Origin of the sequence: Vibrio ulleungensis, from assembly GCF_016900875.1 — a bacterium.
Taxonomy (GTDB): Bacteria; Pseudomonadota; Gammaproteobacteria; order Enterobacterales; family Vibrionaceae; genus Vibrio; species Vibrio ulleungensis.
The window spans coordinates 171,943-229,613 of sequence record NZ_JAFEUM010000007.1; the positions used below are offsets into that span (position 1 = coordinate 171,943).

Below are 57,671 nucleotides of genomic sequence, written 5' to 3' on the forward strand. Positions count from 1 at the left end.
ACGAAATCGAATTTGGTGTGGGCATCCATGGTGAACCAGGAATCGAGCGCCGCAAGTTTACAGGCTGTGATGACATGGTTGACCAAATGTTTGTCGAGCTGTCTGAAAACGCTTCTTACACTCGTACACTTCGAATCTTTGACCGTGAAGAGGGAATCTGGAACGAAGTAGAAAGTACTATTGAAGACTTCGGTGCTGGCGAATACATCGCTATCGTTAACGGCCTCGGCGCAACACCTGAAGGCGAATTGTTTGGTGTGTACCGCCGCCTAGCAGAAAACTGCGAAAAAGCAGGCTACAACATCGCTCGCAACATGGTAGGTAACTACTGTACGTCGCTAAACATGGAAGGCGTATCAATTACGCTGCTAAAAGCTGACGCTGAAATGATCGAACTGTTCGACGCACCTGTCGATACAGCCGCAATTAAATGGTAATCGGAGCACATCATGCAAATTGAAAAACAACACATCATCAATTGGTTAGAACTGTGTGCCGATACCTACGCAGAAAACCAAGATTTTCTGACCGATCTTGACCGTGACATCGGTGATGCTGACCACGGTCTCAACATGAACCGCGGCTTTAGCAAAGTAAAAGAGAACCTGCCAAAAGTGGCTGAACAAAACATCTCAATGATCCTAAAGAACACTGGGATGACATTGCTATCAAGCGTAGGCGGAGCAAGTGGTCCTCTATACGGCACTCTGTTTATTCGCGCTGCGGCATCGGTAGGTGCTCGTGAAACGCTAAGCTATCAAGAGCTTATCGATACGCTAAAAGGCGGTGTTGACGGCGTTATCTCTCGCGGTAAAGCGGCACCTGGCGACAAAACCATGTGTGACGTTTGGCTACCTGTGCTTGAGCAAGCCAAAGTCTCTGCTGAAGCGGGTATGGAAGGTCAAGAGCTGACCACTGAAATGGTTGATGTTGCAGAAAAAAGTGCAGTATCGACCATTGAGATGCAGGCTAAAAAAGGTCGCGCATCTTACCTAGGTGAGCGCAGCATCGGACACCAAGATCCTGGTGCAACGTCATCTCTGCTTATGATTAAAGCACTTAAGCAAGCGCTAGCAGGAAGTTAATCTATGACCGGTATTGTAGTTGTATCCCACAGCCGCAGACTTGCCGAAGGGGTGGCCGAATTGGCCACCCAAATGACGCAAGGCAAGGCAAACATCGCTATTGCAGCAGGTATTGATGACCCAGAAAATCCTATCGGGACCGATGCTATTGCTGTTATGGGCGCTATTGAAGAAGTGTGTGATGACGATGGTGTTGTTGTACTAATGGATCTTGGCAGTGCACTACTCAGTACTGAAATGGCCATTGAATTGATTGACCCTGAAGTCGCGGAAAAAGTGAAACTGGTCTCTGCGCCTGTTGTAGAAGGTACGCTCGCCGCGTCTGTTGCCGCAGCTGCTGGACTCGACATAGATACCGTAATCAGTGAAGCAAAAGCCGCTCTTGGCGTTAAACAAGAACACCTTGGCGAGACCGATGACTCAGTTGCACCGGAAGTTGCTGTTCAATCGGCTAGCGATGCACTCAGCTTTGAGTGGCAAGTGGAAAACCCACACGGGATCCATGCTCGCCCAGCCGCCAGCATTGTTGGCGCTGTTGCCGCCTTTAACTGTGACATGTGGCTAATTAAAGGTGACAAAGAAGTCAGCGCGAAAAGCCTCAACAGCATTGCAAAACTTGCCGTTAGTAAAGGCGAAAGCATCTGCTTTAAAGCCAGTGGTGACAACGCTCAAGGCGCTATCGACGCGTTTAAGCAACTTGCCCACACCCATTTCGGAGAGGCTGACCTAGTCAACAACCCTCAGCCTGAGCCAGAAACCGAACAGGTGGCCTCTGCCCCCTCTCATCAAGCAATCAAAGGAGCGATTACTGGCCTTAGCGTAAACGGTGGCATCGTAACGGGTCCTGCTGTGTTATTTAGCGCATCCATGCCAGACGTTCCGAACCGTAGTTGTGCTTCTATTGCTGATGAGCAGAGCCACTTTACCCAATCTATTGAGACGGTTAGCGCGAGTTTGAAACAGCAAGCTAGCGAGCCTCATGGCGAGATTTTCCAAGCGCACCTGCTAATGCTTAATGACCCTGAGCTACTAGCATCGGTGCAGACTCGCATCGCACAAAACGTCATCGCAGAGCAAGCTTGGGTTGAAGTCACTCAGCAACTCGCCCTTGAGTACAGCCAAGCTGAATCGGCTTACATGCAAGAGCGTGAAGCGGATGTCCACGATATTGCCTGCCAAGTAATGCGCGTGATGACGGGAGACACCGATGCAGGAATTACCCTAAGTGAACCAAGTATTCTTTTAGCTCGTGACCTAATGCCTTCTGACGTTGCAGGACTCGACAAAAGCCTTGTTCTTGCTATCTGCTTAAGTGAAGGCGGAAAAACGTCACACAGCGCAATCTTAGCAAGAGCTATGGGCATTCCAGCCATCGTTCAAGCTAAAGGCTGTTTAGAAGAGATCCAAGCCGGGCAACATATCTCTGTAGATGGTTTTAGCGGCCTACTATGGCACTCACCAGACAGCGATACTTCCGCAGAGCTTGAACAGAAACGTCAGCAATGGCTTGCAGAGTGCGAAGCGGCTAAAGCTAACGCACAGAGCCAAGCGGCTACGCTAGACGGACTGGAAATTCAAAGTCTGGCTAATATTGGTGGCCCAGAAGATGTCCAAGCGGCACTCGATAATGGCGCCGAAGGTGTTGGCCTATTTAGAACCGAATTCTTGTTCCAATCTCGCGATACTCTGCCAAGTGAAGATGAGCAAACTGAGGTTTATTTGGGCATCGCGAAAGCCTTTGGCGACAAACCTATCACTATCCGTAGTTTAGATGTTGGTGGTGACAAGCCACTTAAAGCTTACCCAATGCCAGTAGAAGAAAATCCATTCTTGGGATTACGCGGGGTTCGCTTATGTCTTGCTCATAAAGATCTGTTTGTGGATCAAATTCGCGCCGTGCTACGTGCACACGCTCAGCAACCAAACATTCAGTTAATGATCCCAATGATTGCCACTGTGGATGAAATTCATCAAGTGAAAGCCTTGGTTGAAGAGCAAAAGCAGGCGCTTGGGTTGCAAGAGAGTAATCTACCGGTTGGGATAATGATTGAAGTGCCTGCAGCTGTGCTTAACGCTGACGCGCTAGCCAAAGAAGTGGATTTCTTCTCCATTGGAACTAACGATTTAACTCAATATGTGATGGCCGCAGACCGCGGAAACACTGATGTTGCGACCTTAGTAAACTACTTCGAACCTGCTGTACTTTCAGCTATCGAAATTACCTGTAAAGCGGCTAAAAATGCTGGGATTGCGGTGAGCATGTGTGGTGAAATGGCCGGCGATACCAAAGCGACAGAAACACTGCTTAAATTGGGGCTAACTAAGTTTAGTGCCAGCTCAACGCTGTTACCTGCGCTTAAGCAAACTGTTCGTGGTATTTCGTTGGCAACAACAGAAACCGTGTAGTTCAGTCGTAGCGTTCAAAATGCGATTGCGTTACATGTAAACAAAGGTGTTGACGAGCTTGTTCTCGTTAACACCTTTATTACGTTTACAGTTAGCTCGATCCCACTTTCGTTTCATTTTGAAACGTAAAAACTAGAATGTGAATCGCCTCACTAAGCGTTGGCCAAGTAACGAATACAATGGTTCATCAGTATTTAGGTGCGCATTTGTATGTTCTCTTCCACCCCTGCCCCCCACAATGACCACAAAAAGACTTGGGACTTTTTTCAAAAGCACCATTGGGTCTCACCAGAGTTCGCTCAAACACCCATTTTTGCGTCTTGGGAAAGGTGCATAAAACAGTGCAGTCCGCATAACTGGTCTAAACCTCACGTGGCATCTGGCTACACGCTAAAATCACTGATAAAACGAAATCAAAGTATCATTGCCTGCGCGACCACCGTTGTTGAAGATACCTACGATCTGCTAAGAGGCAGTGACGTCGTATTACTGGTCACCGATGACAACGGCTGTACGCTGTTTTTAACTGGGGATGACAACTTGCAAAACGACATGTCGGAGCTTGGATTCAAAGTGGGGTGTTTTTTCTCAGAGGGCAAAATTGGTACCAATGCGATAAATCTTGCCATCGATACGCACATGCCTATACAGGTCTGCGCCGAAGAACATTTTAACCGTCACTTACACAGCTTTGGCAGCGTAGCGGCGCCTATTTTCGATTCAATGGGCCGACTTCGAGGCAGCGTTGCGCTTTTTAGAAAAGATCAGCAGTTTAACCAAGAGAACTTAGTGATCACTTCCTCTATGGCGAAAGAGATCTCGATGCAAATCCACATATCGGCCGAACAAGAGAGCACTAACCGCCTGATCAGTGCCCACAATGCAACGCTAGAATGTATGGACGATGGGCTTATCGTTTGGGACGAGGAAGACATAGTTACTCTTGCAAACCAACAATCCGAAACTCTGCTCAGCTTTACCGCCCACAAAGCCATTGATAAACCAATCTTCGATCTGATTCGTTTTCCACCTTTTATTCAGTCGCACATCGAAAATCATAACGATATGATCCGCAAACAAACCACCATTGAAGTCAACGGTGAGTTTGTGGAAACAATTATCTCGTTCAAGTCATTACCTGATGGCACGCACCTTTTGTTTGTTCACCCAATCGACAAAATTAGAAAACTCGCTCAGCAGCAAGCGGGCAATAATGCCAAGTTTACCTTTGCGACACTGCCTGGCATCTCGCGCAAAATAAAACATCTGGTGACGGTTGCCAAACGATGCATTAAATCCAAAGCGCCGATGCTGATTTCCGGTGAAGACGGAGTCGGTAAAACCGACCTTGCGATGGCGATCCATAATGAAAGTGGCTTTGTCGACGGCCCATTTATCACCCTAAACTGCCGCTCTCTTAACAGTGGCCACGAAGGTATGGATGAGCAGCAAGAAGGTGACGCATTGGCTGCCAAATTTGAATTAGCGCAAAACGGTACGCTGTTTTTAGAAAACGTCGAATACCTAACGCAAACTCAGCAATCGATATTGCTCAAAAGCCTTAAAACAGAACTGTTTGATTGCCCCTCAAAGCAGCGCGTAATTCCGGTAAAATTTCAATGCATTGCAAGCACCACCAGCGATCTAAGCAAGTATGTCGCCAGGAACTCGTTTGGCCGGCAGCTCTATTATCAAATCTCGGCAAACGAGTTGTATATTCCGCCACTACGTGAGCGACAAGAAGACATTGAACACCTGATACTTAAACTAGTGAACAGCTACGAACGACGCCACAATGTTGCAGTCTCAATCGAAAAAGACGCGATGGACGCACTGGTGAATTACGATTGGCTGGCCAACAACTCCGAGCTAAAAAGCCGAGTTGAAAAAGTATTGCTCAATCGAAGTTCTAACCTCATTGGACTCTCAGATATCCCTGACGATCTTAAAGCTCGCTCTCTCAGCACCCATCCACTGGCGGGACTGCAATCGCTAGAAGAAGCTGAAAAACAAGCAATTGTCCAAGCTTGGAACCACTTTGAAGGCAAAATGCATTTAATGGCCAAGTCCCTTGGCATTGGCCGAACCACCTTATGGCGTAAAATTCAAAAATATGGGCTTGGCTAGACATTCACCGTTAATGTTGCTCACGGTGTATTCCCATTAACTGCGCAGGGTATAACTGGCGCAGCTAGCGCTATTTCTATTGCTATTTCTATTGCTATTACCAATAGTCTATTCGCCCACATACCCCAAACATTGTCGAGACTCAACAGACTGTAACCAAATGCTACGAGCAAACCTCGTCATTTGGTAGAGCGTGACTTTGCTCCCACAATTATTACAACTTAATTTTCATCAAAAATTAATTGTGCGATATTCAGCTTAACGCAGGATGTGTTACCCATAAAAACAGAGTTTATTGAGGTCAGGGAGCAATATTGTCCATTCCCGGTGACAATATCGGACACTTAATTCGACTCATGAAACTAAGGTAATTACAATGAAAAAAGCTCTCATCGCAGGTTCTATTGCCCTTATCGCAAGCTCAGCAGCCTTCGCTAACTCTTCTTACGTAACCGGTAACCTTCAATTCCATAGTGACGATATTCATGGCTCTGACCTAACGTCTACACTAGAAGCAGGCCACACCTTTGATAACTCACTTGGTGGTCTTACGCTGTATACCGAGATTGACGCAATTCAGCTAGGTGAAATCTCTCGTATCGATTCTGCTTACTGGACGCTTGGTGGTGAACAATCTTTCAATATCAATGACAATTTCTGGGTTGCGGCGGGTTATCAGCACCTATTGCACCAAGGCGAAAGCTTTCAGTACCGTCCATTGGTAAAAATTGGCTACAACTTTGATAACGGCATTCAAATTAGTAACCGTACCCGTGCTCACATCGATGCAATTGGCGACGCCGATACCGATTACCGCATGGATAACCGCATCGCTTACGCACCAAACGACGAACTAGCACTGTCATACAACAATGTATATATGATTGAAGGTGAGAGCATGGATCACGAGCTTCGTGCGACTTGGACTCGTAAAGGTGTTCAACCGTACTTTGAGTACCGCAACCAAGCCGACAATGCCAACAACGCATTAGTATTTGGTGCTTCTTACGGCTTCTAACGTCAAGCTCAAGATATAAAAAAGGCCTAATCGCAATCGCGATTAGGCCTTTTAACGTTTTAAGACGTTAGATTAAAGTGCAGCGATGCCTTCAAACAACGCACGTTGTGCAGACTCAGCGCGGTAGAACACCGCAGGCTGACCAATCGGTGCTTCAACGTCAACCCACTCACCACCTGTGAAGGTTTCGCCAGTAAAGGCGTGGATCCAGTTATCTTTCGGAAGATACACTTTCTTCACTGTTTCGCCTTGGTTGTAGACTGGAGCAACTAGCATGTCGCGACCAAACAAATACTGGTACTTGATCTCATAAGTTTCAGCTTCGTCTTCGTAGTGCATAAACAGTGGACGTTGTACTGGCATACCTTTTTGTGAGTTAAGCGCTACAGCGTCTTTGATGTAAGGCTTAAGGTGCTTAAACACGCGAGTAAATTTCGCTAGGTGCAGCAAGGTTTCTTCGTCAGTATCAAACTGATGGTTATCATCCGGACGGTTACCTTCGTGACCACGCAAAATTGGGGTGAATGCGTTCATCTCAACCCAACGCTGATACAGCTCTTTAGAGCGCTTCTTGCCATGAAGTGTCGTGTAACCACCGATGTCACTGTGGTGGATACCATTACCCATTAGGCCAGAAGAAAGCGCGGCTGGGATCACTGAAGCCAGACCATCGTCCAAACACCAGTCAACAAGCTGATCACCGCCCCACAATGTGTGACAGTAACCTTGAATGCCCGTACCACCGGCACGCATGAAGAAAAGAATGTCGTCAGTCTTACCCGCTTCTTCAATTGCCTCGTGTTGAATTTTCGCCCAGCGGTAAGGCCATTTATTGTGTTCAATTTCAGCGCTAACACCATTGCTTAGTGTGCAGTCTGTTGGTAAGTACTCACCAAAGTCGCCCATCCAACCGTCAAGGCCAAAATCAATCATGTTGGTTTTGATGACGTCTTTATACCATTCACACGCTTCAGGGTTAGTGAAATCCACCACACCACAGTAGAACTCACCAAAGTCGACCACATATTTAGAGCCGTCTTTCTTAGTTGCCAGGTAGCCTTTTTCTGCTGCTATTTTGTATAGCGGGTAATCTTCTAGTACGTACGGGTTGATGTAACCTAGGAAGCGAACACCCTGCTCTTTAAGCTCATGGATTTTAGTATCCAATCCAGGGTACATCTCTGGGTTCCATTGCCAATCCCATTGAAGGCGCTTGCCAAAAGAAGTGATTTTTTTGCCTTGCCAATCTTGGCACCATGCACCCGCTACTTCGACGCCGTGCTGCTTAGCGATAGCGATTTTCTCAACGGTAATATCTGTACCACCTTGTAAACCCAATATCACGCCATCGTGAACCCAGTCAGGCAGCATAGGCTGACGACCAAATACGCCGGTGATGTTTTCCATCAATGCGTCGTAGCTCTCTTCACGATCAAGCAGTAAGTATTGCGGAATATCCCAAGCTTGAAGCTCGTGGAAAGTGTCGTTGGTAAAATCGAAATCAGCGTAAGCTGTGGTTTCTAAGTGGCAGAAGTATTTGTCGTCTGACACAAATGTAGGCTGAGGGTAGTTGGTGGTGTAGTAATCACCGCCTGCTTTGTCTTTTACGTCAGCCATAAAGGTGACTTCGGTCTTTTTATTTCGACCAACACCTGGCTCCGAAGACCATAGAGGGAAATTTTTACCACGAAGGTTGAGGTAAGTCAGCTGCTCGCCACAACCAAATACGCGCTCTTCTTTGTCGGCCGCAACACGCAGCCAAAAACGGTTGTACTTTTTATCGATCGCTTCAAACTCGGCCTTGAGGCGGCCTTCTGCAGTTGGAGAAACGATCATTTTTAGAACCGCTTCACCGTCAAATTTAAAGCTAACAGCAAAGGCTTCAACACCTTCACGTTCAAAACGCTCAACGTCAAATTGACGCATAGGTAAGCGCTCTGTTACATAATCTGTAATATCGAAGTTACCACGATACATGTCGTAGTTGGCTTCACCAACACCTAAGAATAGGATCGGTGCGTCAGTGCTATGTTCGAACACAACACGATCTTTGTGAGTCAGGGTAAAGCCAGTCTCTGTAGTAGTTAATTTCATTTAAAACCTCGATTAGCAAAGCCATGATGGCCTCACCTAATATTTCACGTTGATGAACACTATCTAACTCTTTAGTTGTTTTGTGATTCTTTGTCCATAAAGAACAGAAGGGAGCTAGAAGTTGGCCTCTACATGTCGCAGAGGCCATTTGTAGTTAAGTCTTACTTGAACTGCATGTCGTAGTCAGCTTGGATAGCCATTTCACACGTTTTGATCTCATTTTCAAAACGTTGTAGCCATTTCTCGCCTTCTTTACCTGTAGAGCTCAAGAAGTAGTCTTTAACAGCCACTGTTTCTTTTTGGAACTCAGCTTTTTCTGCTGCAGATGGGCTGTAAATGGTACCACCAGCTTTACGGAACTCTTCGTATGCTGAGAATTCTTTGTGCTTAGGATACGCACGTAGGTATTGGTTTTGAGCATCAATACCATCGACAATCACTTCTTTAAGTTCGTTAGGCATAGACTTGAACTTCATGTCGTTGAATACCCATGCACCACCCATGTATGCGTGACCATCAAGGATCATGTAGTCTAGGCTTTCATGGAATTTGTTTTGCACGATATCAACGATGCCGTTCTTAGTACCATCTACAACACCAGTAGAAAGTGCTGTGTACACTTCTGGCCATGCGATAGGTGTTGGAGCGCCGCCTAGCTCTTTAACCAACTCTTGTTGGATTCGAGCTGGTACTGTACGCAGTTTCAGGCCTTTAACATCCGCAGGAGTCTTAACTTGTTTCTTAGTAGTTGCAATGTTACGCCAGCCACCAGAGTTAGATACCATCATTAGACGAACGTTAGGAGCGCGCTGCATAAGCTCGCCACGAACATCACCCAAGAATTCTTCGTTATCATAAACACACTCAGCTACACGGTCGTTTGGTAGCAAGTATGGTAGGTCAAACGCACCGACTGGGTTCCAGAAGTTAGCAAGCTCTGCCGTAGTGGTTTGGAAGTAATCAAACATGCCCGCTTGAATTCCAGCAATACACTCCTTTGCAGTGCCACATAGCTGACCTGATGGGTAAATATCTACTTCGATTGCACCGTTTGAGCGAGACTCTACATAGTTTTTAAATACCAAAAGAGATTGGTGGTTGTAGCTGTCTAGGTTAGATACGTGCGGTACGGTTAGTTTGTAGTCCGCTGAGTATGCTGCACCAGAAGCAAGCAGTGCTGTAGTAGCAATGGCCAGTAGTGATTTTTTCATCGTATGTTCCTTATAGTCTTATATATTTTTGATTCACGTATTCTTTAAACCTGGTCACATCACACCGAGTAGTTTCGGAAGACCAATTACCAAGTCTGGGTAGAATGAGATTAAGAAGATGATCAAGAACTCAACAATCAAGAATGGAATGATCGCCTTCGATATTTTCTGTAGCGGTTCTCCGGATACCCCAGCGGCTACGAACAGCACCAGACCCATAGGCGGTGTTGCAAGGCCAATAGAAAGGTTGATAACCATCACCACACCGAAGTGCACAGGGTCAATCCCCAAGTTGATCATGATTGGCGCAATGATTGGGCCAAAGATCAAGATAGCTGGACCTGCATCGAGGAACATGCCCACGATGAACAAGAAGATATTGATGATGAAGAACAGCATGATTGGGTCGCGAGTAATTCCCATGAAGAAATCATTCACCATACTCGAAATGCCCGAGAAGCTAACTGCAGACGCAAACCCGCTTGCGGCAGCAACAATGATCAGTACCGCAGCAGCGTTCACAGCTACTTTTGCAAACAGCGCATACGTTGCTTTCATGTCAGCAACTTTGATGACATAAATCGATAGGAAGATAGCGTAGGCTACCGCAACCGCAGCGGCTTCAGTTGGCGTAAAGATACCACCGTAAATACCACCCAGAATGATTACTGGAGTAAGTAGCGGAAGAATAGCGAGCTTAAGGCTAGTTCTGCGGTCAAGCTTGCTTGCACGTGGCAGGGTTTCGACCTCTGGATATTTGGCGATCTGGAAGCGGTTAACCAACATCAAACCTAAGCAGAAAATAATACCAGGGACAATACCTGCGATAAACATCGCTGCAACCGAGGTGTTCATAACAAAAGCGTAAAGTAGCATCAAACCAGACGGTGGGATGATATTACCTAATACTGTTGCCGCTGCAGTTAGCGCCGCTGAGTAGCTCTTGTTGTATTTGTATTTGGTCATTTCAGGGATAAGCATGTTGCCAATCGCTGAGGTCGCCGCTACCGCTGAGCCCGTCAAAGCACCAAACAGTGTAGAGGTCAAAATAACCACGTGACCAAGACCACCACGAAGGTGCTGAACACGCGTCTGAGCAAAAGAGATGATGCGTGGGGTGATACCACCGCTAGACATACATTCGCCTGCTAGCATAAAGAACGGCAGTGCTAGCAATAAGAAGTTATCCAAACCAGAGTAAAGACGCTGGTAAAGCATGTTGATGAACAGAACCTGATCATTTTGTACAAAGGTGATGATGGGTGATAAACCCAAAGCAAACAGCACCGGTACCCCGATCAGCAGGAAAACTAAAAAATAGAGAACGAAAATTGGAGAAACCATGATAAGACCTCTACTCTGCCGCTTCGGCCGCAATTAGCGACTCTTTATAAGCGTTAAAATGGATAAGGTTGTGCAGAGAGCCAGCCAGTTTTTCTAAGGCAGCGAAGCACGAGATAAACAACATAATAGGTGGCATGGCATACACAACGTACATTGGAATTGGAATACTGTCCGCCATTACCGAGCCAGTCTTGAAGAAGTTGTAGCCAAAGTAGATCCACACAACAAAGAGAACAATTGCGCAGATGTGAGCCACAATCATCAGCAACTCAAACACTCGAGTCCCTTTTAGTTTGTCGGTAATAAAGGTCATCGCGATATTACGATCTTGCAGATAGATGAGCGGCAGACAAAGGTAAGTCATGTAAATCATCAAAAAGCGCGATGATTCATCCGTCCAGCTAAGAGGAATGTTTAAAATGTAGCGGCAAGCTACCTGTAGCAGAACGATCAGTGTCATCACAAACAACATAAAACCGGCTATTTGAGCGGTCCAGCGCGCGACAGGGGCATTGATCGTATGTAAAGCGTTTTCAATTGCTTTAAGCATAGAGTCACCATTGATTCTTTTAAGAAAATGTTTGGTAAGAGAGGGTTAGCCCTCTTGAGATGTGTTAAGCAAGGTTTTCGTTGAGGTTGTCGCTGCTTGAATTCATTGGTTTCAGCACAAGCTCTTACGCAATGCTCAAGACCTTCGATGATCCAATTGATTGAAACTGGTATCAACGGGGCCTTTGATGAGGGGGTGACCCGCAGCTAAAGTCCTTGATTTGGGCTTGGAAGTACACATTGTAGAGACCTTTCTTGCTATTCACGTTATGTATTTTGAGCCATCTCTGCGTATGGCCTCTTTGTTATTTTTAATCCTACGTGATTGTGAATTTCTTTCCGTGAAGCCATTCACAATCACGTCGAACTTGTTGCTTTTTGTACGTTTTCCATCACAAAAATGACAAGTGGAAACGTTAACACGGTTTCATTTTTGTTCGATTACGCTTTTCCAGCCGATCCGAATAGACGAATTTTGTGCTGTACAACTTCGACCATAGACGCAATACCCGTGTTCATAACGTCGGCTAGAATGAAGTCATTCTCATTCTCTTTCCAGTGAGCTTGAACGCCTTTGATGAAGCCTTGACGAAGCTCTGTATCAACGTTGATTTTTGCAACGCCGCGCTTAACAGCTTCAACAACTTGGTCATCTGGCACACCAGAACCACCGTGTAATACGATTGGCTTTTTAACGGCTTCTTTGATTTCAGAAAGACGGTCGAATTTAAGCTCAGGAGTGGTCTTGTAAACACCGTGTGCAGTACCAATTGAAACTGCAAGGTAGTCAACACCTGTACGCTCAGAGAAGTCTAGTGCCTCTTCTACAGTGGTGATCATCGCGTCTTTTTCATCAACCGTGATGTCATCTTCTGTACCACCAATCTTACCGATCTCCCCTTCAGCACCAAGGCCTAGGGCATTAGCAACTTCAACCACTGCTTTAGTAATACGGATGTTGTCTTCAAACGGTAGTGCCGAGCCGTCAAACATAAGCGATTGGAAGTCACGAGTTGCCGCTTCCATGCATTGTTCAAATTTACGGCTGTGATCTAGGTGAACACAGATTGGTACAGTAATTTGGTGATGCTCAATCAACGAGTCGATGGCGTCACGAAGAGGTTTCATGCCCATTTCATTTATTGCTTTTTGACCAATCTGGATCATGATTGGTGATTTTTCTTGTTCAGCCGCAAGCAATACAGCTTTGATTGTTTCTAGGTTATGAGCGGTAAAAGCGCCGATGGCATAGCCATTGTTCCACGCTTCTTGAATCATTGTTTTACCAGACATGTAAGGCATGTGAGAAATCCTCTTTGGAATTGTTTGTTGGTTACAGAGCTAAAGTAGCAGTCAAAAGAACTCATTTCTGTTAGTTAGCTATCACTTTATTACAAATATAGACACAAATGGACAAAAGTGAGTGTTGAAACACAAAAATACTCAAAAGGTTGTATTATCTAGGGTAAAAAAAATGACAGCCCTAGGCCGTCATTTCATATCGATTGAAGTGAATTAGCGCATTAACGCGCTTACTTCATGTTTTCGTCTAAGCGACCTTGTGCCAATGCTGGTGCAAGACCCGGTGTTAACGGTAGACGAGGGATCACTAGGCAGTGCATAAGGTGGTAAATGTCTTGTTTACCATCCCAAACTTTGCTGGTGCCCGCTTGGTTGTTGCAGTCCAGCTCTTGCCACCAAGAGCAGCCTTCGTAATCGATAAGGTAGGTGCGGCAGTAGTCCCACCAAAGGCGGTAGTACTCTTCGTACTTTTTATCGCCAGTGACTTCGTATAGGGCATAAGCCGTACCAATGGCTTCAACAGGTGCCCAACGAATACGCTCACGAACTACTGGCTTGCCATCCCAATCTACCGAGTAAACAAAGCCTGGTGCACCATCGACATGCCATGCGTCACGAACAGTTGCATCAAACAAGCCAATCGCATCTTCCAGCATCCACTCAGGAGCTTCTGCGCCAATGTCTAATAGCGTAGCGCGAAGGTGACAAATCAAACGACCCCACTCAATCCAGTGGCCAGGTGTACCGCCGTAGGCACGGAAGTGACTTGCAGGTGTTTCTTTGTTGTAATCTGGCAATGGATTCCAGTCTGAATCAAAGTGTTCATTTACGCGGTAGCTCAGGCCCTTAGCCGTTTTGTGAACCATGAACTCTGTAATGTTCAGTGCGCGATCGAGCCACTTTTTATCTTTTGTTACATCGTAAACGATCAAGAAGGCTTCGACAGAGTGCATCGCCATGTTGCCACCGCGATAGTCTTCGGTTTCAGTGAACTCGCGGTCCCATGATTCGTAACACATCTGTTTCTCTTCAACCCAGAAATGCTCGTCGTAGACTTTAATCGCTTCATCAAGCAGCGCTTGTGCTCGTGGGTGACCGGTTGTTACCGCACTAGCAGCACCAAGAAGTAAGAATGCGTGTTGATAACCCTGCTTTGAGTCATCCATAACGCCTTCACCTTCGTTGTCGATGGTTGCGAACCAACCGCCGTGCTCATGGTCTTTTAGAGGGCCTTCAAGCGCTGCGATACCATGCTCAACGAGGTCCATAGCTCCAGGACGTCCCATGTGAGCGGCAAGTGCATAACAGTGCAACATACGCGCTGAGATCCACAGGCGAGTGCCCATTTCATCGCGCACGTTGCCGTTATTGCCAATCCAACCAAAACCATTTGGCACTACCGCATTGCGACCAAATTCAAAGATACGGTCTGTTTCTGTATCCAACCAAGAGTTATGAGAACGGGTGTTAATCCACTTCATCTTTTGTTTCCTTATATTTTTTTGTTGCCACCGAAATTATCAGTCAGTGGCATCTAATTCTGTTAGTTGAGTATCACTTTATGACAAAAATAACCACAAATGGACATTTTTGAGCGTTAGTGCACAAACTATGACAATTTTGGACAAGATTAATGCAGAGCGACGGGTCGCTCTGCAATGACTTTGAAGAAGCCTTATGGCTGAGTTGAAAAGCGGTGAATGGTTTTCTCTTCAAACACTTCCCCAGGGTTCAATCGAGTTGAAGGGAAATGAGACCGATTTGGGCTGTCAGGAAAGTGCTGTGTTTCCAAACACATGCCTTCTCGCGCTTCATACTTATGGCCATTTCGTCCATACCAAGGTTTGTTCGATAGCTTAAACCCGTTATAGAATTGCACGCCAGGTTGGGTGGTTAGTACTGTCATTAACCGCCCAGTGTTGGGCTCGTATAGCTCTGCAGCATAATGGTATTCGCCCTCTGATTGACAGCCATTTAGGACAAAATTGTGGTCATACTCACCCTCTCCAATCTCACGCGCGTTGGTAAAATTGAGAGGAGTATCTAGCACAGTACGTATTTCGCCTGTCGGAATCGAATCTTCTGTAACCGGTGTATAAAAATCAGCATAGAGTTTGAGTTGATGCTGGTTCACCGTACCTGCGTCATGACCACCTAAGTTGTAATAACTGTGATTACACAGGTTAATGACAGTAGCTTTGTCCGTCGTAGCTTTGAAGTTATAGTGAACTTGATTAAGCTCATCTAAACCAATGGTGTGCGTTACCGTTAGGTTACCGCCGTACCCTGATTCACCGTCTGGTGAGACGCGGCTTAGATGGATAAACGTCGCTTCCGCTTGCTCTTCAACAACAAAACTCCACACATGTTTATCGAATCCTTGGCAACCACCGTGAAGGTGCTGGCCCGTCGGCAGTTCGTTGGTTTCAAGTTGAAAGTTTTCGCCATCAAGGGTGTAGCGCCCTGACTTTATACGGTTAGCATAGCGTCCGGCAATGGCACCAAAAAATGGATGCCCATTTAAGTATTTTTCTAAGCTTTCGTAACCGAGTACCACATCGGCAAGTTGGCCGCGTCGGTCGGGAGTCTCGATGGAAGTAACGATGCAACCAAAATTGGTCAGTTGCACCTTCATACCAAGACTATTTTCTAACGTAAAGCGCTTAACAGGGATTGGTTGTCCATCAACCTCTCCCCAGTTTTCGATAGAAAGTTTCACGTTATTGCCTCTCTACTCATACCAACCAAAGCAATTAACTGATCATTCTTGCCCGTTAATTACTTCGATTGATATCAGTGGCTCTACGAGCCACTTGTTTAAGGGGGTAATTATTATTATTTGATTTTTGGTTCAAGGCCTGAAGTCACACGAAGCTGCTCAAGCACAGACGTCCAATCTTGGCGACCACGGCCTGCTGCGCGCGTAATGCTATACAATTCACGAGATGCAGCGCCACATGGCATTGGGACATTCACTTGATTCGCAAGATCAAGCGCTATGCCAAGATCTTTATGCGCGAGGTCAACCATAAAGGCTGGAGACAGATCACCTGCCAACACTTTACCTGGCCATGTTGTAGTGAAATGGCCATTTCCTGCTGGTGTACCGCTCATTACCTTCATTGCCGTGTCGAAATCCAGGCCAATGGCTTCCGCAAGCGTAATCGCTTCTGCAGACAGTGCATTGAGGGCAATGCTCATGTAGTTGTTGATGATTTTAACGCGGCCACCTTTACCTGGACCACCACAATCAACCGTTTCTGAGCCCATACAGTCAAACAGTGGTTGTGCGCGCTCGATTTGTTCTTTACTGCCGCCAGCCATGATAAGCAGCTCGCCTTTAATTGCGTGCACTGAAGTGCGGCCAACTGGCGCTTCCATCATTTGGAAACCTTGCTCTGCCATCTCTTTAATTAGGGCGTCGGTTTCAAATGGGTGGATGGTCGACATATCAATTAACATAGCTTCTTTAGACAATGTTGTCGCTACACCATCTTCACCAAAAATAACGTTTCGTACTAGTCCACCATTGGGTAGCATGGTCACAACAAACTCAACATCAAGCGCTGCTTCAGCGGGGGTTTTCGCGGCCACTGCTCCTTTAGAAACCAAATCTGCAACAGCCTCTGCGCTGATATCAAATACGCGAAGTGAGTGACCACCTTTAATTAGATTTGCCGCCATTGGGCTGCCCATTTGGCCTAAGCCGATAAAACCGATAGTAGACATTTAAGAGTCCTTAATGTGTTGTAATTGCCCTTTACTATAGGCTTTCTAGGCACAAGATCCTTTACCTTTGTCACATTTTGTTGTTTTTTGTTGTTTTTTATTCGTATCGTGACACTTATCCCAGTCAGATGGCCATTTACTCGTATAATGAACAGTCGTAAACATGAGAATCTTGAGCTACTGACTCAAGCAATCCAATCAGATGTAAAGGTTTACATGTTCGTAACCCCTTACCCATACGAAGCAAAAGAAGAGAGAAGCGATGTCTATAGCATGTGTAGGTATTACCGTATTAGACCGAGTACAGCTGGTGCCACAATTACCCACGTCCGGTGGTAAATATGTGGCTAACGACTATTTTGAAATTGGTGGCGGACCAGCAGCGACCGCTGCTGTAGCCGTTGCTAGACTAGGCCACGATGTTGACTTTATCGGCCGAGTTGGAGACGACAGCGTCGCTGACACCATGCTCAGTGAGCTATCAAGTTATGGTGTAGGCGTTGAGCATGCTGTAGTGATCCCTGGTGCCTCATCGGCATTTTCTGCAGTCATAGTCGATGCAGAGGGTGAGCGTATGATCATCAACTATCAAGATAAATCGTTGTCCAAAGATCCAACCGCTCTGCATTCTGTAGATTTCTCAACATATTCGACGATTCTCACAGACGTGCGTTGGATAGAAGGGGCAAAATACGCATTGGAGCAAGCCAAGAAGTTTGGCATTCCATCGGTACTTGATGCGGACATAACCCCCGAAGCCATTGATGAGCTTGTAGAACTGGCCGATCACGTCGCATTCAGTGAGCCAGGCCTAGAAAAGTTCACCAATTGCAGTGATCCAATAGAAGGGCTCAAAATTGCTCAACAAAAGACAAAAAGCAAAGTCTATGTTACTGTTGGATCGAAAGGATGCTACTGGTTAGAGCAAGGTGAGCTTTGCCATCAAGCAGGAAGGAAAGTAGACGTTGTTGATACTACGGGTGCTGGGGATGTATTCCATGGCGCAATGGCTGTTGCCGTTGCCGAAAGAATGCAAACCAGAGAAGCTATCGAGTTTTCCAACACTGTCGCCGCGCTTAAATGTACTCAATTAGGTGGCCGACAAGGGATCCCGGACCGTAATGCAGTCGATTCTACATTGAATAGCTAGCAAATAGAAAAAAAGAGTTATCACGTGACAAATCCAAGACAAAATCAACTATTAAAATTAGTAAATGAAACAGGCTATTGCACAGTTGAAGAGTTAGCCGAGCAGTTGGACGTGTCCACTCAAACGATTCGTCGTGACATCAAGAAGCTCAACGAAGAAAAACTGCTCATTCGACACCATGGTGGAGCCAGTTCACCCGATACTAAAACTAACCTCGATTATGAGGTGCGCAAAGTAACGGACACCGAACAAAAAAATGCGATTGCGGAAAAAATTGCGTCTGTCATTCCCGACAGTGCAACCATCTTCATGACCATTGGCACCACCAACGAAGTGATTGCCTCGCATTTACTAAAGAAAAACAACTTACAGATCATTACTAACAGCTTACGTGTCGCCAATATCCTACATCAAAACCCAAGTTTTGATGTGTTGATCCCAAGCGGCAAAATCAAGTCATTTAATGGTGGTATCGTTGGCACCGAAGCATTGAGTTTTATCTCAAACTTTCGTTTCGACTACCTCATTACCAGCACGGCCTCTATCGATGTTGATGGCACGTTGCTCGAGTATGACTTAAATGAAAGCTTGATCACTCAAAGCGCAATGAAATCAGCACGTCATGTGATGATCGCGTTAGATTCGAGCAAGTTTGTACCAAAAGGCTCTATTGAAATGGGGCACATTGGTGACGCGAACTACCTCTTTACCGACGAAAAACCGCCTAAAGAGTTAGCGAGCTCAGTCGCTGCGACCAACACCGAATTGGTGATTTGTAAATAACGTTCTAAAAGCCGGCAACTTAGCCGGTTTTTTTATACTTAGCCTAAGCCTATGGCTAGGTCTAAAAAAGCCCCAACATACATCGAGGCTTTTAGGATATTTAAACAACTGCGATTATTGTCGCAGTGTCTTATTTCGCAAAGTTAACGAATGGGAAACACTTCAAGAATCCGTTGTCTGCACAGTTTAGAAGACCGATTTGAACACCGTCGATCTTTTTGGTCATGTTGAAAATACCCAATTGGAACGTTGACGATTCAGAGATGCTCGCGAAACCAACATCAGCCAAGGTATTACCTTGTGAATAGTTAACAGTACTTAGGTTAAGACCATTAACGTCGTTGGTGTAGTTGACCACGCCAAAGTTCGCACCAGTCGTAAGACCTTCATTCCAGTTAAAAAGACCAAATGAAGCGCCTTTCATTTCTTGGTTTACTTTAGATGCACCAAAAAACAAACCGAAGTTCACGCCTGTTGTTTTGTCTGTTTCAGACAGACCTAGCAATGCGAAATCAACGCCTTGCACTTCACTCACTTGACCATGAAGTACTGCTAATCGAACACCTTTAACATCGCTATCGCTTGGTGCATTGTAATCAATTGTTGAAAACATTACCGGTGCACTTGCCATTGCTACGGGTGCGACTAGTGCAGCAACTGCCGCAGCTACTGAAATTACCTTCTTCATAAATCCCTCTTAGAGCTTTTAATAAAAAATGAAACTGCAATTTGCTTAGTTTCAACCACTACGAACAAACGTATTTTGATAGAAAGTCGCTGCACTCATGAAGCAGCGTATCGACCTAAGATACTGAATTACGTAGGATCATCCGATAGTATGCCCTTAATGCATCAGGATCAATATAAATGTGAGACAGATCAACATTGCTGAACAGACAATGGACTGCAGTAACGGAAATATCAGCAAGGCGTGAATGTTCGATTTTCATATTGTAAGATATACTTACATTCTCCCCCAAAAGTATGGGTAGGCATCATCACACAAGGACGTCGTTGTGAGCAGTAGAAGCCGTGGTTTTACACTGGTTGAGTTAGTCGTTGTATTGGTTATCATTGGTATCCTTGCCATAACGGCTGCGCCTAGATTCTTAAACCTACAAGAAGATGCGCGTAAATCCGCGCTACAAGGCATTGCGGCCGCCCTTAAGACAACAATTACCTTAGTGAAGTCTAAGGCTTACATTAACGGGCTATCCCCCGCTACGGAAAACCCAGGCAACAATGAGCAAGCAATATACATCATTGATTTTGGTGAAGGGATTGGCAGCGTAGAAGTCGATTGGGCGACCTTATGTCCAGAAAGCAAAGGTGAGCTGGGCAATGACCTAACCATGATCGACTTTCTCGTGCTTGATGACCCCGAGTCAATTGAACAAGAGTATGGCAATCGATATACCGCTATTGGCTATGACGTCCCTTTTACCAGCAGTGATTTAGGCGGCGCAACCATTACACCGAGTAACGGCTGTTATGTCCTATATGACTCATTTGGTGATAGACAAGGCGGTGATTGTACCGTTGAAGTTGTAGATACCGATTGCTAATCAAAAGTTCAGATCAGCACATACAAAAAAGCCTCGACATTTGTCGAGGCTTTTTTGTTTGAATAGTGGTACCGGTGGGCGGACTTGAACCGCCACGCCCGAAGGCAACGGATTTTGAATCCGTCGTGTATACCAATTTCACCACACCGGCACTAAAGCTTGGGGATAACCCCTTACTGTGTTTGGCATTATACGTATCGCTTACCTTGGTGCAATACCCAATCTATGAATTTGTGTTCGTTCGGCCGTTTTTTCGCCACGAAGGTCTATTTTTAGATCAAAATTGGGGCTAAATGCCTTTTAGATGCGGCCTTTTATCAGTATCCTTGCTCGCATTACTGATATTGAGTCCTCAAATTTTATGACTAACACCGCCACATTACCGACCGCAGGTTTTTTCCGTCGCGTCGCCGCTCTTATCTACGATGGCCTGCTCATTATAGCGATTGAAATGATCGCAGCTGGTATCGTTATTGCAATTTTAGAGGCACTTGTTGCTACGGGTCTTTTTGACTACGGCATCTATCTGGACGCCAGTGACTATTTAACGCAACATCCGGTTTGGAGTTCGATATTTACTCTTTACCTTGGCGCTATTTGGTTGGGCTTTTTCGCCTACTTTTGGAGTAAAGCAGGCCAAACACTAGGAATGAGAGCCTGGAAACTGCGTGTTCAAAATGAAGGTGGCTCAAACATTAGCGTGTCACAAGCCTTGATTCGCGCAGGTACATCAGCATTTGGACTGGGAAATTTAACCGTTCTCATTGATCCTAAAAAACGTGCTTTTCAGGATATGTGGGCTAAGACTCAGATTGTTGTTTTACCGAAAGCCTAACGAACTAATACCAACCAAAGCAATTACCTGATCATTCTTGCTCGTTAAAAAAATGGCCAACATTCGAAAGAGTGTTGGCCATTTTTTTATCTATAAGTTTCGCCTCAGTAGCATCACCGCTACCCCGAAGAACACCACAATGGGTGCAAGTGCCCCAAGCATAGGTGGAACGCTATAAACCAGGCTTAACGGTCCAAAAAACTCCGACGATATGTAGAACGCAAATCCAGCGATAACGCCCGACAGTATTCGCGCCCCCATGGTTACACTACGTAAGGGGCCAAACACAAACGACAATGCCATGAGCATCATTACCGCGATTGATAAGGGCTGGGTGACTTTGCGCCAGAACGCGAGCTCATACCGAGATGCTTCCTGCTCAGAGGCTTTTAGATAGTTAACATACTCAAATAAGCCACTCAGTGACAGCTCTTCGGGTTTAACCGTCACTATGGCTAATTTGTCTGGTGCTAATGTCGTCTGCCATTCGTATTGTTCAACGGTTTCTTTGGTGATCACCACTTCATCGACTAAATTGGTCACGACGGCTTCATTTAGCTGCCATGTGTTGTCACCAATGTAGTCGGCGTCTTTGGCAAACACTGTCACCTGCAGATCTTTTTGCTCATCGAAACGCCATACATTTACAGCAGTCAATGAATCATCACTTACCCTGCCAATGAAAATAAAGTCATTAGCGTCTTTTGCCCATACGCCAGAGCGAACTGAGGCGATATTACCACCAGAGACCGCAAAGGCTCTCAACTCACGTGCGGCTTTTTGTGCTTGCGGTGCGCCCCACTCGCCAAGCAGCATTACCATAACCATTAAGGGTAAAGCCGTCTTGAGTACCGACAAACCGACGTCTAATTTAGAATAGCCCGCCGCCTGCATAACAGTGAGCTCAGAACTACTGGCGAGCATCCCTAGCCCAATCAAGGAGCCAAGCAATGCGGCCATTGGGAAAAACAGTTCGATATCTCGAGGAACACTCAAAATGACAAAATAGAGTGCTTCCATCAAATCGTAGCTGCCGCGCCCCACTTTTCGAAGCTGTTCCACATATTTAATGATGGCAGACAACCCCACAAGAGTGGCCAGTGTTAGCGCACTTGTCGAGACAATCGTTCGGCCGATGTAAACATCAAGAATTTTAAACATGATTAGGCCGCTTTCCTTTTCGCGAGACGTTTTTGACGAAAGCCATCTTTGAGTTTACGCACAGGCACGCTGTCTAGTGAATTGAGAACAATACCTGCAACCAACAGCGCAATATTCATAGGCCATAATCCGACTGCTGGAGAAATGCCCCCGTCTTCAATCGCAGACTTCGCAGCACTAATCGATAAAAAGTACGCGAGATAAAACAAAATAGCGGGACCCATTTTTGCAAAACGCCCTTGCCGCGGGTTAACCGCCGATAGTGGGATCACCATTAATGTAAGAAGCGGAATACAAATAATGAGCGACAGTCGCCAATGTAGCTCAGCGATCGCTTTAGGATCATCACTTTGAAATAGTGCCGCAGTGGGTAAGGCCTCCCAATCACGACCTTTAGCTTTGACTTCACGCTGACCAATGAGCGCGTCGTACTCGTCAAATTCAGTGATGCGATAATCCAACATAGATGGAGTGCCTTCGTAACGCACACCATCTTGCAAGCTCAATATCTGGCGGCCATCGGAAAGCTCTCGGGCAATGCCCGAATCGGCAAAGGCAACGCTAGGACGAAGAGAGTCTCTGGCGGTCACTTGGGCAATGAAAACATTGGTCAGCACTTTGTTATCGACGTCATCAATAAACACCACAGAGCTGCCATCTGGCGTTCTTTGGAATTGTCCTTTTTTGATCAGCTCGACGCTGTTATCTGCTGCCAATTGTTCTACTAACTGAGCTTCTTTGTCTTGTGCCCACGGCGATAAATAGAGCGAGTTAAATGCGGCTGCACCAGAGGTGATCAGCGCCAGATATAGCGCTGCTTGAATTAGAAATTTATTGCCGATTCCGGTCGCATTCATCACTGTGATTTCACTTTCAGCGTACAAACGCCCAAAAGTGAGCAAAATGCCAATATAGAGACTGAGCGGCAGCATTAATTGCCCCATTGCAGGCATATTTAGGCCAACAAAAGTCATCACCATTGCAGCAGGAATATCACCATCTGAGGCGTCTGCTAACACGCTGATTAGACGCTGGCTTAAAAAGATCAAAAACAACACAAAAAAGATGGCAAATTGGCTCTTAATTGTCTCGCGGATCAAATATCTAACAATTATCACGCTTGGGGCACCTATAATTCCCTATACAAAACTTGTTTTTTTGGTGGAATCACTATAATTTCACGGTGAACTATTTATTTATCAAAAAATACGACTAAATGAGGTACGCAACAAAAGGGAACCTATAACGGTAAACATAACCCTTAGTTGCCCATACGACAAGTTAGCTAACTCAAGAAGTTAGCATTGCATTATCCATCATTTAGTTCAATTTGTCTTTAGGATGTAGGAGTTAGCATGGAGTTTAGTGTAAAAAGTGGCAGCCCAGAAAAACAGCGCAGCGCATGTATCGTTGTCGGTGTTTTTGAGCCACGTCGTCTCTCTCCAGTTGCAGAGCAACTCGATAAGATCAGTGATGGCTACCTAAGCTCACTGCTGCGCCGCGGCGACCTAGAGGGTAAGCCAGGCCAAATGTTGTTATTGCACCAAGTACCTGGTGTACTTTCAGAGCGCGTATTGCTGGTAGGTTGTGGTAAAGAGCGTGAGCTAGGCGAACGCCAGTACAAAGAAATCATCCAAAAAACCATTAGCACACTGAACGAAACTGGCTCTATGGAAGCGGTCTGTTTCTTAACAGAACTTCATGTAAAAGGTCGCGATACCTACTGGAAAGTTCGTCAAGCGGTTGAAGCAACCAAAGACGGCTTATACACCTTCGATCAATTCAAAAGTGCTAAGCCTGAAACGCGTCGCCCTCTTCGCAAATTGGTGTTTAATGTCCCAACGCGTCGCGAGCTAAACCTTGGCGAAAAAGCCATTGCTCACGGTCTTGCTGTAGCAACGGGCGTAAAAGCATCAAAAGATCTTGGCAACATGCCACCTAACGTAGCAAACCCAGCTTATCTTGCTTCTCAAGCTCGTCGCTTAGCAGACGACTTCGAGACAGTGTCGACCAAGATCATTGGCGAACAAGAGATGGAAAAATTGGGTATGACTTCGTACCTTGCAGTCGGTCGAGGCTCTAAAAACGAATCGATGATGTCTGTCATTGAGTACAAAGGTCACCCAGATCCTGAAACCAAACCTATTGTATTGATCGGTAAAGGTCTAACCTTCGACTCGGGCGGTATTTCACTTAAGCCTGGCGAAGGTATGGATGAGATGAAGTACGACATGTGTGGCGCAGCGTCAGTATTTGGCACCATGAAAGCACTGGCCGAACTTAACTTACCAATCAATGTCGTTGCCATCCTTGCAGGTTGTGAAAACATGCCTGGCAGCAATGCGTACCGTCCAGGTGACATCCTAACCACAATGTCGGGTCAAACCGTCGAAGTGCTGAACACCGATGCAGAAGGCCGTTTGGTTCTATGTGATGCACTGACTTATGTGGAGCGTTACGATCCTGAATGTGTGGTAGACGTAGCAACGCTTACTGGTGCTTGTGTTATTGCATTAGGTCATCACATTAGTGGTGTGATTTCGAATCACAACCCATTGGCACACGAGTTGGTGAACTCATCAGAGCAAGCGAGCGATCGTGCGTGGCGTATGCCAATGGCCGACGAGTACCATGAGCAGCTTAAGAGCCCATTTGCCGATATGGCAAACATCGGTGGCCGCGCAGCAGGTACTATTACCGCTGGTTGCTTCTTGTCGAAGTTTGCTAAGAAGTACAACTGGGCACACATCGATATCGCGGGTACGGCTTGGAAGTCTGGAGCCGCGAAGGGCTCGACTGGACGTCCTGTCCCAATGCTTGTCCAATTCTTAGTGAATCGAAGTGGCCAAGACTCGGAAGAGTAAATAGATACCAATTAAATTAATCAGCTGCGTAAAGATGGCCCAGGTAAAATCGCTGATAACTAGGCAAAGATTGCAGTAGCTAGTTGACCTAACTGCAAAATCTTTAACGACGGTATCAGCGATTTTAACAAGCTAGATTACGTAGATGATTGGTTTGATTGGTTTGATTGGTTTGATTGGTTTGATTGGTATCATAGGGCCTACGGGCCCTTTTTTAATCGCTCAATATTCAATATGGACAGCTAGCACTATCATGACCGTCGTGACATTTTATGTACTGCAAGACGACTCAGCTCAAAGCAGCGATGCTGGGTTTGAAGAGTATGTGTTGTTTTTGCTTAGTCACTTCGCATCGCAAAACGCAAAGATCTATCTAAACTGCAAAGACAAATCTCACGCACACCGTTGGGACGATAAGCTGTTTGCTCAAAACGCGACACATTTCATTGCCCACAACCTAGTCGGTGAAGGCCCTCGATACGGCTCACCACTTGAAATTGGCCATGACGGTTTAAAGCCCAGCTTTAATCGCAATCTCGTGATCAACATTAATCTAGAGAATAGCGAGACAATTTTTGCGAGATCGGCATCACAAGTGATAGAATTTGTCCCTTGCTCTGAAAAACAGAAACAAGCGGCTCGTGAGCGATTCAAACGCTACCGAGAAGCAGGAGCCGAAGTGCAGACGGTAAACGTCGACACCTCAAACTAGTTTGGGTCAAACTGCATAGCTAACGGACTTTATAACGCGGCAATTTTTTGCGCTATCGAGAGCCGTTAATTATGACGTTTGACATTGATTAACCATCAAAAGTATCCAGTTTAAGAGAACTATGGAAAAAACATACAACCCAACTTCAATCGAACAAGCGCTCTACCAGGCTTGGGAAGAAAAAGGCTACTTTAAGCCGCACGGTGACACGACCAAAGAAGCGTACAGCATCATGATCCCGCCGCCGAATGTCACAGGTAGCCTGCACATGGGCCACGCATTCCAAGACACCATCATGGATACTTTGGTCCGTGCTCAGCGCATGAAGGGCAAAAATACCCTTTGGCAAGTTGGTACTGACCACGCTGGTATTGCTACTCAGATGGTGGTTGAGCGTAAAATTGCCGCTGAAGAAGGCAAAACCAAACACGATTACGGTCGCGACGCGTTCATTGACAAGATTTGGGAATGGAAAGCGGAATCAGGCGGCACTATCACAAAGCAGCTTCGCCGATTAGGTGCGTCTGTAGATTGGGATCGCGAACGCTTCACTATGGATGACGGTTTATCTGCCGCGACTCAAGAAGTATTTGTACGCCTGTTTGAAGAAGACCTAATCTACCGCGGTAAACGTCTGGTGAACTGGGATCCAAAACTTCACACAGCGATTTCTGATCTGGAAGTTGAAAACAAAGACAAAAAAGGCTTCATGTGGCACTTCCGCTATCCTTTAGCGGATGGCGCCAAGACGGCAGATGGTAAAGACTACATCGTTGTTGCAACCACTCGTCCAGAAACCATGTTAGGCGATACTGGCGTTGCGGTTAACCCTGAAGATCCTCGCTACAAAGATCTGATTGGCAAGCACATTTTGCTTCCTGTGGTTAATCGCCTGATCCCTATCGTGGGTGATGAGCACGCAGATATGGAAAAAGGTACTGGCTGTGTAAAAATCACTCCAGCGCACGACTTCAATGACTACGAAGTGGGCAAGCGACACAGCCTACCAATGATCAACATTCTAACCTTTGACGCCAACATTCGTGATGAGGCCGAAGTCTTCAACACCAACGGTGAAGCTTCAACCGATTATGCAACGGACATGCCTGAGCAATATCAAGGGTTAGAGCGTTTTGCTGCGCGTAAAGCGATTGTGGCAGAGTTTGATCAACTCGGCTTACTTGACGAAATCAAAGATCACGATCTTACTGTACCTTACGGCGACCGCGGTGGTGTGGTTATTGAGCCAATGCTGACAGACCAATGGTATGTACGCACTGCACCGCTAGCAGAGCCAGCGGTAAAAGCGGTAGAAGATGGTGACATTCAGTTCGTGCCTAAGCAGTACGAAAACATGTATTTCGCGTGGATGCGTGATGTACAAGATTGGTGTATCTCTCGCCAACTATGGTGGGGTCACCGAATTCCGGCTTGGTACGACAACGACGGCAAAGTATACGTTGGACGCAGTGAAGAAGAAGTACGTGAGAAGAACAATCTTGCTCCTGTTGTGGTTCTTCGCCAAGACGACGACGTGTTAGACACTTGGTTCTCTTCTGCACTTTGGACTTTTGGTACTCAAGGTTGGCCTGAAGATACCGAAGCACTCAAAACGTTCCACCCTTCAGATGTATTGGTGTCGGGCTTCGATATCATCTTCTTCTGGGTCGCACGTATGATCATGATGACCATGCACTTCTGTAAAGATGAAGATGGGAAGTCACAAGTACCGTTCAAAACCGTCTACATGACTGGCCTTATCCGTGATGAAAACGGCGATAAGATGTCTAAGTCAAAAGGTAACGTGCTTGACCCAATCGACATGATTGATGGTATTGATCTCGAATCACTGGTTCAAAAACGTACCGGCAACATGATGCAGCCTAAACTGGCGGCGAAGATTGAGAAGAACACCCGCAAAACCTTCGAAGATGGCATTGAACCTTACGGTACTGACGCACTCCGCTTTACACTTGCGGCAATGGCATCGACGGGTCGTGACATCAACTGGGATATGAAGCGCCTAGAGGGCTATCGTAACTTCTGCAACAAGTTGTGGAATGCCAGCCGCTACGTACTGATGAATGCTGAAGATCAAGACTGTGGTTTTGGTGACAACGACGTAGAATACTCATTGGCCGACAAATGGATCGAATCTCAGTTTGAACTGGCGGCTAAAGAGTTTAATGCTCACCTAGACACCTACCGTCTGGATATGGCGGCAAACACCATTTATGAGTTTATCTGGAACCAGTTCTGTGACTGGTACTTAGAGTTAACCAAGCCGGTATTGTGGAAAGGTACAGAAGCACAGCAGCGTGGTACACGTCGCACCTTGATTACTGTCCTTGAGAAAACCTTGCGTTTGGCTCACCCAGTGATCCCTTACATCACCGAAACCATCTGGCAAAGTATTATGCCGCTGGTTGACGGTGTTGAAGGCGACACAATCATGACTCAAGCCTTACCTCAGTATGAGGGTACTAACTTCAACCAAGAAGCACTAGACGACATTGAGTGGGTGAAGGCATTTATCTCTAGCATCCGTAACTTGCGTGCAGAGTACGACATCAATCCAGGTAAACCTTTGGAAGTGATGTTGAAAGCCGCTGATGCCAAAGATGCAGCGCGCCTTGAAGCCAACAAACAAGTGTTGGTGTCGCTTGCGAAACTTGAGTCAGTGCGTATCTTGGACGCAGATGAGCAAACACCTGCATGCGCCACTGCACTGGTTGCGAAGTCTGAGCTAATGATCCCAATGGCAGGTCTTATCGACAAAGACGCTGAGTTAGCACGCCTTGAGGGTGAAGTGAAGAAAACCCAAGGCGAAATTAAACGTCTTGAAGGTAAACTAAACAATCAAGGGTTTGTGGCTAAAGCGCCTGAAGCCGTTGTGGCAAAAGAGCGTGAAAAACTCGACGGCTACAAAGAAACGTTGGTTAAGCTTGAAGAGCAAAAAGCAACGATTGCCGCTTTGTAATCTGATGACATAAAACGAGAAGGCCAATGGGGAAACTCATTGGCCTTTTTTTTCGAAAAAGTGCTGCGTAAGAAACTCCAATTAGTACAAATCGAAGTGCGTAACTGGTCAGTTAATTCCCTTGGTTGGTATAAGCCCTAACTTTCAATAAATTGCACACATACTTTCAGAAGTTTATTCGTAACAGTAGCGTCACCTATCACTTCGAAATGCTCAATAGATAACACCTATTAAAATAATTGAAAAATACCGCTTGATTAAATGAGAATGATTATCAATAATGTTAACAACCAGACAGGAAAGAGACTTTAATCATGAACAAGACAATCAGCTTCGCCGCCATCCATTTTTCTATTGCCACTATCGTTGCATACGCATTAACCGGTGATCTTCTATTAGGTAGTTTGATCGCAATGATCGAACCTACCATCAACACTGGCGCATTCTATCTGCATGAAAAAGTATGGGCAGGATTCGCCAACAGTAATAGAAAGCACCTAGCTACCATAAAAACTATCAGCTTTGCGACCGTTCACTTTAGTGTCGCGTTTACAGTGGTTTACCTGCTAACAGGTGATGCACTGGCCGGTGGTATCATTGCAACACTAGAGCCTGCATTAAACTCTGTGGCTTATTACTTTCACGAAAAGGTCTGGATCAAACGCAGTCAAACCCACACTCAACTCGCGCATAGTTAAGTCACCAGACTAGAGCTGCGATAGCGCCACTGTCTGGATGGGTGCCTCTGGAGAAAGAGGTACCCAAGCTTCCACTTGATACCCATCGATTTCAATAGCTAAGCTGTAATTTGCCCCATCGCCTTGAGTCACCGGCGCATCAATTTGAAAAAGCGCGGTAGCATGATCTTGTCGAAGATCCAAAGGTAAGGTCAATGTCATTCCGTTAAACTTCACTTTTGCAGACACCAGCCCGATTGCTAAGATCGCAAACATCAAATCTACTTTCACTTCGCACCCACCTACTGGATGCCAGATTTGTTCGATACGAAGTGTTTCAAGCCTTACATACTGACTAAACTGAAGATACGGCATTCGCCAAACACCCATTCTTTCGTCGCCCGGCGTTAAGCGGGGGATAATCTCTTGATCGTCGAACCACTCATCATCATCTTCTTCCAAAAACAACATTTCAATGCGATTTCGCCCAAGAGTAAGTTGACTGCGCACGTCCTTACGGTAGTTCATAGAGCGTCCATCACAATCAAACATGGCGACACCGTTTAGTCGAACCTCTGCGTGATAATCAACACCACCAACCACTAGCTCAATGACGTTGTGATTAAGCATCTCTTCAGTGACTTCGATGTCATGCATCAAATGCCACTCTTGCTGAGCAATTTCAGGCTCACTAAGTGTATTGGGTAAAACCGCACTTAATGGGCCGGGAAAGGTTAGATCGTCTTGTGGGATAGACAAATCTGTTAATGGCGAGAGTTGCCAAAGTCCGTTTAACAGCAGTTGCATAACTGTCCTTGTTTCGTCGAAATGCAGCTAAAAAAAAGCTCACCAATGGTGAGCTTCAATGTTGTTATTCTTGCTCGTCGTCTTCTTCATCATAGACGAGTGCATCTTCACCTTCGTAGTAGGTTCCCCAACCGTCGTAGATGATGTCATATTTCTCTGCAAGCCTAACCAGCTTTTCAACCTGAGCATCGATGGTTTCTGCATTCAGCGCAGACTCCATGGTCGCATCACAGCACAGCAACTTATTGCCGTCTTCGTCTTCACTTTCTTCAGCTTCTAGTACTTCAAAACCCATTTTAAATGCTTCGATGACTGCTTTTTCAAGCGTTTCGAAGTTTTCAGCAAATAGGTGGTGTTCGATTTGATAAAGAGAGTCTGGTTCGCTGCCATCACTGAGCAGCTCGTCGATAATCGCTCGGGTATCTTCTTTCTGCATCTCGATGAAATCTTCGACAGATAGGTACTCATCTTGTTCTGACATGCAAGGCTCCTAGACGGTAGGTTGAGTTGGTATAAATCGGTTAATTAGCGGCGATCCTACATGGATCATTGTGTGACCACAAGACAAAAAATAGAAACCCATCAGCTCACTAAATAAGTCAGTTAGTGCACTGATGGGTTGGGGTTTATCCAAGATGGTGACGCTATGCTGGTAGCTTAAACTGAGCGATTAACTGACTCTGCTTTTGAGATACTACGGTGAGTGATTCACTATTGCGTACTGATTCATTGGCATTGTCGGCAATACCCATTGCTACGTCAGAAATACCAACAATGTTTTCGGCAACTTCTTTAGCAACGGCGCTTTGCTCTTCTGAGGCAGTCGCTATGGATCGACTCATATCATTCACAATACGAAGTTTTTCTACCATCTCCTGCAGCGACTCATGGCTTTGGCTACTCTGCTCAACAGAGTATTGCGCCTGCTTAAGATTACTTTCAACCATCTTCACTGCACTGCTTGAATTCGCCTGCAAGCTTTCAATCATCGATCCAATCTCATTGGCTGACTCTTGGGTTCTTGTAGCCAATGAACGAACCTCGTCAGCAACGACAGCAAAACCTCGGCCATGCTCTCCCGCACGGGCGGCCTCAATAGCAGCATTTAACGCCAGTAAGTTAGTTTGCTCGCTAATAGATTGAATAACCGTCAATATTTCATCAATTTGCTGAGACTGAGTCGACAACTGTTGAATCACACCAGACGCTTCTGTCAATGAGCTCTGTAGCCCTTCGACAAACTCAACATTGGTCTTAGTAATCGACATATTTTGATTTGCTAAGCCAACCACTTCTTCAACAGCGTCACTTGATTCTACGGCATGGGTAGCCACTTCATGTACCGCATGTTCCATCTCGGTCACCGCGGCGGCCATTGATTCAGTTTGATGTTGCTGAGCTTGAACTTCGCTAAGTGTTTGAGAGCTCATTTTTTGAGAGTTAGTTGCTACTTCTGTAACCTGCTGATCAGCTTCTTGAATTTGACCAATTAGGCCTCTTAGCTTGTTCGACAGAATATTGATGCTATTGGCGATTTCACCCAATTCCGAACGGTAAGTTTGGTCAATGCTATGAGTCAAGTCGCCTTCCGATAACTTACTCAGGGCAGTTTGAATGGCGGCTAACGGCGTCTTAATGGCTCGCACAACAGAAAAAGTCACAAAAAGTGCGATTAATAAGGTCACTACAGATAAGCTGCTGTTCACCATAATTGAGTTTTTAGCACTGTTTCCGGCTTCGACTTTTGCGTCTTCAGAGAGTCCACGGATCACAGCGGTAAAGTTTTCTAGCTCCCCAACAATGACATCCATTTGCTCCGCGGTAACAGAAAGCATTTGATTGCTCTGCTCGTTCAGGCTGATGTATTGCTGATGCAATTTCAAAATACCATCGTTGCTTGCAATTGCACGACTAAGGATCGTCACATAAGGTGCAAGGTAGTCTTCTGAACTTGGCATTTCATCGTATACAGGGTCGACTTTTTCTAAGGTACGACTTAAGTACCCTTCGAGTTCCGTCGCCATCGGGGTAATCGCTTCTTCAGAATCGACGCTTAATAATCTCTGAATGTACCCTTTCGCGCCTGCGCCTTGGGTCTCAATGAAACTGATGTTCCATGCTGCAGAATTAAGGCCATCAAATTTGGCATCGGCTTGAAGGTCACCCATGTCTTGAGAAAAGAAGATCCACTCATCGTCAAACGATTTTAGCTCTTCAGCAGACTTGATTCGAGCTTGAGTCCGCTGGTTGTGCAGTTGCAGATGGCTCTCTGCGTTAACCATAAACGCTTCTACCTGGCCATTAACATTGGACAATGTATCGATCAGCTTTGGGTAGCCTTGCAACTGTTGTAACAATATCGATTGTTGCGCGCTAATCTGCTGCTTGGCCTCAGCGAAAGAGGCCTCTAGTTGTTGGCGCTTTTCCAACGATTCTGTATTAGCATGAACAAGCATCAGACGATTCGCGTCTTGAACATGCTTGGTCAACGTATTCGATCCATCCAAAAAGCCAGTCAACGTAGAAGCGGCTAGCTCCATTTGCGACTCCATTTTGGTCTGAGAAAAGTATGCAGAAAAGCTGATGGTTATGGCACACAATGTAACCACCACAAATCCCATCACAATCCTTTGAATTAGACTAAGGTGCACGGTTGGTATCTCCCGAAATTTGGTTAGCATGTCTCTTTTGCAAAACGACATACCATATAGTAACCCTAACTTGATATCGGCAGAAAGGCCTGTAGCTTTAGTTTTTAACCTTTTTCGCCACAAAATCTAACAAAAAAGTGACGGTAATCGATTACAAAGCGTGACAAACATAACGTAAAAGTTGGAAGTTTCTCTTGATTTGTATGATTTTGGGTGCAGGCAGTTGGATCAGGAAGATTCGGAACAATCGTTTTTAGCTTCGATCCTCAATAATTCTCATTCCTAACCGTTCTAAGTGCAATTCTATTCTTGAACACACTTTGGTCTATAGCTTCGATTATTCAACCCATAGGGATAATTAGCGACAATTGGAGTATACATCCTCCCAGAGTGCCTATTTATTCAAAAAGGTACGGCGTTCATTATGCAGTTTATCGAATAAATAGTCACATTTGTCACGCAATTTGATTAGTCGGTTATTTTGCAAAAAGATCGATAAACACCTCACCATTGATACATATGACTATAATTGGTACTCCATGCCAGATATTTGGTTACCAATATGATTTGCAATTTACACAATATATTGTCATAACATGCAGCGCACTATTAAAAGGATTTATCATGAGTAAGCTGTATGTAGGCTCTGAAGTTGGGCAATTGCGACGAGTATTGCTAAACCGCCCAGAGCGCGCCCTAACCCATTTGACCCCATCGAACTGCCACGAACTGCTATTTGATGACGTTCTCGCTGTAGAAGCAGCTGGAGAAGAGCACGACCAATTTGCCCAAACGTTGAGAGAGCAAGACGTTGAGGTATTGCTGCTGCACGACCTACTCGAAGAGACCTTAGCCGTGCCGGAAGCAAAGCAATGGTTATTAGACACTCAAATATCTGACTACCGTTATGGCCCACTGTTTGCGCGAGACTTTAGGCAATATTTATCGGAAATGGATAACCATCACTTAGCCGTTGTGCTTTTAGGTGGTCTTGCAAATTCTGAAATCAAATTAGACACTCAATCGATGCTACCTAAAATGCATCGCCCTCTCGATTTTATCATCGAGCCGCTGCCGAACCATCTATTTACCCGAGATACATCATGCTGGGTCTACGGGGGTGTATCACTAAACCCGATGATGAAGCCGGCTCGCCAACGTGAGACTAACCATCTACGTGCGATTTATCGCTGGCACCCAACTTTCGCCAATCAAGAGTTTGTAAACTACTTTGGCGACGAAGATCTGCACTACGATAATGCCAACATTGAAGGTGGTGATGTTTTGGTGATAGGCAAAGGTGCGGTGTTAATTGGGATGTCTGAGCGAACCACACCACAAGGTGTAGAAAACTTAGCCTACAACCTATTTAGGTCCGGTCAAGCGACCGAAGTCATCGCGATTGATCTACCTAAGCATCGCTCATGCATGCATCTAGACACCGTTATGACGCATATGGACGTAGACACATTCTCTGTCTATCCAGAAATTATGCGCAAAGATTTAGAAACGTGGCGACTGTCAATTGGCAAAGACAATGAGATGAAAGTGGAACAAGTACCAAGCTACATTCACGCTATAGAGCAAGCTTTAGGTCTAGACTATCTGAAAATCATAACCACCGGTGGTGACAGCTTTGAGGCCGAACGTGAACAATGGAACGACGCCAATAACGTACTCACCGTGAAGCCAGGGGTGGTCATTGGCTACGAACGTAACGTCTACACCAATGAAAAATATGACAAAGCCGGGATTCAGGTCCTCACTATTCCTGGTAACGAATTAGGCCGTGGTCGTGGTGGCGCCCGTTGTATGAGCTGCCCAATAGAGCGTGATGGCATATAGCCCCTAAAACGAGTTATAGTAAAAGGGACTTTCGAGTCCCTTTCTTAGATTTAAATCAAATAAAAATTCACTTTATATGTATTTTTATATATAAATGATTTTCTGACAGTGTATGGAGTTGAGGCCATGGGATTTAATTTAAAGCATCGTAACTTTTTGAAACTTCTTGATTACACAACTGAAGAGATTCAATTCTTACTCGAACAATCGGCAAACCTAAAAAAAGCAAAGTATGCAGGATACGAAAAACCGACGTTGTCGGGAAAAAACATCGCGCTTATCTTTGAAAAAGCCTCAACCCGAACTCGATGTGCTTTTGAAGTTGCCGCTTTTGATCAAGGTGCTCAAGTCACCTACATTGGACCTACCGGCTCTCAAATCGGTGAAAAAGAGTCGATGAAAGATACCGCTAGGGTGCTTGGCCGAATGTACGATGGCATTCAGTACCGCGGGTTTGGGCAAGAGCGCGTTGAGGAGCTAGGTGCTTATGCCGGCGTTCCTGTCTGGAATGGCCTGACCGATGAGTTTCACCCAACCCAAATACTGGCCGATTTCCTTACTATGCTCGAACACGGAAAAGGCAAGCAACTTCATGAGCTTAAGTTCGCTTTTTTAGGGGATGCGCGCAACAACGTGGCAAACTCGTTAATGGTAGGCGCAGCGAAAATGGGGGTCGACATTAACTTGGTAGGCCCTAAAGATTACTGGCCAGAAGCAACGCTTGTCGAAGAGTGTCAGCTGTTGGCACAGCAAAGCGGTTCAACCATCACACTCACCGAATCCGTCGACGAAGGCGTAGCAGGGTGCGACTTCATCTATACCGATGTCTGGGTATCAATGGGCGAATCAAAGCAAGCATGGGCCGAACGTGTCGAGATTATGAAGCCTTATCAGGTAAACGCTTCTTTAATGGCGAAAACGGGTAAAGCCGACAGCAAGTTTATGCACTGTTTACCAGCATTCCATAATGATGAAACGACCATCGGAAAACAGGTCGCAGAAGAATTTAATATGAAAGGTCTGGAAGTCGACGAAGAGGTCTTCGAATCAAAACAGTCTATCGTGTTTGATCAAGCAGAAAACCGTCTTCACACCATTAAAGCCGTTCTCGTCAGTACACTGGCGTAAAAAGTATAAGCACTAAAAACGCAGTGATTCAGCCCATTAGGGCATATCGCTGCGTTTTCATTTCAAGTTACCCGCGAGATTAAACCTTCGGTTTTATTTTGGCGCACTATGAAAAATAGCGTTGAGCGAATTCTATGAACGCATTGAGCTTGTTAGAGCGTTTGACCATTGGTGGGTACAGTAAGTAAACGTCATTGTTCCAAATGTGGTGCTCATTGAGTACTTGCACCAATTGCCCTTGTTGAATCTCTTTTTCCACGTAATAGTCTGGTGCCATCATTAGGCCTTTGCCTTCAATGGCTTGCTGCTTAATGATATGGTTTTCATTTATGGTCAACCAGCCTTGGACATCCACTTCTTCTCCAGAAAACGACCAGCGCTCTACACCTTGTCCTGTTATGCATTGATGGTGTGCCAATTGTTGTGGCGTATAAATGGGTTCATTTTTTTGCAGATAGCTTGGCGATGCGACCAGCACTCGCTGATAAGCAAACAAATGCTTGGCCACTAAATTTTGTGGTGGCGTTTGAGTGGCTCTAAACGCGCAATCAAAGTTATCTTTTACCAAGTTATAACTGTTGTAACTGCACTCAATAACAAACGTCACCCTCGGGTGCAGCTGTGTAAACTCGGCGCACATTTGAGCCAATACGCTTTGAGCAAGTTGAAGTGGCGCCGTAAAACGTATTTCGCCCTCTATGGCGGTGTTTTCGTAATCGATCGTCCGTTCAATGTGCAAGAGATCTTGCTTGATCCCTTCCATTCCTTGTTTTATTTGCTCTCCTTGAGCGGTTAATCGTACTGTTCGTGTTGAACGGATCAGCAGTGGATAACCTAACTCTGTTTCCAACTGTTTAATCTGAGTGGAAAGGTAACCTCTAGACATTTCAAGGTTTTCCGCAGCTTTGGTAAAGCTTAGTTGACGTGCCACCTCAACAAACAGTAGTAGTCGTTCAATTTTTTTATGGTGCATGAGTCCGCTTTTGTTCAATATAACAAACAATGATTTCTCTTTTGTAGTGTTTATTAATCTAATTAGCAAGGCATACTAGTCACAATAACGAAGACACCGACAAAAAGAATCACAAAGGTACTTACCATGACGCAATCTCAATCAACACTAATTTACGGATGCATGGGGCTTGGCGGCGGATGGAACGACCAACCCGTTCGTTCTGAAGACGTAAAAAAAGTTCACACTGTAATCGACTCGGCACTCGAGTGTGGAATTCGCCTATTTGATCACGCCGACATTTACACCTTTGGAAAAGCTGAACAAGCTTTTGGGCAAGCTCTAAGGGAACGACCTGAGCTCGCTAACGAGCTTCGTATCCAATCCAAGTGTGGTATCCGTTTTGCTGATGAGTTAGGGCCTAAGCGCTATGATTTTTCGACATCTTGGATCGTAAGCTCAGTTGATTCCATTTTGTCTCGTTTGGGCGTCGAGCAAATCGATACCCTGTTGCTACACCGTCCCGATCCACTGATGGTCGTTGATGAAGTCGCTAGCGCTGTTGCAACACTGCAAGCCAGCGGCAAGATTAAAAACCTTGGTGTCTCCAACATGAATGCCCACCAAATGAGCTATCTTCAGTCTGCCCTTTCCACACCTATTGTGTGCAATCAAATGGAGATGAGCTTAACCAAACTGGATTGGTTGGAAGAAGGTATCACTGAGTTTTCCAGCAGCACGCTTGGCACTCTGGAGTACTGCCAAGCCAATAATATAGAGATTCAAGCTTGGGGCAGTCTAAGCCAAGGACTGTTCAGTGGACGCGATCTCAATGGGCAGCCAGACAACATTGTTCGAACTGCAACCTATGTGCGAGAGCTTGCCGAGCACTATCACGTTTCCAGTGAGGCTATTGTACTCGCCTGGTTGCAACGCCATCCTGCAAACATTCGTCCGGTAATAGGCACTACTGCACCTCATCGCATTAAAGCGTGTGCACAATCCGATACTGTTACCTTAAGTCGTGAACAGTGGTACACCCTCTACGAACTAGCGCGCGGCGCGGAAATGCCATAAGGAAGACATCTCATGAATTTAGAATTTGCTCAACGTATTGTTCAGTGCGCATTGCAACAAGCGACGTCCAACGATCAGTCTGTCGCTGTTGCCATCGTCGATAGTCATGGTGAACTGATCAGTTTTGCTAAGATGGATGAGTGCAGCTTTCAAGCTGCGCTGCTTGCCAAAAACAAAGCATACACCGCAGCCCGCGACAGGCAGCCTACGTCGCAACTGGGTCTATGGGCACAACAAACAAGTAAAGACATGGGCTATTGGACTGATCCGAAAATCACAGGATTGGGCGGTGGTCTACCCGTCGAGTCAGATGGACGAGTAATCGGTGCGATAGGTGTGAGTGGCTTGAGCGAGCAACAAGACGAAGAGTTGGCGCACTTTGCTATTTCCTCGCTTCCGCACCAAGCCTAATTGAATAACCCCTTACTGCACGACAGCGAGTTACATCACTAGCCGCCATCAAAAAGCCGCTATTTTTGTGGAATATTACCTAGAGATAGGGGTATAATCGCGCTCGAATTCTAGGGGAGACGTTATGAAAAGCAATCGTTTTCGTTTTTACTGCACGTTGGTTGTAACCAACGTCTCTTCCGATCAATTTTAGCCTCCCTTATTGGGGGGCTTTTTTGTGCCTTTTTGTTTATCTCGATTAGGTAAACAACCACTTTGATAAGGAACATGGTATGACTCATTCGCTCTATAACAAGCACATCATTTCTATACCAGAATTAAGTCGAGATGAGCTAGAGCTAATCGTAAATACGGCAGGCGACCTTAAAGCAAATCCACAGCCTGAGCTCATCAAAAATAAAGTGGTAGCGAGCTGCTTTTTTGAACCATCGACTCGAACTCGATTGTCCTTTGAAACCGCTATTCAACGTGTTGGCGGAGATGTGATTGGTTTTGACAGCGGTGGCAACACTTCACTAGCCAAGAAAGGCGAAACCTTGGCTGACTCCGTACAAGTGATTTCATCGTACGTGGATGCTTTTGTTATGCGCCACCCACAAGAAGGTGCGGCCCGACTTGCATCGGAGTTTTCTAATGGCGTTCCAGTTATTAATGCGGGAGATGGCTCCAATCAGCATCCAACTCAAACCCTATTGGATTTGTTCTCGATATATGAAACTCAAGGCCGCCTGGACAACCTAAATGTCGCCTTTGTGGGTGACTTAAAATATGGACGAACGGTTCACTCGCTTACCCAAGCTCTTGCTAAATTTAGCAATAACCGCTTCTTCTTTATTGCGCCTGACGCACTGGCCATGCCCGACTATATTTGTGAAGAGCTCGATGAAGCGGGTATTCAATATAGCCTGCACAACGAGATGGAACCGGTTATTCCAGAGCTAGACATCTTGTACATGACTCGAGTTCAAAAAGAGCGCTTTGACGACTCTGAGTACGCGCACATTAAATCGGCGTACATTCTGACGGCTTCACTGCTCGATAATGCCAAGCCTAGCTTAAAAGTGTTACACCCACTGCCAAGGGTCGATGAGATTACTGTAGACGTCGATAAAACCCCACACGCCTATTACTTTGAGCAAGCCGAAAACGGCGTGTATGCGCGTGAAGCCCTACTAGCCTTAGTGTTAAACCCACAACTTTAATTGAGGAATGATCATGAGCGACAAAGCGACCCAGCTTCAAGTAGAAGCGATTCAACAAGGTACAGTGATTGACCATATCCCAGCGAAAGTAGGTATTAAGGTACTCAAACTTTTTGAAATGCAAAACTCTGAGCAGCGTGTGACTATCGGCCTAAATCTGCCATCGTCGGCGCTCGGTGCTAAAGACCTGCTCAAGATTGAGAACGTATTTATCGATCCTTCGCAAGCCAGTAAACTGGCGTTGTATGCACCCAATGCTACGGTCAATCAAATTGAAGACTATAAAGTGGTCAAGAAGCTTGAACTTGAGTTACCCAAGCAGATTACTTCGGTATTTGAGTGCCCAAATAGCAACTGTATTACACACAACGAACCGGTTGAAAGCAGCTTCACGGTTATTCAAAAAGCCGCTTCGATCCGCTTGAAGTGCAAATATTGCGAAAAAGTTTACGCTAGAGAAATTGTTACCGAACGCTAGGGCTTTACTCAAGATTCAGGCAAAGGCACACTGTTAGCATAAACACACAATGGACATAGGCAAATCAATGACAAAAGTACTTCACACCGACACGGCTCCAGCGGCAATTGGCCCTTATGTACAAGGCGTAGACCTAGGCAATATGGTTTTGACGTCAGGACAAATTCCTGTAAACCCTGAAACAGGCGAAGTGCCAGAAAACATTGCTGAGCAGGCCAGACAATCACTGGATAATGTGAAAGCTGTGGTCGAGTCTTCTGGCCTTACCGTCGGTGATATCGTCAAGATGACCGTTTTCGTTAAAGATCTTAATGATTTCGGCACCGTAAACGAAGCTTATGGCAAGTTCTTCGACGAGCATAATGTCGCAAACTACCCTGCTCGCTCTTGCGTTGAAGTTGCGCGATTACCTAAAGATGTAGGTATCGAAATCGAAGCGATTGCTGTTCGTAAGTAGTCTGCACTACAAAGCAAATCCAAGAGCAACAAACGGCCGTTTGTTGCTCTTTTTTTATTCCCAACTATTTGTGGTTTCTATCCATACCCAATTTCAATCATATTATTGAAATTGGGACAATCAAAGATCACTGTGACGTTAACAAGTTATGTATAATCCAGTAGGGAACATACGCAACAGGATGTTGAATGAGATCTCTTATAGCAGCTACGGGGCTTCTTTGTTTGTCGCTCCCTGCGATGGCTGAAGTTGAAACAGAGAAGTTCAAACTTGATTTAGGTGGCTATTTAGTCGCTCACCACTCCACACAATTGTTTTTTACCAGCCAATATCTAGCAGGAGTAAACTTAGATCTGCAAGATGATTTTGGCATGGAAACACAAACCAGAAGCATACGCTTAGACGGTCATTATCGCTTTAATCCAAAACATAAAATGGAGTTTTCTTACTACCGCTTGCACACGGGTTCCTCGAAAGTGACCGATAGAGATATTGATTTCTTAGATGTGACCTTCTCGGCTGGTGCTAGAATCGATTCCTATTTAAAAATGGACATCTACAAGCTCAATTACGCGTACTCTTTTTACCATACTGATAAAGTTGAACTGTCGACAGGTATTGGCCTGCACATGATAAAAACTGCAAGCGGTGTCAGTGGCGATTTTACCGCAGACGGTGAATATGTAGTCGGTGGTACTGAGTCTATTAACTTCCTAGCTCCCCTGCCAGTGCTTGGCTTTAAAATGATCTATAGCGCGACGGATAAGATCAATGTCATCGGTGCGTTGGATTATTTTGGACTCGATATCAAAGACTTCTCTGGTTACTTCACCGATTTACGCATTGCGTCTGAATATGCAGTGCTCGATAATTTTAGCGTTGGTGCTGGGTTGAATTTTACAGTGCTTGACTTAGCCGTCAAAAAAGAAGGCAAGTTAAAAGTATCGCAAGGTGTTTCCGGTGCAATGGTCTATTTGAGTTATCGCTACTGACTATTAACCGAGAGACAAAAAAGGCAGAGTCACTACTCTGCCTTCTTCAAACTTAACCAATCGGCTTTTAGTTGATAACGCCGTCTGCTTGGTTGCGTTGCTCGACTTCTATATCTAACTCCGCCAGTTTCTGTTCCATTTTCTCGCGGCAAACGTTGGCTAGACCACGGACATCAGATTTGTCGTAATCTGCGACGTTAACAGGGTCAAGCATTTCAACGATGACATGGCCGTTATTCCAGCGATTCATTTTAATTTTTTGGTGCGTGGTGCTGCAAACAATGGGAACAATATTCACACCAGAGCCAATAGCGGCGTGAAAAGCTCCCGTTTTAAAGGGCAACATGCCACGTCCTCGTGAGCGAGTGCCTTCCGGGAACATCCACACTGATAAACCTGACTCTTTAATTTTCTGCACAACCTGATCGATGGTGCCCTTAGCGCGTGAGCTGTTTGCACGGTCAATCAATATGTTCCCGGTCAACCAATAAAGTTGCCCAAACAGAGGCAGCCAAACCAAACTCTTTTTGCCTACGGTTACAACATGAGGGGTAACCGCCGATGAAATGGTGAACATATCCCAGGAATTCTGATGATTGGCAATATACACGTGTTGACCACGCTCATACGCGTCTTTAGGCAAACGAAGTTCTAGCGTAATACCAAAGACTCTATGCATAGCGCCAAACATACGGCCAAAATTAAATACGTGTTTTGAATCTCGTGGGCTAAGTAGACAATAGCCGCAACCAAAAACAAACATCAATACAGCAAATATCGCCACTGCAATGACTCGAAGTAGTGCAATCATTTTGTTCCCCAGTGTCACAATGACAAGGTCTAATCATCTGTCGACAAGACTAATGTGAAGTCAAACAGAGTACAAGTGTAAGCCTAAAGTTTATCAAATAAAAAGCCGAAACCCTACGGTTTCGGCCTTTCTGATGGTGCGAGCGATTTAGTCTTTAAATCGCTCTATTTTGGCACCTAATAAAGCGAGTTTATCTTCGATACGCTCATAGCCGCGATCGATATGATAAATGCGGTCAACAATGGTTTCGCCGGAGGCGATACAGCCTGCAATAACCAAGCTTGCCGACGCTCGTAAGTCTGTCGCCATAACTTGAGCACCACTTAACCCTTCTGAGTCGCCGCAAATGACTGTATGTCCCTCAATTTCAGCCTTAGCGCCCATTCGTTGTAACTCAGGCACATGCATAAAACGATTTTCAAAAATCGTTTCAGTGATCACACCACCGCCCTTAGCCATCATATTAAGCAGCGTAAATTGTGCTTGCATATCGGTCGGGAAACCTGGGTGTGGGGCTGTTCTAATCGATACAGCTTTGAGTTCTCGACCCGTCATATCAAGGCTGATCCAATCGTCACCGACTTCAATAAGTGCGCCAGCTTCTTCAAGCTTAGCCAAAGCCGCCTCTAAAAGCTTTGCGTTGGTGTTATGACAAACAATTTTGCCGCCAGACACCGCTGCTGCAACCAAAAATGTCCCGGTTTCGATACGGTCAGCAACGACGCTGTGTTCACCACCGCCTAAACGCTCAACACCTTCGATAGTAATGGTATCGGTACCTGCACCAGAGATTTTTGCGCCAAGCGCATTTAAAAATGCAGCCGTATCTTCAATTTCAGGCTCACGCGCAGCATTGTCTAATATGGTTGTACCTTCAGCGAGCGCAGCGGCGCACATGACAGTGATGGTGGCGCCAACACTGACCTTATCCATGACAATATGGGCACCTTGCAAGCGACCATCAACAGACGCTTTAACATAACCGTCTTCAAGCACGATGGTGGCACCAAGTTGCTCAAGGCCATGAATATGCAAATCAACAGGTCGAGCGCCTATCGCACATCCACCGGGAAGAGACACTTGTCCCTGACCAAAGCGAGCGACCAGAGGTCCCAATGCCCATATTGAGGCACGCATGGTTTTTACCAGATCGTAAGGAGCGCAAAACTCGTTAATGCCACTCGCATCAACATGTACCGATCCATTGCGAGAGACATTTGCACCAAGGCGCTTTAACAGCTCCATGGTTGTATCGATGTCGCGCAGTTTAGGGACGTTATGAACGACCACTGGCTCTTCCGCCAAAATAGCGGCAAATAAAATAGGCAGTGCAGCATTTTTTGCACCAGAAATAGAGACCTCACCCGACAAAGGGGTGGATGAGCCAGTTACTCGGAATTTATCCATTGTTACAGCGGCACCTTATAGTGACATTAGCTTTTTATCACGCGCCCACTCTTCAGGGGTCAGCGCTTTAATGGAGAGCGCATGAATATCGTTGCGCTGAATGTAGTCCATTAAAGGAGCGTAAATAAATTGTTGTTTCTTAACGCGGCTCATGCCGTCAAAGCAAGGATCAATGGCGATCACTTCAAAGTGGCTACCTTCGCCTTTCACATGTAGCTCTTGAATTTCTAAAGCGCTCTCTAGCAGCGACTTGACGTCTGAACTTTCCACAATGATTCCTTCTTGTTCAATTTAGGATTTTCGATTTCACTTTAAAGCCAGACCACAAAAGGTTAAAGCTGACAGGCACGAAAACGCGACATTATAAGCCGAATTTACAATTTTGCATGAAAAAAAAGCGTCAAGATTTGGTTTGGAAAGACCAACGCTGATTTTTCATACAACCCATTTGGTTAATTGGAGGTTTTTTGAGTAATTGTTATCTTGGATTGTTCTAACAACTCTTCGGTAACGCTGGCTAAACCTTGAGTACGTATTTTACCGCTCCACTCAGATTGTTTGCTCGACAGCATACTGATGCCTTCTGCAATGATATCGAAGGCCAGCCACTCAGTACCTTGCTTGTTGCTGCGCCACTTAAAGGCCAACTTTATATTTGGCTTGTTTGGCTCGACGATCTCGACAGGAACAGTCACAATTCGGCTCCCTTCAGGTACTGGCTGAATCGGTGCATAAAGCAACTCCTGATCGTCATATTGTACAAATACTTGAGCGTAGGCCGTGACCATGTAAGCGCGAAAGGCCTCTAAAAAGGCTTCTACCTCTGTTTTGTCTTGCAGCTTTAACTGAGAACCTAGTAACTTCAACCCGGCATATTGATAGTGAATGTAGGGCATCACCTCTTGCTCCACTATCTCTTTCAAGTAATCCGGGTTCTCGTTTATTTGCGCACTTTCTTGGGTGATGCGGTTAAAGGTTTTTTGAGAAACCGTCTCCATCAACTGGTATGGATTACTGGTGTCTTCAGCGAACGAAGTGATGCTGAAACTGGTAATGAGAATGATAAAAATGGCTCGGGTCCATAATTGACTAATATTCATCTCACTCTCCTTGCATGCTATATAAAAATTGCCCAATCAAATCTTCTAAGACTATGGCTGATTTAGTGTCTTCGATGAAATCCCCATCAGACAAATAGTCGCCATCATCAAGATCAAAACCTGGGACAAAACTCACATACTGCTCTCCAATCAGTCCGGAGGTGAGTATTTCAACCGAGCTGGTGTCTGGAAATTGGTTAAATTGAGAGTCTATGGAAAACGTTACAGTCGGAATAAACAAGCTTGGATCCAAGGTGATGTCTTTCACTTCACCGATCACCACCCCACCCACTTTTACTGGAGAACGCACTTTTAGGCTGCCTATATTTTCAAACCGAGCCTTTATCGTGTAATGCTTATCGCTAGTGAGTGAGGTTACGTTGGCCACTTCAAGGACCATAAACAGCAGCGCCGCCATACTGAGCAACACAAATAGCCCAACCCGCAATTCGGTGTGTCGATTTTGCTTCATTAATCCTTCCTATCCTTGCCAAAACAGTTGAAGTTTTTGTGGTTAAGAACCACCAAACATTAAAGCCGTCAAAATAAAGTCCAGCCCAAGCACTAATAAGGATGCATGTACTACAGAGCGCGTAGTGGCTAAGCTAATCCCTTCTGAAGTGGGCTTACAATGGTATCCATGAAACAGAGCAACCCAAAGTACTGCCACAGCAAACACAACGGCCTTAATAAAACTATTCAGTATATCTTCTGACAATACAACCGATGATTGAATTTGAGACCAATAACTGCCGTAATCTACACCCTTCCACGACACCCCAACCCACTGACCACCAATTATGCCTACCGCAATAAACAAAAAACTGAGCAAAGGCATAACAATCACGCCACCCCAGAACCTAGGTGCGATCACTTGACGCAGAGGGTCTACCGCCATCATCTCCATACTAGAGAGTTGTTCGGTGGCTTTCATTAAACCAATTTCCGCAGTCAATGCAGACCCCGCTCTCCCAGCAAATAAAAGCGCGGTAACCACTGGACCTAGCTCTCTAAGTAACGACAATGACACCAACTGACCCAGGGCGCTTTCGGCGCCAAAGTCCACTAAAATAACAAAGCCTTGTAAACTCAGCACCATGCCGATAAACAGACCTGATACGCAGATAATCATTAGCGACTGCCAACCGAGAACCTCTATCTGTTTTAACAAAAGTGGCCACGACTTTTTAAAGTTAGGCTTGCTAAATAGCGCCCCAGCTAACATCCAACTCGCGGCACCAATACTTTGAACGAGCGCGAACGATGACCGTCCTAGAGATTCTATCTTGTGTTGAAACAACATTATTCAACCCTCTCAAGATGTTCAAATTCAAGTGGCTTCAAAAACTGCTGTACTTGGACATTTTGACTGGCTCTGAGCTCTTCAGGTGTCCCGTGAGCGATAATGGTTTTATTGTCCAGCATGTAGACATAATCAGCTAACATCATCACTTCAGGAACATCGTGCGACACCAATATAGAGGTCACATTAAGTCGCTTATTCAGCGAGTCGATAAGTTTAACCAGAGTGGTTTTCGTCAACGGGTCTTGACCTACGAAAGGCTCATCATACAACAACACATCCGGTTCTAATGACAGCGCTCTTGCAAGCGCAGCACGACGCGTCATACCACCAGAAAGCTCTGACGGCATTAAGTCAAAGCTGTCCGCAAGACTGACTGCGTCTAACTTGTCCATCACCTTAGTACGGATTTCTGCTTCGGATAGATCGGTATGCTCACGCAAAGGAAAAGCCACATTGTCAAACACCGTCAGATCAGTAAATAGCGCCCCAGATTGAAATAACATTCCCATCTTCTTTCTCGCCTCGAACAACGCGCGCCTAGACAATTGATGCAAGTGGTGGCCATTAAAGAGGACTTGCCCATCATCCGGCTCCAATAGGCCACTTAATAGTTTAAGCAGTGTTGTTTTGCCGATTCCAGAGGGTCCAATAATTGCGGTGATTTTTGCCGATTTCACGTCAAAGCTGACATTTTCAAAAATCTGTTTTCTCCCGCGAGAAAAACTTAACTCTTTGATTTTGTATTTTTTTGTTACATCCATGGCACGACCAATTGATTGAGTCTACTTTCCGCTACTGGTTATCCTATTTACCTATAGTTACTACAAATAGGTCAAACTTTATTTTCTTCTCATACAAACCATAGAGTATTTCTAGGGTTGTGCGCTCTAAATATTTAAGAATTTCGCTTTCTTTTTCGATGACTTAGAGTCAAAATTAGCCAACTTAAATTTGACTAATCAGGTGATAACATCCCATGCCCATTGAAGCCGTACTACTTTTAATTGTAGGTCTCGCCCTGCTAGTTTGGAGTGCTGACAAACTCGTCTTTGGTGCTGCGGCACTCGCTCGAAACTTCGGTATCGCTCCATTGGTTATTGGTATGACAATATTAGCAATGGGCTCTTCTGCACCTGAAATGATGGTCTCAGCCACCGCAGCATTAAGCGGTAAATCAGACACCGCTGTCGGTAACGTTTTAGGCTCCAATATCGCCAATATTGCGCTAATCTTAGGGATAACAGCAATCATCAAGCCTTTGTCGATCAGTTCTGGGGTTCTGCGACGTGAACTCCCTCTGATGATGGTGGTCACATTATTAGCAGGTGCGTTGCTTTGGGATAGTTACTTAGGGTTTAACGAAGGTATCGTGCTAGTCGTTTTGTTTGTGGCTTTTTTAGCGGTTATGTTAAAAATATCGCGCAGTCAAAAAAACAGTGGCGATGCATTGATTGAGGAGCAAGAGTCGGAGATCCCTGAAGGGGTGCCCAATGGGAAAGCCATCTTCTGGGTCATCGTAGGCCTAATATTGCTGCCACTAGCGGCCGATATACTAGTCAACAATGCTGTTATAATTGCGAAACATTTTGGCATGTCTGATCTTGTGATTGGCTTGACCATTATTGCTGTAGGTACAAGTTTGCCCGAGCTTGCTGCGTCTCTCGCCGGTGTCATGAAAGGTGAAGATGATATGGCTGTGGGCAATATCATTGGCTCGAACGTATTCAACATTCTTGCCGTAATGGGGATCCCTGGCATATTGAACCCAACCGTACTTAACGAAAACGTTATGGGACGAGATTTCTGGGTTATGCTTGCGGTCTCCATACTGCTAGTGGTCATGGCGCTAGGAAAATCCCGCAGCATCAATCGCATTGAAGGTAGCGCACTACTCATAATTTTTGTTGTCTACCAAGGCTACCTGCTCATGAACTTAGCTCACTAACGGATAATTGATTCACAGATGCAACAATACAACCCTGATTTTGACTATAAGTCTGCAGCCGAAGAAGTACTTGCGATTGAGATCGCTGGATTAAAGCAACTAAGCCAGCACTTCGATACTCATTTTGTCCAAGCTTGCCAAACCATTTTAAACACCACAGGAAAAGTCGTGGTGATGGGTATGGGTAAGTCTGGCCATATAGGTAAGAAAATTGCCGCAACGCTTGCCAGTACAGGTACGTCATCCTTTTTTGTTCACCCTGGGGAAGCGGCACACGGCGATCTGGGAATGATCGACAGTAATGATGTGGTACTCGCGATTTCTAATTCCGGTGAGTCGGGCGAAATTTTGGGTTTATTCCCTGTACTTAAGCGTCAGCAAGTAACGATCATTAGCATGACCGGAAACCCAAGTTCAAACATGGGTAAACTGGCAGATCTGCACTTATGTATAAAGGTGCCTAAAGAAGCTTGCCCAATTGAACTTGCTCCAACCGCAAGTACAACCGCCACACTAGTAATGGGGGATGCGCTTGCAATGGCTCTAATGCGTGCTCGTGGGTTTAGTGCGGAAGATTTCGCGCTTTCTCACCCAGGTGGAGCCTTAGGCCGAAAATTGTTGCTCAAAATAAGCGACATCATGCATTCAGGCACTCAACTGCCTAAAGTTACAGCTGATGCTCCACTGACTGAAGCACTGTTAGAAATGAGTGAGAAAGGCTTAGGAATGACCGCCATTGTCGACGCAGATAATGCAGTCATTGGCATTTTTACCGATGGCGATTTGCGCCGCTTGCTGAGTAAGCGTGTCGACATTCACGATACAACCATCGGAGAAGTGATGGGGCCAAACCCTCAAGTCGCTCATTCAAATATGCTTGCGGTTGATGGACTCAATCAGATGCAAGAACGCAGCATTAGCGCGTTGCTCATTGTTGACGACGGCCAATTGGTTGGCGCACTGAATATGCACGATATGCTACGTGCTGGGGTAATGTAATGAGCGAAAAAATTACGACTTTATATGGTGATGTCGACGCCTCCATTGTTGAAATAGCCAAACAGATCAAACTGCTTATCTGTGACGTCGATGGAGTGTTTTCCGATGGTTTGGTTTATATGGGAAACAACGGTGAAGAGCTTAAGACGTTCCATACCCGCGACGGATATGGCGTTAAATCGCTGATGAATGCCGGAATTGAAATTGCCATCATTACAGGTAGGAAGTCGCAAATTGTTACCAACCGAATGAGTGCCCTTGGCATAACGCTTATCTACCAAGGTCAAGATGACAAGGTAAAGGCGTATCAAGACATTTGCGAAAAACTCAATATCGCACCACAGAATACCGGGTATATTGGTGATGACTTGATCGATTGGCCAGTGATGGAAAAAGTTGCACTTAAAGTCTGTGTCGCAGATGGCCACCCATTATTACGTCAAAAAGCCAACTACGTGACACAGATTAACGGTGGTCATGGCGCGGTACGCGAAGTGTGTGATCTTATATTACAGTCCCGTGGCGAACTTGAAGCGCACAAAGGCTTGAGCATATGATCACGCCTCGTTGGGTCCAAGTTGTATTGATCATTGTCATTGCGTTTAGCAGCTATTATTTAGTCACCGATCAAAACAGCGTCACCGTGCAAGTTACCCCCAACGCAGAACTGCCTCAATTCTCGGGTCACCACGTGACTGACACTACCCATAAAGCAGACGGCACTCGAAACTACCGGATCACATCGAGTTATCTGGACCATTACGCCAAAAGTGGTGATACTGTTTTTGAAAGTATTGTGCTATTGGTTTACCGAGATGGTGAAAACGTCGAATGGAAGGTGGTGTCAGACCGCGCCGTACTCGACAAAAATCAGCACCTAACGTTGCAAGGCAACGTAAAAGCAGACAACCTATTACCCGGTGCTTCGTTCGACCAAATGACAACTGAGTCCTTGATCATAGAGCTCGACAGCAAAGAGTTCTACACTGATACCCAAGTTACGCTTGAAGGCGCTACGTTTTATAATGTAGGGCAATCAGCGGAAGGCAGTTTCGACACGAACCAAGCAACACTAAATAACCAAGTCAAAGGTGTATATGAAATCACTCCTTAAAGCCGCCTTGTTGTGCTTAATCTCAACAGGTGCATTTGCACTGTCTAGCGACAGCGAACAACCTGTATACATAGACTCAGATAGTCAAAAGCTAGATATGAAAAGCAATGAAGTAACCTTCGAAGGCGATGTTAAATTGGTACAGGGTAGTATCGAATTAGAAGCAGACAAAGTCATTGTCGTGCGCGACGCTGAAACTGGGACCATTACTTCCATTCAATCGTTTGGTGAGCCGACGACTTTTCGTCAAGAAACTGATGAAGGGAAAGAGCTAAGAGGCCAAGCGTTAGAATTATTCTATAGCATGAGTAACAATCAACTTCTCATGACTAAGCAAGCGCAATTAATGCAAGACGATAGTGTCATCAAAGGTGAGACCATTCGTTATCAGATCGATACTGAAACTATGCTTGCAGACGGTGGCAATGGCAATCGCGTCTCAACCGTTTTGCAACCTCAAGCGCAAAAAGGGCAATAGCCGATGACTGTATTACAGGCTAAGAACTTGGCTAAAAGCTATAACAAACGTCAGGTCGTCGCCGATGTCAGCTTAAAAGTAGAATCAGGTCAGATTGTTGGATTGCTTGGCCCAAACGGCGCCGGTAAAACTACCTCGTTTTATATGATCGTTGGTTTGGTCGCTCGAGATGAAGGTCAAATATTGATCGATGACCAAGACATCAGCATTCTTCCAATGCATAAGCGCTCGAAAATGGGGATTGGCTACTTGCCGCAAGAAGCGTCTATTTTCAGGAAGCTGTCGGTAGAAGATAACATTATGGCGGTACTGCAAACTCGCAAAGAGCTGAGCAATGAGCAGCGCCAAGACCGATTAGAAGACTTACTTGAAGAGTTCAATATTCAGCATATTCGCAAGTCTGCTGGGATGGCTTTATCCGGGGGCGAGCGTCGACGTGTTGAGATTGCGCGAGCACTGGCAGCCAATCCCGAATTCATTCTTCTGGACGAGCCTTTCGCGGGTGTAGACCCTATATCGGTTATCGACATCAAAAAGATTATCCAACACCTTAAACAGCGTGGGCTAGGCGTACTGATTACCGACCACAATGTGCGTGAAACACTCGATGTATGTGAAAAAGCGTACATCGTAAGCCAAGGGCATTTGATCGCAGAAGGCACTCCAGAGCAAGTTTTGAACAATGAGCAGGTAAAACGAGTTTATCTCGGTGAGCAATTCCGTCTATGATTAAATGGTTAAGACTGGAAAGTGTTGGCGAAGTATGGTTTAAATGAGATAACAAATCTGACTAAAACGTCATTTTTCACAGTGGTATCAAGGTAATAAATTCTGAATGAAACCGTCATTACAGCTTAAAATCGGGCAACAATTAGCAATGACCCCACAACTGCAACAAGCGATTCGCTTATTGCAGTTGTCTACACTTGATCTCCAGCAAGAGATTCAAGAAGCGCTCGATTCTAACCCACTTCTTGAAGTGGAAGAACAAGCCGAGCCCGTTTCAGATGCTGAGAAAGCAAATAATATAGAAGCCGAAAACGCAACCGCAACCGCAGCAGAAACCACACAAGAAATTGAAGCCGATCCGCAAGACAGTGCCGATCTTATCGAGCAAAGCAATATTAGCGAAGAGCTTGCTGTCGATACTACCTGGGAAGACGTTTACAGTGCAAACACTGGAAGCACTGGCATGGTGATGGACGATGACATGCCCATCTACCAGGGTGAAACCACTCAATCGCTGCACGACTATTTACATTGGCAACTTGAACTTACTCCAATGAGTGAGCTGGACAATGCTATAGCCACTTCCATTATTGATGCCATTGATGAATACGGTTATTTGACCATTTCAAGCGAAGACATCCTAAGCAGTCTAAATAATGACGAGGTAGAGCTTGATGAAGTGGAAGCTGTACGTAAGCGGATACAGCAATTTGATCCCCTAGGTGTAGCATCAAGCTCACTGCAAGAATGCTTACTACTGCAATTGGCGACTTTTCCGGAAGATACGCCATGGCTTTCTGAAGCGCGCCATGTTCTTGAAAATTACATCGATATGCTTGGTAATCGTGATTACAAGTTGATCATGAAAGAAACTAAGTTAAAAGAGGATCAACTGCGAGACATCATGTCTCTGATCCAAAAGCTGGATCCTAGACCAGGCAATACTGTTGCCCCCGATGACACTGAATATGTTGTTCCCGATGTTTCTGTTTTTAAAGACAAGGGAAAATGGGTGGTTTCAATTAACCCTGACAGCGTTCCGCGTCTCAAAGTAAACCAACAGTACGCGGCACTCGGTAAGGGAAACAGTCCAGACAGTCAGTTCATCAAAAGTAATTTGCAAGAAGCTAAATGGTTGATTAAAAGCTTAGAAAGCCGCAACGAAACACTGCTAAAAGTAGCGCGTTGCATTGTAGAGCATCAACAAGAGTTTTTTGAGCACGGAGAAGAGGCCATGAAGCCAATGGTCTTGAACGATATTGCTCTCGCTGTGGACATGCATGAGTCCACGATTTCTCGCGTCACAACGCAAAAATATATGCACACGCCAAGAGGCATCTTTGAGCTCAAATACTTTTTCTCGAGTCACGTAAGTACTGATAATGGTGGAGAATGCTCTTCCACCGCGATACGTGCCCTCATCAAGAAATTCGTAGCGGCAGAAAATAGAGCAAAACCACTCAGTGACAGTAAAATTGCCGCACTATTAGCTGACCAAGGCATACAAGTGGCCCGTCGTACGATTGCTAAATATCGTGAGTCCCTAGGGATAGCCCCTTCAAGTCAGCGCAAACGCCTACTTTAGGCAGAAACAGAAGGAACGTCTATGCAAATCAATATTAAAGGCCATCACGTTGATCTAACAGATTCAATGCAGGAGTACGTGGATTCTAAATTTGCAAAACTAGAACGCTTTTTTGAACACATCACCAATGTCCATGTTGTACTGAAAGTTGAAAAACTTAACCAAATTGCAGAAGCCACCCTACATGTTGCGCAAGGTGAAATACACGCCTCAGCCGAAAGTGATAGTATGTACGCAGCGATAGATTCTCTGGTCGACAAACTTGTACGACAACTCAATAAACATAAAGAAAAATTAAGTAATCACTAAACTATGCAAATCAGTGAAGTACTCTCTTTGGACTGCACAAAAAGTGCAGTCCATTGTACGAGCAAAAAAAGAGCCCTCGAAATCATCAGCGAAATCGCTGCCGAGCAATGCGATCAAAGCTCAACTGAGTTATTTGAATGTATGTTAGGACGAGAGAAAATGGGCAGTACGGGCATTGGCAACGGTATTGCTATCCCCCACGCCCGAATGCAAGACAGTGAGCGTGCTATCGCAGTATTAGTACAGTGTGATGAGCCTATTGAATTCGATGCCATAGACAATCGACCCGTTGACCTTTTGTTTGCACTCTTAGTGCCAGACTCTCAATGCAAAGAACATTTAAGCACTTTGGCCAGCATGGCCGAAAAGCTAAACGATAAAGCGATAACCAAACAGCTTCGTCGTGCAGAATCCGATGAAGAGCTTTATCAAATCATGGTCGCGAAATAATCATGGATTCCCCTAAAACCAATCAACTTGTGGTTATCAGTGGCCGTTCGGGCGCGGGCAAAAGTGTCGCGTTGCGTGTGTTGGAAGATTTGGGGTACTACTGCGTCGATAACTTACCCGTCAATCTACTCACTCCCTTTTCCGACAGCATGAAAAATCAGTTGGGGCGTGTTGCAGTTAGCATCGATATTCGCAATTTACCTAACGACCCTAATCAAGTCACTACCCAATTAAATGCGCTTAAGCAAACTTGGGATGTGATGGTGATATTTGTCGACGCGCAGCTCGAAACACTGCTTAAACGCTACAGCGAAACTCGACGGATTCACCCGCTGTCCATTGGCGAAGAAAAGCTAGCACTGGCTCAAGCCATTGAATCAGAAGAAGACTTACTCGAACCCATAAAAGCACAAGCCGACTTAGTCATCGACAGTAGTCAATCGACACTTCATGACCTGAGTGAAACCGTGAGGTTGCGAGTTCTTGGGCGCGAAAGCAAAGAGTTAGTCATGGTATTTGAGTCGTTTGGATTCAAATATGGTGTGCCAAAAGATACCGATTACGTCTTCGATGTTCGATTTTTACCTAACCCTCATTGGGAGCCAGGACTTCGCAGCCAAACAGGACTCGATAAACCTGTACAGGAATACTTAGCGGGCCACCAAGAAGTTCAAGACCTTACGCAAGACATCCAAGGTTTTGTCGAGAAATGGTTGCCACAACTTGAGAAAAACAATCGCAGCTACCTAACTATCGCTATTGGATGCACCGGCGGAAAACACCGATCAGTGTTCGTTGCACAACAACTTGCCATTCACTTTGCCGATCTCAAACATCAGGTTCAAGTAAGGCACACCACTTTAGAGCGTCCCGAAAACAAACTTTAGTCGAGAAATTGCCGATGGAACTCACCAGAACAGTACTCATCATTAATCGCTTAGGCTTGCACGCTCGCGCTGCCATTAAGTTAGTTGAACTCGCTCAAAGCTTTGATGCAACGCTCACACTGTGCAATGACGATAAGTGTGTAGTGCTTGAGAGTGTTATGGGGGTACTGCTATTGGAGTCCTCACAAGGCCAACACGTCACAATAAAAGCAACCGGTCCGCAAGCCGATGTTGCCTTAGACGCAGTTTGCCAGCTCATCGAAAAAAAATTCGATGAAGATGAATAAGTTGCGTCAATAAGATTAAAAGTGACATAGAATTACGTTACTATTAGCGCCTCGGCGCCGACCTAACCTTTGGCGCCCCTTCCCTATTTTATTCAATCTAAGTATACGAGGAGGTGGGTATGCCAGAGCAACTCGAGTTTGACCAAGCTCACCAAACCCTACAAGACGTCAGTGAAGCGATCGACCAAGGCCGATTTGTTTTCGTTCGACGCCAACTTCAGGACATGGAGCCTGAAGATATTGCTCAGCTACTTGAAGCCTCCCCTCGAAAAAGTCGCGACGTTCTTTGGCAACTGACCGACCCGGAAGATTATGGCGACATCCTTGATGAGTTAAGTGAAGACGTTAAAGACGATGTTGTGGCCAAAATGGCACCAGAAACGCTCGCTGAGGCGACTGAGGGCATGGATACTGATGACATCGCCTACGTACTCAGAAGTTTGCCTGACGACGTTTCTAGAGGCGTACTGGCCCAAATGGACACGGCTGACCGTCTTCGTGTTGAAACGGCGCTCTCCTACCCGGAAGATACCGCCGGTGGCTTAATGAATACCGACGTCACCACCATTCGTGGCGACGTGGAAGTCGATGTAATTTTGCGATACTTACGCATTAAGGCAGAGCTTCCAGAAGCGACCGATACACTATACGTTGTCGATCAAGAGAACCGATTGATCGGTAATCTTTCTCTCACCACGTTGGTTACCTCTCAGCCCGATAAGCAAGTCATCGATATTATGGACGACGCGGATGAAGCCATCACAGTTGATACCAAAGACTCTGATGTTGCGTCGCTGTTTGAGCGCCGTAACTGGGTTTCAGCTCCGGTCATTGATGATAATCAGACGTTGGTTGGCCGTATCACCATCGATGACGTGGTGGATGTTATCCGTGAAGATGCCGAGCACTCAATGATGAGTATGGCGGGTATGGATGACGACGAAGATACGTTTGCACCTGTAATAAAATCGGCACGACGCCGAAGTGTTTGGTTAGGGGTTAATGTGTTAGCTGCGTTGACTGCCGCATCTGTATCAAACATGTTTGAGTCAACACTCGAACAAATGGCCGCCATCGCAATATTAATGACTATCGTACCTTCTATGGGTGGCGTTGCAGGCAACCAGACTGTTGCATTGGTGATCCGTGGTTTAGCTCTGGGTCATATTGGTGACAGTAACCAGAAAGAATTACTGCGCAAAGAAGCCGCTATCGGATTTCTAAATGGTATTTTGTGGGCCATCATATTAGGTGGCATCGTTATGTTATGGAAAGAAGACATCGTTCTCGGCCTAATCATGTCTGGTGCAATGCTGACTAACCTATTTGTTGCCGGTATTGCGGGAGTTTCAATCCCCATAATTTTGAAAAAAATGGACATCGACCCAGCACTTGCCGGTGGTATGGCACTGACGACCATAACCGATGTGATTGGATTACTGGTCTTCCTCGGACTTGCCACGGTGTTTCTGGTTTAGAGCCACAAAAAAGGGAGCACACAGTGCTCCCTTTTCAGTTCACTATATCGAGTTATTCACCAGCAATTTTCATCGACTCTAGCAGTACCGAGCCCATCTGAATTTGAGAGCGAGTTTCCACGTCGTTACCCACCGCGACAATGTTTTGGTACATCTGCTTTAGATTACCCGCAATGGTAATTTCAGAAATAGGATATTGGATCACGCCGTTTTCTACCCAAAAACCGGCTGCGCCGCGAGAGTAATCGCCAGTGACCGTGTTTACACCCTGCCCCATAAGCTCAGTAACCAAAACACCCGTACCAAGGGCCTTAAGCATTTCTTCAAAGCTCTGCCCTGTAGAGCCAACATACCAGTTATGAATACCACCAGCATGACCTGTTGGCGTCATATCCAGCTTTCTTGCCGCGTACGAAGTGAGCAAGTACGTTGAAAGCACGCCATCGGTGACTATTTGACGATCTTGAGTGATCACACCTTCGTTATCAAAGGGGGACGACGCTAATCCACGAAGCACGTGAGGCTTTTCTTCAATGTTAAACCAGCTAGGAAGGATTTGCTTACCAAGATGGTCTAGTAAAAAACTCGACTTACGGTACAACGAGCTGCCGCTGATAGCGCCAACAAGATGACCCATTAAGCCCGTTGCTACATCCGCTGCAAACATTACAGGGTATTCACCAGTCGCAATCTTGCGAGCATCTAAGCGGCTGACTGTTTTGCGACCGGCTTCTTCACCAACACGCTCAGGTGACCAAAGGTCGTCAATGTGGCGCGCCATGGTGTAACTATAATCGCGTTCCATTTCTCCATTTTCTCCAACCCCAATGACAACGGCGCTGATGCTATGGCGAGAAGAAGGATAGCTGGCGATAAGCCCATGAGTGTTTCCGTAAACGCGAACACCGTAATGGCTGTCGTAACTGGCACCATCACTTTGTTGAATTTTGTCAGAGTAGTTTAATGCGGCTTCTTCTGCTTTAATTGCAATCGCTGCAGCCACATCTGGGTTTGGCTCATCTGGATGAAAAAGATCGAGATCTTTAATCTCTTTAACCATTAGCTCGGCGGGTGCAGGTCCAGCACAAGGATCTTCTGAGGTGTACTGGGCAATATCTAATGCCGCTTCTACCGTTTTTGCGATCGCTTGCTCGCTGAGGTCTGATGTAGACGCGCTACCCTTACGCTGTCCGC

The 57,671-nt window shown here is 45.6% G+C and carries 56 protein-coding genes and 1 tRNA gene (2 of these 57 only partly in view); 33 read left to right on the forward strand and 24 right to left on the reverse strand.

Features of this window, described 5'->3' with window-relative positions:
- From dhaK to JQC93_RS16325, 5 genes are all read left to right on the forward strand, one after another.
- Positions 1-437 carry the 3' portion of a dihydroxyacetone kinase subunit DhaK gene (gene dhaK / locus JQC93_RS16305; RefSeq protein ID WP_205159449.1) on the forward strand. It extends 619 nt beyond the left edge of the window, so the window shows 437 of its 1,056 coding nt (coding positions 620-1,056); its start codon lies beyond the left edge, outside the window; it ends in the stop codon at positions 435-437.
- 12 nt (positions 438-449) lie between these two features.
- Complete coding sequence (gene dhaL / locus JQC93_RS16310) at positions 450-1,085, forward strand: dihydroxyacetone kinase subunit DhaL (protein ID WP_205159450.1); 636 nt, start codon at positions 450-452, stop codon at positions 1,083-1,085.
- Between the two features lie 3 nt (positions 1,086-1,088).
- Positions 1,089-3,491, forward strand: coding sequence for a phosphoenolpyruvate--protein phosphotransferase (gene ptsP, locus JQC93_RS16315; protein WP_205159451.1), 2,403 nt, complete (start codon positions 1,089-1,091; stop codon positions 3,489-3,491).
- A 210-nt stretch (positions 3,492-3,701) separates the two neighbouring features.
- Positions 3,702-5,618: a dihydroxyacetone kinase operon transcriptional regulator DhaR gene (gene dhaR / locus JQC93_RS16320; RefSeq protein ID WP_205159452.1), complete on the forward strand. Its 1,917-nt coding sequence runs from the start codon at positions 3,702-3,704 to the stop codon at positions 5,616-5,618.
- A 376-nt stretch (positions 5,619-5,994) separates the two neighbouring features.
- Positions 5,995-6,636: a porin gene (locus JQC93_RS16325; protein WP_205159453.1), complete on the forward strand. Its 642-nt coding sequence runs from the start codon at positions 5,995-5,997 to the stop codon at positions 6,634-6,636.
- A 72-nt stretch (positions 6,637-6,708) separates the two neighbouring features.
- On the opposite strand, the gene JQC93_RS16330 is transcribed toward JQC93_RS16325, so the two are convergent.
- From JQC93_RS16330 to yihU, 8 genes are all read right to left on the reverse strand, one after another.
- Entirely contained in the window at positions 6,709-8,730 is a 2,022-nt protein-coding gene (locus tag JQC93_RS16330) for an alpha-glucosidase (protein ID WP_205159454.1), read from the reverse strand.
- A gap of 161 nt (positions 8,731-8,891) precedes the next feature.
- Complete coding sequence (locus tag JQC93_RS16335) at positions 8,892-9,941, reverse strand: TRAP transporter substrate-binding protein (RefSeq protein ID WP_205159455.1); 1,050 nt, start codon at positions 9,939-9,941, stop codon at positions 8,892-8,894.
- Between the two features lie 54 nt (positions 9,942-9,995).
- Positions 9,996-11,285, reverse strand: coding sequence for a TRAP transporter large permease (locus tag JQC93_RS16340; protein ID WP_205159456.1), 1,290 nt, complete (start codon positions 11,283-11,285; stop codon positions 9,996-9,998).
- Positions 11,286-11,295: 10 nt separating this feature from the next.
- Entirely contained in the window at positions 11,296-11,835 is a 540-nt protein-coding gene (locus tag JQC93_RS16345; RefSeq protein ID WP_205159457.1) for a TRAP transporter small permease, read from the reverse strand.
- A 440-nt stretch (positions 11,836-12,275) separates the two neighbouring features.
- The gene (locus JQC93_RS16350) at positions 12,276-13,136 is read right to left on the reverse strand and encodes a class II fructose-bisphosphate aldolase (RefSeq protein ID WP_084883835.1); all 861 of its coding nucleotides are present in this window, start codon (positions 13,134-13,136) and stop codon (positions 12,276-12,278) included.
- Positions 13,137-13,366: 230 nt separating this feature from the next.
- Positions 13,367-14,617 (reverse strand): AGE family epimerase/isomerase, encoded by a 1,251-nt coding sequence (locus JQC93_RS16355; protein WP_205159458.1) that lies wholly within the window; start codon positions 14,615-14,617, stop codon positions 13,367-13,369.
- 194 nt (positions 14,618-14,811) lie between these two features.
- A complete protein-coding gene (locus JQC93_RS16360; protein ID WP_205159459.1) occupies positions 14,812-15,855 on the reverse strand; it encodes an aldose epimerase family protein in 1,044 nt (347 codons plus the stop codon).
- 116 nt (positions 15,856-15,971) lie between these two features.
- A complete protein-coding gene (yihU, locus tag JQC93_RS16365) occupies positions 15,972-16,865 on the reverse strand; it encodes a sulfolactaldehyde 3-reductase (RefSeq protein WP_205159460.1) in 894 nt (297 codons plus the stop codon).
- Positions 16,866-17,127: 262 nt separating this feature from the next.
- On the opposite strand from yihU, the gene JQC93_RS16370 reads away from it, so the two are divergent.
- A complete protein-coding gene (locus JQC93_RS16370; RefSeq protein WP_205159461.1) occupies positions 17,128-18,015 on the forward strand; it encodes a sugar kinase in 888 nt (295 codons plus the stop codon).
- A 24-nt stretch (positions 18,016-18,039) separates the two neighbouring features.
- Complete coding sequence (locus tag JQC93_RS16375; RefSeq protein ID WP_205159462.1) at positions 18,040-18,798, forward strand: DeoR/GlpR family DNA-binding transcription regulator; 759 nt, start codon at positions 18,040-18,042, stop codon at positions 18,796-18,798.
- Positions 18,799-18,928: 130 nt separating this feature from the next.
- On the opposite strand, the gene JQC93_RS16380 is transcribed toward JQC93_RS16375, so the two are convergent.
- Positions 18,929-19,486, reverse strand: a complete 558-nt coding sequence (locus JQC93_RS16380) for a VC2662 family protein (RefSeq protein WP_205159463.1) — start codon at positions 19,484-19,486, stop codon at positions 18,929-18,931.
- Positions 19,487-19,814: 328 nt separating this feature from the next.
- Between JQC93_RS16380 and JQC93_RS16385 the strand changes: the two genes are divergently transcribed.
- Complete coding sequence (locus tag JQC93_RS16385; RefSeq protein WP_205159464.1) at positions 19,815-20,363, forward strand: type II secretion system protein; 549 nt, start codon at positions 19,815-19,817, stop codon at positions 20,361-20,363.
- A gap of 66 nt (positions 20,364-20,429) precedes the next feature.
- Here the strand turns inward: JQC93_RS16385 and JQC93_RS16390 are convergent.
- Positions 20,430-20,514, reverse strand: a tRNA-Leu gene (locus JQC93_RS16390).
- 210 nt (positions 20,515-20,724) lie between these two features.
- Between JQC93_RS16390 and JQC93_RS16395 the strand changes: the two genes are divergently transcribed.
- Positions 20,725-21,198 (forward strand): RDD family protein, encoded by a 474-nt coding sequence (locus JQC93_RS16395; protein ID WP_205159465.1) that lies wholly within the window; start codon positions 20,725-20,727, stop codon positions 21,196-21,198.
- 90 nt (positions 21,199-21,288) lie between these two features.
- Here JQC93_RS16395 and lptG read toward each other — a convergent pair whose 3' ends face one another.
- Both lptG and lptF read right to left on the reverse strand, forming a co-directional pair.
- The gene (gene lptG, locus JQC93_RS16400) at positions 21,289-22,359 is read right to left on the reverse strand and encodes an LPS export ABC transporter permease LptG (protein WP_205159466.1); all 1,071 of its coding nucleotides are present in this window, start codon (positions 22,357-22,359) and stop codon (positions 21,289-21,291) included.
- 2 nt (positions 22,360-22,361) lie between these two features.
- Positions 22,362-23,477 carry an LPS export ABC transporter permease LptF gene (gene lptF / locus JQC93_RS16405; RefSeq protein ID WP_205159467.1) on the reverse strand — a complete coding sequence of 372 codons (1,116 nt, stop codon included), beginning with the start codon at positions 23,475-23,477 and terminating at the stop codon, positions 22,362-22,364.
- Between the two features lie 237 nt (positions 23,478-23,714).
- Here lptF and pepA point away from each other — a divergent pair, with 237 nt between their 5' ends.
- The 4 genes from pepA to JQC93_RS16425 all read left to right on the forward strand — a co-directional run bounded on the left by pepA (position 23,715) and on the right by JQC93_RS16425 (position 29,613).
- Positions 23,715-25,223, forward strand: a complete 1,509-nt coding sequence (pepA, locus tag JQC93_RS16410; protein ID WP_084883819.1) for a leucyl aminopeptidase — start codon at positions 23,715-23,717, stop codon at positions 25,221-25,223.
- A 253-nt stretch (positions 25,224-25,476) separates the two neighbouring features.
- Positions 25,477-25,935 (forward strand): DNA polymerase III subunit chi, encoded by a 459-nt coding sequence (locus JQC93_RS16415; protein ID WP_205159536.1) that lies wholly within the window; start codon positions 25,477-25,479, stop codon positions 25,933-25,935.
- Positions 25,936-26,056: 121 nt separating this feature from the next.
- Positions 26,057-28,915, forward strand: a complete 2,859-nt coding sequence (locus JQC93_RS16420; RefSeq protein WP_205159468.1) for a valine--tRNA ligase — start codon at positions 26,057-26,059, stop codon at positions 28,913-28,915.
- Between the two features lie 314 nt (positions 28,916-29,229).
- Positions 29,230-29,613 (forward strand): DUF2061 domain-containing protein, encoded by a 384-nt coding sequence (locus JQC93_RS16425; RefSeq protein WP_205159469.1) that lies wholly within the window; start codon positions 29,230-29,232, stop codon positions 29,611-29,613.
- 9 nt (positions 29,614-29,622) lie between these two features.
- Here the strand turns inward: JQC93_RS16425 and JQC93_RS16430 are convergent, their stop codons facing one another.
- The 3 genes from JQC93_RS16430 to JQC93_RS16440 all read right to left on the reverse strand — a co-directional run bounded on the left by JQC93_RS16430 (position 29,623) and on the right by JQC93_RS16440 (position 33,020).
- Positions 29,623-30,399, reverse strand: coding sequence for a glycosyl hydrolase 2 galactose-binding domain-containing protein (locus JQC93_RS16430; RefSeq protein WP_205159470.1), 777 nt, complete (start codon positions 30,397-30,399; stop codon positions 29,623-29,625).
- A gap of 64 nt (positions 30,400-30,463) precedes the next feature.
- Complete coding sequence (rraB, locus tag JQC93_RS16435; RefSeq protein ID WP_084883811.1) at positions 30,464-30,880, reverse strand: ribonuclease E inhibitor RraB; 417 nt, start codon at positions 30,878-30,880, stop codon at positions 30,464-30,466.
- A 163-nt stretch (positions 30,881-31,043) separates the two neighbouring features.
- Positions 31,044-33,020, reverse strand: coding sequence for a methyl-accepting chemotaxis protein (locus JQC93_RS16440; protein WP_205159471.1), 1,977 nt, complete (start codon positions 33,018-33,020; stop codon positions 31,044-31,046).
- Positions 33,021-33,674: 654 nt separating this feature from the next.
- Between JQC93_RS16440 and arcA the strand changes: the two genes are divergently transcribed.
- Both arcA and argF read left to right on the forward strand, forming a co-directional pair.
- On the forward strand, positions 33,675-34,895 hold the full coding sequence (arcA, locus tag JQC93_RS16445; protein WP_205159472.1) for an arginine deiminase: 1,221 nt from the start codon (positions 33,675-33,677) through the stop codon (positions 34,893-34,895).
- 126 nt (positions 34,896-35,021) lie between these two features.
- On the forward strand, positions 35,022-36,023 hold the full coding sequence (argF, locus tag JQC93_RS16450) for an ornithine carbamoyltransferase (RefSeq protein WP_205159473.1): 1,002 nt from the start codon (positions 35,022-35,024) through the stop codon (positions 36,021-36,023).
- Positions 36,024-36,129: 106 nt separating this feature from the next.
- Here argF and JQC93_RS16455 read toward each other — a convergent pair whose 3' ends face one another.
- Positions 36,130-36,996 carry a LysR family transcriptional regulator gene (locus JQC93_RS16455; protein ID WP_205159474.1) on the reverse strand — a complete coding sequence of 289 codons (867 nt, stop codon included), beginning with the start codon at positions 36,994-36,996 and terminating at the stop codon, positions 36,130-36,132.
- 126 nt (positions 36,997-37,122) lie between these two features.
- Here JQC93_RS16455 and JQC93_RS16460 point away from each other — a divergent pair, with 126 nt between their 5' ends.
- From JQC93_RS16460 to JQC93_RS16485, 6 genes are all read left to right on the forward strand, one after another.
- On the forward strand, positions 37,123-38,052 hold the full coding sequence (locus JQC93_RS16460) for an aldo/keto reductase (RefSeq protein WP_205159475.1): 930 nt from the start codon (positions 37,123-37,125) through the stop codon (positions 38,050-38,052).
- 12 nt (positions 38,053-38,064) lie between these two features.
- Entirely contained in the window at positions 38,065-38,463 is a 399-nt protein-coding gene (locus JQC93_RS16465; protein WP_205159476.1) for a GlcG/HbpS family heme-binding protein, read from the forward strand.
- A gap of 272 nt (positions 38,464-38,735) precedes the next feature.
- Positions 38,736-39,665, forward strand: coding sequence for an aspartate carbamoyltransferase (pyrB, locus tag JQC93_RS16470; RefSeq protein WP_205159477.1), 930 nt, complete (start codon positions 38,736-38,738; stop codon positions 39,663-39,665).
- A 13-nt stretch (positions 39,666-39,678) separates the two neighbouring features.
- Entirely contained in the window at positions 39,679-40,143 is a 465-nt protein-coding gene (gene pyrI, locus JQC93_RS16475) for an aspartate carbamoyltransferase regulatory subunit (RefSeq protein ID WP_205159478.1), read from the forward strand.
- Positions 40,144-40,210: 67 nt separating this feature from the next.
- A complete protein-coding gene (locus JQC93_RS16480) occupies positions 40,211-40,600 on the forward strand; it encodes a RidA family protein (RefSeq protein ID WP_205159479.1) in 390 nt (129 codons plus the stop codon).
- A 188-nt stretch (positions 40,601-40,788) separates the two neighbouring features.
- On the forward strand, positions 40,789-41,592 hold the full coding sequence (locus JQC93_RS16485) for a hypothetical protein (protein WP_205159480.1): 804 nt from the start codon (positions 40,789-40,791) through the stop codon (positions 41,590-41,592).
- Positions 41,593-41,659: 67 nt separating this feature from the next.
- Here the strand turns inward: JQC93_RS16485 and JQC93_RS16490 are convergent, their stop codons facing one another.
- The 7 genes from JQC93_RS16490 to JQC93_RS16520 all read right to left on the reverse strand — a co-directional run bounded on the left by JQC93_RS16490 (position 41,660) and on the right by JQC93_RS16520 (position 46,977).
- Positions 41,660-42,403, reverse strand: coding sequence for a 1-acylglycerol-3-phosphate O-acyltransferase (locus JQC93_RS16490; protein ID WP_205159481.1), 744 nt, complete (start codon positions 42,401-42,403; stop codon positions 41,660-41,662).
- Between the two features lie 147 nt (positions 42,404-42,550).
- On the reverse strand, positions 42,551-43,810 hold the full coding sequence (murA, locus tag JQC93_RS16495; protein ID WP_205159482.1) for a UDP-N-acetylglucosamine 1-carboxyvinyltransferase: 1,260 nt from the start codon (positions 43,808-43,810) through the stop codon (positions 42,551-42,553).
- A gap of 15 nt (positions 43,811-43,825) precedes the next feature.
- A complete protein-coding gene (gene ibaG, locus JQC93_RS16500) occupies positions 43,826-44,080 on the reverse strand; it encodes a BolA family iron metabolism protein IbaG (RefSeq protein ID WP_084883785.1) in 255 nt (84 codons plus the stop codon).
- 182 nt (positions 44,081-44,262) lie between these two features.
- Positions 44,263-44,910 (reverse strand): ABC transporter substrate-binding protein, encoded by a 648-nt coding sequence (locus JQC93_RS16505; RefSeq protein WP_205159483.1) that lies wholly within the window; start codon positions 44,908-44,910, stop codon positions 44,263-44,265.
- Between the two features lies 1 nt (position 44,911).
- On the reverse strand, positions 44,912-45,382 hold the full coding sequence (gene mlaD, locus JQC93_RS16510; RefSeq protein ID WP_205159484.1) for an outer membrane lipid asymmetry maintenance protein MlaD: 471 nt from the start codon (positions 45,380-45,382) through the stop codon (positions 44,912-44,914).
- Between the two features lie 42 nt (positions 45,383-45,424).
- Positions 45,425-46,213 (reverse strand): lipid asymmetry maintenance ABC transporter permease subunit MlaE, encoded by a 789-nt coding sequence (gene mlaE, locus JQC93_RS16515; RefSeq protein ID WP_205159485.1) that lies wholly within the window; start codon positions 46,211-46,213, stop codon positions 45,425-45,427.
- A complete protein-coding gene (locus JQC93_RS16520; RefSeq protein WP_205159486.1) occupies positions 46,213-46,977 on the reverse strand; it encodes an ABC transporter ATP-binding protein in 765 nt (254 codons plus the stop codon). The genes mlaE and JQC93_RS16520 overlap by 1 nt, the downstream gene beginning before the upstream one ends.
- Before the next feature lie 215 nt (positions 46,978-47,192).
- Here JQC93_RS16520 and JQC93_RS16525 point away from each other — a divergent pair, with 215 nt between their 5' ends.
- The 12 genes from JQC93_RS16525 to mgtE all read left to right on the forward strand — a co-directional run bounded on the left by JQC93_RS16525 (position 47,193) and on the right by mgtE (position 56,477).
- A complete protein-coding gene (locus JQC93_RS16525) occupies positions 47,193-48,161 on the forward strand; it encodes a calcium/sodium antiporter (RefSeq protein ID WP_205159487.1) in 969 nt (322 codons plus the stop codon).
- 18 nt (positions 48,162-48,179) lie between these two features.
- Positions 48,180-49,160 carry a KpsF/GutQ family sugar-phosphate isomerase gene (locus tag JQC93_RS16530; protein ID WP_205159488.1) on the forward strand — a complete coding sequence of 327 codons (981 nt, stop codon included), beginning with the start codon at positions 48,180-48,182 and terminating at the stop codon, positions 49,158-49,160.
- On the forward strand, positions 49,160-49,717 hold the full coding sequence (gene kdsC / locus JQC93_RS16535; protein ID WP_205159489.1) for a 3-deoxy-manno-octulosonate-8-phosphatase KdsC: 558 nt from the start codon (positions 49,160-49,162) through the stop codon (positions 49,715-49,717). Before JQC93_RS16530 ends, kdsC begins: the two co-directional genes overlap by 1 nt.
- A complete protein-coding gene (gene lptC / locus JQC93_RS16540; protein ID WP_205159490.1) occupies positions 49,714-50,274 on the forward strand; it encodes an LPS export ABC transporter periplasmic protein LptC in 561 nt (186 codons plus the stop codon). Before kdsC ends, lptC begins: the two co-directional genes overlap by 4 nt.
- A complete protein-coding gene (gene lptA / locus JQC93_RS16545; RefSeq protein WP_205159491.1) occupies positions 50,258-50,752 on the forward strand; it encodes a lipopolysaccharide transport periplasmic protein LptA in 495 nt (164 codons plus the stop codon). The genes lptC and lptA overlap by 17 nt, the downstream gene beginning before the upstream one ends.
- Positions 50,753-50,755: 3 nt before the next feature.
- Positions 50,756-51,481, forward strand: coding sequence for an LPS export ABC transporter ATP-binding protein (lptB, locus tag JQC93_RS16550; RefSeq protein WP_084883771.1), 726 nt, complete (start codon positions 50,756-50,758; stop codon positions 51,479-51,481).
- 106 nt (positions 51,482-51,587) lie between these two features.
- Positions 51,588-53,066, forward strand: coding sequence for an RNA polymerase factor sigma-54 (locus JQC93_RS16555; protein ID WP_205159492.1), 1,479 nt, complete (start codon positions 51,588-51,590; stop codon positions 53,064-53,066).
- A gap of 21 nt (positions 53,067-53,087) precedes the next feature.
- On the forward strand, positions 53,088-53,375 hold the full coding sequence (hpf, locus tag JQC93_RS16560; RefSeq protein ID WP_205159493.1) for a ribosome hibernation promoting factor: 288 nt from the start codon (positions 53,088-53,090) through the stop codon (positions 53,373-53,375).
- 3 nt (positions 53,376-53,378) lie between these two features.
- A complete protein-coding gene (gene ptsN, locus JQC93_RS16565) occupies positions 53,379-53,825 on the forward strand; it encodes a PTS IIA-like nitrogen regulatory protein PtsN (RefSeq protein WP_084883767.1) in 447 nt (148 codons plus the stop codon).
- 2 nt (positions 53,826-53,827) lie between these two features.
- Positions 53,828-54,712, forward strand: coding sequence for an RNase adapter RapZ (gene rapZ, locus JQC93_RS16570; protein ID WP_205159494.1), 885 nt, complete (start codon positions 53,828-53,830; stop codon positions 54,710-54,712).
- A gap of 14 nt (positions 54,713-54,726) precedes the next feature.
- On the forward strand, positions 54,727-54,999 hold the full coding sequence (locus JQC93_RS16575; RefSeq protein ID WP_205159495.1) for an HPr family phosphocarrier protein: 273 nt from the start codon (positions 54,727-54,729) through the stop codon (positions 54,997-54,999).
- 119 nt (positions 55,000-55,118) lie between these two features.
- On the forward strand, positions 55,119-56,477 hold the full coding sequence (gene mgtE / locus JQC93_RS16580; protein WP_205159496.1) for a magnesium transporter: 1,359 nt from the start codon (positions 55,119-55,121) through the stop codon (positions 56,475-56,477).
- A 52-nt stretch (positions 56,478-56,529) separates the two neighbouring features.
- Here the strand turns inward: mgtE and pmbA are convergent, their stop codons facing one another.
- On the reverse strand, positions 56,530-57,671 hold the 3' portion of the coding sequence (pmbA, locus tag JQC93_RS16585) for a metalloprotease PmbA (RefSeq protein WP_205159497.1). It continues 202 nt past the right edge of the window; the window shows 1,142 of its 1,344 coding nt (coding positions 203-1,344); its start codon lies off the right edge, out of view; it ends in the stop codon at positions 56,530-56,532.

Coding starts and splice junctions, on each gene's coding strand:
- JQC93_RS16465 (WP_205159476.1), top strand. CDS start 38,065: ATGAATTTAGAATTTGCTCAACGTATTGTTCAGTGCGCATTGCAACAA.
- rapZ (WP_205159494.1), top strand. CDS start 53,828: ATGGATTCCCCTAAAACCAATCAACTTGTGGTTATCAGTGGCCGTTCG.
- kdsC (WP_205159489.1), top strand. CDS start 49,160: ATGAGCGAAAAAATTACGACTTTATATGGTGATGTCGACGCCTCCATT.
- JQC93_RS16425 (WP_205159469.1), top strand. CDS start 29,230: ATGAACAAGACAATCAGCTTCGCCGCCATCCATTTTTCTATTGCCACT.
- JQC93_RS16530 (WP_205159488.1), top strand. CDS start 48,180: ATGCAACAATACAACCCTGATTTTGACTATAAGTCTGCAGCCGAAGAA.
- mgtE (WP_205159496.1), top strand. CDS start 55,119: ATGCCAGAGCAACTCGAGTTTGACCAAGCTCACCAAACCCTACAAGAC.
- JQC93_RS16330 (WP_205159454.1), bottom strand. CDS start 8,730: ATGAAATTAACTACTACAGAGACTGGCTTTACCCTGACTCACAAAGAT.
- JQC93_RS16575 (WP_205159495.1), top strand. CDS start 54,727: ATGGAACTCACCAGAACAGTACTCATCATTAATCGCTTAGGCTTGCAC.
- dhaL (WP_205159450.1), top strand. CDS start 450: ATGCAAATTGAAAAACAACACATCATCAATTGGTTAGAACTGTGTGCC.
- JQC93_RS16460 (WP_205159475.1), top strand. CDS start 37,123: ATGACGCAATCTCAATCAACACTAATTTACGGATGCATGGGGCTTGGC.
- JQC93_RS16485 (WP_205159480.1), top strand. CDS start 40,789: ATGAGATCTCTTATAGCAGCTACGGGGCTTCTTTGTTTGTCGCTCCCT.
- JQC93_RS16415 (WP_205159536.1), top strand. CDS start 25,477: ATGACCGTCGTGACATTTTATGTACTGCAAGACGACTCAGCTCAAAGC.
- JQC93_RS16340 (WP_205159456.1), bottom strand. CDS start 11,285: ATGGTTTCTCCAATTTTCGTTCTCTATTTTTTAGTTTTCCTGCTGATC.
- JQC93_RS16490 (WP_205159481.1), bottom strand. CDS start 42,403: ATGATTGCACTACTTCGAGTCATTGCAGTGGCGATATTTGCTGTATTG.
- argF (WP_205159473.1), top strand. CDS start 35,022: ATGGGATTTAATTTAAAGCATCGTAACTTTTTGAAACTTCTTGATTAC.
- JQC93_RS16430 (WP_205159470.1), bottom strand. CDS start 30,399: ATGCAACTGCTGTTAAACGGACTTTGGCAACTCTCGCCATTAACAGAT.
- hpf (WP_205159493.1), top strand. CDS start 53,088: ATGCAAATCAATATTAAAGGCCATCACGTTGATCTAACAGATTCAATG.
- JQC93_RS16520 (WP_205159486.1), bottom strand. CDS start 46,977: ATGGATGTAACAAAAAAATACAAAATCAAAGAGTTAAGTTTTTCTCGC.
- JQC93_RS16355 (WP_205159458.1), bottom strand. CDS start 14,617: ATGAAGTGGATTAACACCCGTTCTCATAACTCTTGGTTGGATACAGAA.
- JQC93_RS16525 (WP_205159487.1), top strand. CDS start 47,193: ATGCCCATTGAAGCCGTACTACTTTTAATTGTAGGTCTCGCCCTGCTA.
- JQC93_RS16380 (WP_205159463.1), bottom strand. CDS start 19,486: ATGAAGAAGGTAATTTCAGTAGCTGCGGCAGTTGCTGCACTAGTCGCA.
- JQC93_RS16480 (WP_205159479.1), top strand. CDS start 40,211: ATGACAAAAGTACTTCACACCGACACGGCTCCAGCGGCAATTGGCCCT.
- pyrB (WP_205159477.1), top strand. CDS start 38,736: ATGACTCATTCGCTCTATAACAAGCACATCATTTCTATACCAGAATTA.
- lptG (WP_205159466.1), bottom strand. CDS start 22,359: ATGTTTAAAATTCTTGATGTTTACATCGGCCGAACGATTGTCTCGACA.
- mlaE (WP_205159485.1), bottom strand. CDS start 46,213: ATGTTGTTTCAACACAAGATAGAATCTCTAGGACGGTCATCGTTCGCG.
- JQC93_RS16345 (WP_205159457.1), bottom strand. CDS start 11,835: ATGCTTAAAGCAATTGAAAACGCTTTACATACGATCAATGCCCCTGTC.
- JQC93_RS16370 (WP_205159461.1), top strand. CDS start 17,128: ATGTCTATAGCATGTGTAGGTATTACCGTATTAGACCGAGTACAGCTG.
- JQC93_RS16335 (WP_205159455.1), bottom strand. CDS start 9,941: ATGAAAAAATCACTACTGGCCATTGCTACTACAGCACTGCTTGCTTCT.
- JQC93_RS16325 (WP_205159453.1), top strand. CDS start 5,995: ATGAAAAAAGCTCTCATCGCAGGTTCTATTGCCCTTATCGCAAGCTCA.
- rraB (WP_084883811.1), bottom strand. CDS start 30,880: ATGTCAGAACAAGATGAGTACCTATCTGTCGAAGATTTCATCGAGATG.
- yihU (WP_205159460.1), bottom strand. CDS start 16,865: ATGTCTACTATCGGTTTTATCGGCTTAGGCCAAATGGGCAGCCCAATG.
- mlaD (WP_205159484.1), bottom strand. CDS start 45,382: ATGAAGCAAAATCGACACACCGAATTGCGGGTTGGGCTATTTGTGTTG.
- JQC93_RS16395 (WP_205159465.1), top strand. CDS start 20,725: ATGACTAACACCGCCACATTACCGACCGCAGGTTTTTTCCGTCGCGTC.
- dhaR (WP_205159452.1), top strand. CDS start 3,702: ATGTTCTCTTCCACCCCTGCCCCCCACAATGACCACAAAAAGACTTGG.
- pyrI (WP_205159478.1), top strand. CDS start 39,679: ATGAGCGACAAAGCGACCCAGCTTCAAGTAGAAGCGATTCAACAAGGT.
- JQC93_RS16555 (WP_205159492.1), top strand. CDS start 51,588: ATGAAACCGTCATTACAGCTTAAAATCGGGCAACAATTAGCAATGACC.
- pepA (WP_084883819.1), top strand. CDS start 23,715: ATGGAGTTTAGTGTAAAAAGTGGCAGCCCAGAAAAACAGCGCAGCGCA.
- JQC93_RS16350 (WP_084883835.1), bottom strand. CDS start 13,136: ATGCCTTACATGTCTGGTAAAACAATGATTCAAGAAGCGTGGAACAAT.
- JQC93_RS16505 (WP_205159483.1), bottom strand. CDS start 44,910: ATGAATATTAGTCAATTATGGACCCGAGCCATTTTTATCATTCTCATT.
- arcA (WP_205159472.1), top strand. CDS start 33,675: ATGAGTAAGCTGTATGTAGGCTCTGAAGTTGGGCAATTGCGACGAGTA.
- ptsN (WP_084883767.1), top strand. CDS start 53,379: ATGCAAATCAGTGAAGTACTCTCTTTGGACTGCACAAAAAGTGCAGTC.
- JQC93_RS16440 (WP_205159471.1), bottom strand. CDS start 33,020: ATGGGATTTGTGGTGGTTACATTGTGTGCCATAACCATCAGCTTTTCT.
- lptB (WP_084883771.1), top strand. CDS start 50,756: ATGACTGTATTACAGGCTAAGAACTTGGCTAAAAGCTATAACAAACGT.
- lptA (WP_205159491.1), top strand. CDS start 50,258: ATGAAATCACTCCTTAAAGCCGCCTTGTTGTGCTTAATCTCAACAGGT.
- murA (WP_205159482.1), bottom strand. CDS start 43,810: ATGGATAAATTCCGAGTAACTGGCTCATCCACCCCTTTGTCGGGTGAG.
- JQC93_RS16420 (WP_205159468.1), top strand. CDS start 26,057: ATGGAAAAAACATACAACCCAACTTCAATCGAACAAGCGCTCTACCAG.
- JQC93_RS16455 (WP_205159474.1), bottom strand. CDS start 36,996: ATGCACCATAAAAAAATTGAACGACTACTACTGTTTGTTGAGGTGGCA.
- lptC (WP_205159490.1), top strand. CDS start 49,714: ATGATCACGCCTCGTTGGGTCCAAGTTGTATTGATCATTGTCATTGCG.
- ptsP (WP_205159451.1), top strand. CDS start 1,089: ATGACCGGTATTGTAGTTGTATCCCACAGCCGCAGACTTGCCGAAGGG.